Origin of the sequence: Mycobacterium gordonae (assembly GCF_002101675.1) — a bacterium.
Taxonomy (GTDB): domain Bacteria; phylum Actinomycetota; class Actinomycetes; order Mycobacteriales; family Mycobacteriaceae; genus Mycobacterium; species Mycobacterium gordonae.
Genome location: NZ_LQOY01000246.1, coordinates 1 through 47,587 on the forward strand (window position 1 = coordinate 1; position 47,587 = coordinate 47,587).

Below are 47,587 nucleotides of genomic sequence, written 5' to 3' on the forward strand. Positions count from 1 at the left end.
AACCGCGACACCGACCCGCGAAGCGCACCCAACGCCTCCGCCCAGTCCGCACGGGTGCCGCAACTCATACCCGAATTGTATTGTGGCGCAGCGACAAGAATGGCCGTCACGGCCTACCGGTCGCCTACTCCGACCCGTCCGATTGCGGCGCGGGTTCCGCGCGTGCTCGAGCCCCACCGAGAGCCTCCATCGGCTGTGGTGAACACCGGAGGTCTTGCCTGCAGGGCGCCGAGTCATGATCCTGGACAGATATCGAAAGGTGGTCGACCGATGACAGGATCCGATGGTGGCTGGGCGGGCGTCGAAATCTGCTTTTTGCGCACCGGGATCGGTGTTGTCGACAACATTCGCAGGGACGGTGATCGCGTGTGGTTCACCTTCGCTCGGCCCGGCGAACTTCCCGAAAATCTCTGGCTGGCAACCCCCTTCTTCGACCAGAGACTTGTCAACGGCGATTGGGCTGCTATCGAAACGGAAGGTGAGGGCCCCCCTGAGCCCGATTGGAGGCATTCGGAGATACGGCGGATCCGCCCGCCGCTCGATGAACCGCCAGAGTTTGCGCTGCAGATCGAGCCGGTTCGGAGCTATGGCGACGGGGAGGTCATGGTCAACGTCCATCTGGGCAGCGGGCGATGGTTTTCCCGGTTCAAGGCGACGGATCGGTTGTATCCCGCCTACGAGCGCGGCGGTTGGCATCTGCCCGGGGCGCGGCAGCTGGATGGACATGGGTCGGGCCGAACGTGGTCGGATGCGGATGCTCCTTCGCTCCCCTACGACGTGGAGACCCTGCTGGAACTGCTCTACGCGGCGTCGAGACTTGCCCGCAGCCTGATTCTTGATCGACCGCAACTCTTTGAGGCGTGAGCCCGCTTCCAGCTGATCCTAACCGGCACAACCGCTTTGGCTTGCTACTCGGATTCGTCATCCGGCGCGGGTGTGACCGCGCCGACCGCCCGGTTCAACCAGTGCGGCGCCAGCATCGAGATCGCGGTGGTCCCCGCAGTGGCGCCGATGACGCCCGACCAGGCCACCGGCCCCAGCGGTGTGCAGCCGAAGAACTGACTCAGCACCGGCGTCTGGATGATGCCGACCAGTACCCCCGCGCTGCCCAGCGCCGTGGCCACCACCAGCGGACTGTGACTGCGGCTCTGCAGGGTCTGTGCCAGCTGCATCGTGACCAATGCGGTCAAACCCATTGTAGCCGTGCGCCTTTCGGTGCCCGGCGTCCAGCGTCCGATGGCCCATGCGGTGGTTGCGGCGGCGGCGGTGATGACTCCGCGGTTGACGATCTGGCGCATCAGCGGCTCGTCGAGGGACGGCGCCGGCTGGGTCAGCAGGTCGCGCTGCAATGTCCGGCGCGCTTCCTCGATCTGCTCGGGCGTCAGCTCCCCGTCGTCTTCGGGGTCGTCGTACTGAGACGTGACGGCGACGGCCAGGGCGGGGAACATGTCGGTCAGCAGGTTCACCAGCAGCAGTTGCCGGGTTCCCACCGGCGCCCGCCCCTGGCCGAACGCGGTCCCCAGGATCGTGAACAGCACCTCGCCGACATTCCCGCCGACCAGGATCGTGACCGCGTCGCGCACACCGGCCCACATGTTGCGGCCTTCGACCAGAGCGTCGATCAGCACCCCCAGATCATCGTCGGTCAGCACGATGTCGGCCGCGCCGCGGGCGGCCGAGGATCCGCGACCGCTGACCCCGATCCCCACGTCGGCCATCCGGATTGCGGCAGCGTCGTTGGCGCCGTCGCCGACCATGGCGGTCACTCGGCCGCTGCGCTGCAGCGCCGCCACGATCTGCACTTTCTGCTCCGGGCTGACCCGCGCGAACACCTGGACGTCGGCGGCCAGCTTGGTGTGTCCTTCGGCGTCCATGCTGGCGAACTCGGCGCCGGTCACCACGCGCACGTCCGCGGGCAGGCCCAGTTGCCGGGCTATCGCACGTGCGGTGATTGGGTGGTCGCCGGTGATCAGCACCACGTGTCGCTCGGCCTCTATGAGCGCCTCGATCAGCGGCCGCGCCGACGCCCGGGCGGTATCGGCCAACCCGACATAGCCGATCAGGTCCAGGTCGTGCGCCGCGGCGTCGACCGCCTCGACATCGGTGTCGCCGTCGGTGGTGCCGAGCTCCCAGGGCCGCTGCGCGACGGCCAGCACCCGCAGACCTTGGGCGGCGAGGCTGTCGACCAGAGCCTCGGCCCCGGCGTCGACGGATCGGCAGCGCGGCAGGATGGTCTCCGGCGCGCCCTTCACCATCAGTACGGGCGTCGTGTCGGTAACCTCTGCGCCGATCGAGGCGGCGTAGCCGCGGCTGGATTCGAAGGGCACCTCCGCCAGCACCGTCCAAGGCGAATCCCCTTCGGCATCAAGCGAAATCGCCGCGGTGATGATGGCCTCGTCGGTTGCGTGCGCGTGTCCCTCGCCGTCGTGCGGCTGCGTCGATGCGCGCGCCGCGGCCCGCAATACCGCGATGGCCGCGGGATCGTCGGACTCGGGGAACGGCCCGTCGGCAGCAATACCGTTCGGCACCGCACGCACCACGCGCAGCCGGTTCTCGGTGAGTGTGCCGGTCTTGTCGAAGCACACGGTGTCCACCCGCCCCAGGGCCTCGATCGCGCGAGGTGATCGCACCAGGACGCCGCGCGTCGTCAGGCGCTGCGCGGCGGCCAGCTGCGACAGGGTTGCCACCAACGGCAGACCTTCCGGCACCGCGGCGACCGCGATGGCCACGCCGTCGGCGACCGCCTGCCGCAGCGATGTGCGGCGCAGCAACGACAGGCCGGTCACCGTCGCGCCGCCGGCCAGGGTGAGCGGCAGCACCTTGCTGGTCAGCTCACGCAGCCGCGCCTGCACGCCGGCCGATGTCTCGACGTTTGCCACCGCTGATATCGCGCGTTGCGCAGCAGTACCGACCCCGGTGGCGACGACGATGGCCCGCGCGCGTCCGGCGACGATGGTGCTGCCCTCGAACAGCATGCTGGCCCGGTCCGGGTCGTTGACGGCGACGGGATCGACCTGCTTGTCGACCGGCAACGACTCGCCGGTGAGGAAGGATTCGTCGACCTCGAGGTCGTCGGCCACCAAGATTCGGGCGTCGGCCGGTACCACTTCGGGGGCAGCCAGGTCGATCACGTCACCGGGGCGCAGCTTCTTGGCCGACACGGTGGCGGTCCGGGTGGCGTGCCGGGCGGCCTCCAGCCGGCGCCGGGTGGTCGCCACAGCGGGCACGACCACACGGCGTACGAGCTGATCCTGCTCGGCGAACAGCTCGGCCGCTGCGGCCTCGGCCCGCAGGCGCTGTACGCCACCGGTGAGCGCATTGACCGCCATGACGCCCGCGACCAGGACCGCGTCGACATTGCTGCCCACGATCGCCGACGCCGCCGCACCCACCGCCAGGATCGGAGTCAGCGGGTCGCGCAGCTCGACACGCGTCGCGGCCGCCAACCGTCCCAACGTCTGGGCCGGGCCGCGCAGGGGAGCCACCACCGGTTCGTAGGACAAGTCGTCGAGCCGGCGCCGCCAGGTCGGGGTATCCGATTCGACGGCCAGCGGGCGTGACCCGCCGGCCAGGCGCGAGTAGACGATTTCGGGGTCGAGCGCGTGCCAGGCGGTCAGCGGTTGCGGCGTGGGGTCGGGCAGCCGCAGCACCCGGGCGGCCGACAGTGACCCGCCCAGCAGAGCCGTCACGGCAGCGGCGTTGACCGGGTTGAGCCAGCGGCGGAACGACGCCGGATTACTGGTTCTGCCGTCTTCTCCGGTGACGAGCAACAGGCCGGCCAGCGTGGTGCCGCCCTGGGCCAGGTGCACGGCGGATTCGCTGGCCGCACGCGCCACCGGCAGCGCGGACAGGATCCGTACCGCGGCCGCCAGATCGGTACCGGTGATGATGTCGGCGGTCCACGGCGTGGCGGCCCGCGGGTCGTCCAGGGCGACGCCGACGTCGGCGATGGCCAGCGCGGCGAGCGTGTCGGTGGAGGCAAAGTCACGGTGCAGGGCGGTGATCAGCAGTACCGGTCCGCGGTCGGCCCGCAAATCCCGGACCAATTTCAGTAGCGGGGTACCGGGCGGATGGGTGGAACCGACGCTGGCGGACAGGTCCTCGGTACCGGCCACGTGGCGCAACACCACCCGGGCCCCGGTTCGGTGTGCGGTCTGCATCAGGGGGATCGCGTAGGGGTCGACCTCCCACCCCACGTCGACGCTGCCCACCCGGTCGCCGTCGTTGATCAGCTCGGCGTGCTCGAGACCCTGTGCCGGCGTCGCCGACGGCCCTTGCGACCGGATCCACTTCAAGCGCGCACCGATGGCGGGCAGTTCGTCCGGGTCGGGCTCGGGTGCCTCCTCGCCGTGCAACAGCGCATCGGCCACCTCGTAGACCCGGTCGTCGTCCCAGCCGGGCTCCTCGCCCTGCGCCCGCAGCACCGCACGGTGGTCGCCGCGCAGCGCGGCACCGTCGATGACGACCACCTGCACCCGGTCCAGCCGGCGCAGCGCACCGGGATCGAGCAACAGCAGCCCGGCGTTGGCCAGGCCGCGGCCGAGCGTCGTCGCGAACGCCTCCCGGCCCACGTGCGCGGCCTTGGGAACCCCGGCCAGGATCGCCTCGGCGGCCTCGGCGGCGCCGCCACCGGCGAACAATGCGCCCGCAGCCGCGATGACCGAACCGCTCGCGGCCTGGTCCACGTAATTCTCGATCGGGCCCTTGATGGAGCCCTTGCCGGTGTCGATCGCGCAGTCGATGGCACCGTCCACCACGACGTGCGAGGCCTCGCCCGCGGCGGCAGCGGCCCAGTGGTGTCGGGGCGTGTGCTCGTCTGCCGCCGACGAGAGGATGGGAACGACCGGTGCCTGCGGGCGGCTCGGTGAGGCGAGTTCGGGTTCCCGTTCCCGCCAGCGTTGCCGATGCGCCGTCGCCTCGGACAGCTGCAGGGTGCGCTGCGTGAGATTCAGCAGGGGCGTGCCGACCGACTGGCTCAATCCGTAGGCCAGCGCCGTCGAACCGCTGAGTGCGATGTCAGTGCCCACGCGGCCGAGCCGGGATTCCAGGACGGCCACCACCCGCGGCTGGTAGTTCATCAGGGCCGCCGCGGCCCGTGCGCTGCGCGGCGCCATCGGCAGCCGGGTGAACCAGCCGGTGACGGCGGCGCCGACCGCGACGGCGTCCATGGCCGCGGCGGTCAGCGGCACCAGGATCGCCAGCGGGTTGCCCGGATCGGCAAAGGGCGCCGAGTGGGGTGTGGGCCCGGTTTCGGTTGCGGCGAGGTCAGCGGCGACCGCGGCCGCTGTGTCCCGCACCTCGTCCAGCACGTCGTCGGCGTCGGCGTCCGCGGCAATCTCGACGACCAGCCGACCCAGTGCGCCCTCCACGTGGGCCTTGTCGACTCCGGCGATCCGGCGGACCGGCTCCTCGATCACCGGGGCGTATTCGTGCCATCGGGGGAACGGCAGCAGCGGGTCGAGGTCGAGGTGTACCCGCCGGCCGCTGTGCCAGCGCACCGGCGGCGTGACCGGTTCTGGTGCGCCGTCGACCGAGCCGCCCAGGCCGATCGCGCGGCCGGTGCTGTGCGCCATGGTCTGCACGACGGGCCCGACGAGTTCGGTCACCGGGCTGGTCAGCGTCTGCACCGCTCCGACAGCACCCGCCGCCGTATTGACCCCTGCCTGAATCGCCTGAACCGCTCCACCGGTGAGAGTGCCGACAAGGTCGGCCACACCCGGGATCTTCATCCATCACCCTTCGATCACGTCTACCGCGCCAATCCTCCCGGGGCCTCGAAGACCTGTCCACACGGCCCGCGGGGATTCGGCCGGATTACCGCGTGGGCGGCAACCCAAACGCGGCGAACAACGTCGGGTCGAGGAAGACGGTCATCACCGCTATCCCGGGTGTCCCGGCCCGGGAACGGCAGGTGAGAACCTGGATGGAATGGGCTTGCATGATGTTATCGGCGTTGCGCCGATATTCGGCGACCGCGGGCTGTGCGTTCGCTGAGGTTGGGACCATCCGCAGGTCGCCGGGCGCGGCGATGGCCCGGTCGGCGAGGAAGCGAAGCACATTGTCGCGCCCGAAGAACCATTCCCGCATCGGTGGCATCTCGAGCCTGACGTCCTCCTGCAGCAGCTCCGTGAGGGCGGCCATGTCGGCGTTCTCGAATGCTGCGCAGTAACGGTCGACCAGATCGCGGCGCGCAGCGTCTTCTGGCTCGCTCACGTCGTCCTCGTCCGGGGCGATCTCGGCGAGCCGGCCGCGGGCGCGCTGCAGGGAACTGTTGACGGCCGCGGGCGTGGTTTCCAGCAGTTCGGCCACTTCGGCTGCGCTGAACTGCACGACGTCGCGCAGGATCAGGACAGCTCGCTGCCGGGCGGGCAGCTCTTGCAGGGCGGTCATCACTGCCAGCCGAACACTCTGGCGTACGAACAGGGCGTCCTCAGGCGCCTGGTACAGGTACGTGTCGGGGATGGGTTCCAGCCACTCGCTGTCGTCGATCGGGTCGTCCAAAGGCAGCACGCGGCGGGCGCGGTTCTCCAGCGCCCGCAGGCACGCCGTCGTCGCGATCCGGTACAGCCAGGTGCGTAATGCCGCGCGTTCCTCGAACGCCGAATAGCCTCGCCAGCCGCGTAGGTAGGTCTCCTGCACCAGGTCCTCGGCGTCGTGCACCGATCCGAGCATGCGGTAGCAGTGCGCGATCAGCTCGGCGCGCAGCGGCGCCGCCCGCTCCATGAACTCCGATTGCTCCGACATGTCTGTATAGATACATCCGCGCCCGGGAAATCATCGCCGACCAGGCCAGCGATGAACCGCGGCGGTCCGGCGTATCTGCATTGGTGAGCGAGATACCTCTGACACCAGGATGGACTGCCGATGTCGACCGGTGGCCTGAAGACTCGCGTAAGGAGAAGGGAGATCACCATGAAGACACCTCCGATCGTGTCCGCCGACGAGTGGACCGACGCGCACCGGCGGTTGCTGGCGAAGGAGAAAGAACTGACCCGGGCGCGGGACGCGCTGGCCGCGGAGCGCCGCCGGATGCCCTGGCTTGCGGTGGACAAGGACTACGTGTTCGAAGGGCCGGACGGGCCGATGAGCCTGCTGGACCTGTTTGCGGGACGGCGTCAGCTGGTCCTCTACCGTGCTTTCTTCGAGCCCGGGGTGCACGGCTGGCCCGATCACGGATGCCCGGGCTGTTCGATGGTCGCCGATCACATCGGCCACCTTGCGCACGTGAACGCCCGCGACACCACCCTGGCGTTCGCCTCCCGGGCGCCCCAGGCCGACATCGCGCGTCTCAAGCGGAGCATGGGTTGGCAGATGCCGTGGTACACGCTGACCGACGGGTTTGACGCGGACTTCGGGGTCGACGAATGGCACGGCACCAACGCCTTCATCCACGACGGGTCGCGGATTTACCGCACCTACTTCGTCAACAACCGCGGCGACGAGGTGCTGGGCAACACCTGGAGCATCCTGGACATGACGGCGCTGGGGCGGCAGGAGGACTGGGAGGACTCCCCGGAGGGCTACCCGCAGACCAAGCCGTACGAGTGGTGGTCCTGGCACGACTCGTACGCCGAGCATGTGCCGTCCCGCTGGTTCGGCGATCCGGATCCCAATGACCCCAATGATCAACGGCCGCCGCGGAATTGATTTGCGCAATGTCTAAATGGCGCGGTGGCCGTCAGCGGCCACGCGTCGAAACAGGGCTGGAGAAAGTCCGCCGCCCTACAAATATCGGTGGTTTGCTCTGCCGACGTGGTATCCGGTCGGGAATGACTTCTCGATCACCTGGAGATGGTGGTCCACCCTGGACTCCAGCTCAAGGACTACGCAGCCGTCGCCGACGGCCTTGGATTCGAGAACGATGTACCGCTGACCACCGTCGGTGATCGGGTCACCAGAGTGCAAATGTTCGACCGGCACCAACTCGGGTGTTCCGTCTGACTCCACCTTTGACACAGTAGGTCAACTCGGCGGGCGAGGAAACAGTGTCGCCAGCGGGTCGCCATTTTCGGCGAGCACGGCGGCGACACCCTCCCAGGGCGCGCCCGCACCGCGGGCGACCGCAACAATGGGTGCGTGACCAGCCCCAGCCCAGCGCAGCTACCGGCCGACGCGCCGACGTGCTACCGGCATCCCGGCCGCCAGACTTACGTCCGCTGCACGCGCTGCGAACGGCCTATCTGTGGCGATTGCATGCGCAGCGCAGCCGTCGGTCACCAGTGTGTGGAGTGCGTGCAGGCCGGTGCCCGCACGATTCGGCCCCAGCGCACGCGCTTCGGTGGGCGGGAACGGTCTGGGCTGCCGGTCATCACCCTCGGGCTGATCGTCGTCAACGTCTTGGCGTTCGTCGCCGAGATGGCGGTCGCGAATGTGCAACGGGATTTCGCGCTGTGGCCGCCGGCGGTGGCGGACGGACAGTTCTACCGACTGGTGACCTCCGCTTTCCTGCACTACGGCCCCACGCATCTGCTGCTGAACATGTGGGCGCTCTACGTCGTGGGCCCGCCGCTCGAAATGTGGCTGGGGCGATTGCGATTCGGGGCGCTGTATGCGCTGAGTGGCCTAGGCGGCTCGGTGTTGGTGTATCTGTTGTCGCCGCTTAATACGGCGACGGCGGGCGCATCGGGGGCGGTGTTCGGGTTGTTCGCCGCGACGTTCGTGGTGGCCAAGCGGTTGACCCTCGACGTGCGGTGGGTGGTCGCGGTGATCGCGTTCAACCTGGTGTTCACGTTCGTGGTGCCGCTGGTCAGCTCGCAGCAGATCAGCTGGCAGGGACACGTGGGCGGGCTGGTCGCGGGTGCCCTGGTGTCGGCGGCGTACGTGTACGCGCCGCGGCAGCGACGGGATCTGGTGCAGGCGGCGGCGACGGTTGCGGTGCTGGTGGTGTTCGCGGTGCTGATCTGGTGGCGCACAGCGTCGCTGCTCGCCCAGTTCGGGTGACTCGGGTCCGCGAGCAGACACAAAAGCCCTCTGGAGCATTCGCTCCGAGGTGCTTTTGTGTCTGCTCGCGAGGGGAGGGTGAGTAGGTTGGCGGCTATGAGCTGGTGGATCGCCCACGCCGAGCGGACGCTGACCGAAGAGGTGCCCGCACCTCCGGAGAAGGTACGCGACTACTACGCCGACCTGGACAATATTAGGCTGGTCCACCCGCTGATCGTGTCGGTGGAGTTGTTGTCCCGCCACGAATCTCCCGACGGCTACCGGGTGAGCTATCAAGTGGTGGACCGGATTCCGCTGGGGCCGCTCACGTTGAAGGCCACCTACCGTGCGCGCCTGGAAGTTCCGGTGACCGGCGACGTGCACACCGAAGCCGACCAGGCGCCGGGTGTCCGGCTGCGCGCAACGGTGAGCTTCGAACCGATCGACGGCGGCACCCGGATCACCGAACGGATACGGTTCGCCGCACCGCGGCCGCTGGCATCCTTCACCGTTCGCCAGGCCGTCAAGGCGCACGCGAAGATGCTCTACGGCATCCGGCGCCAGTTCGAATTGCGCTGAGCTCGATCAGGTCTTCCACTCCGAGTTCAGCGCGCGCTCGGAGAGGTATTTGGTGGCGCTCCACCCGCCGTCGACGACGATGGTCTGCCCGTTGATGAAGGCGCCGCCAGGGGAGCAGAGGAACGCCACCGTGCTCGCCACGTCATCTACGGTGCCCAACCGCTGATGCGGGGTCATCTCGACGTTGATCCGCCGGAACCGCTCATCAGCCAGCCGATGCTCGGTCATGGCGGTCTGGATAACGCCGGGAGCCACTGCATTGCAACGTATTCCCTGCGCACCGTACTGGCAGGCGATATGGGTGGTCATCGCCGTGAGCCCACCCTTGGCGGCCGAGTAGGCGCCGCCGCGCATCCCGCCCACCACCGCGAAAGTCGAGGTGATGTTCACGATGCCCGAGCCGGGCCGCAGGTGGGGGAGCACCTCACGCACCAAGCGGAAGGGGGCGCGCAACATCAAACCCAGGAAATGGTCCAGGGATTCGTCGTCGGTCTCGTGCAGCGGCTTGGGACTGCCGATGCCGGCGGCGTTGACCAGAAAATCGACGCGGCCCCACTCCGAGACCGCGGCGTCGACGATCTGGCGCGGAGCGTCGTCTCCGGCTAAATCCACGGCCAGGGTGGCGACCCGCTCGGGATCACCGATGGCCCGCGCCAGCCGGGCCAGCTTGCCCTCGTCTCGTCCGGTCGCCAATACAGCCATCCCGGCGTCGGCGAGCCTTGTCGCGCAACCTGATCCGATGCCTCCGGTCGCACCCGTCACGATCGCCACCTGCATGTCAGTGCTCCGCTTTCATCAGCGCGGCCTTGATCTGGTGCTTGAGCACCTTGCCCGCGTCATTCTTCGGCAAGTCATCCCAGATGACCACCTGCTCAGGGGCTTTGAAGCGCGCGACGCCGGCGGACACCAGAAAGTTCAGCAGGCTCGGCACATCCGGGCCCGGTGCCGCGGCGGGAACCACGACCGCGCAGGCCCGCTCCCCGGTGCGTTCGTCCGGCAGTCCGACGATGGCGACCTCGGCAATGCCCGGATGGTTGGCCAGGACGTCTTCGACTTCCTTCGGGGAGATGTTTTCACCGTTTCGGATGATGATGTCCTTGGCGCGGCCGGTGACCACCAGGTATTCGTCGTCCACCCAGCGCGCCAGATCGCCGGTGCGAAAGTAGCCGTCGGCGTCGAAGGATGCGTCCTCGTCCTCCGGATGTAGGTAGCCGACCAGCATCTGCGGTCCCCGAACGCGGATTTCTCCAGCCACCAGCCTGACGTCTGCCACCCCTGGCCGTCCGTCGGTGTCGGCGGCGTGCTCGCGGTCTCCGGTCGAGCCGACCGTGGTCACCGGGACCTCTGTCGACCCGTACACCCGCGTGACGATGGTGGACTCGAAATATGCTGCAGCTCTTCTAATCAGCGTCGGCGACACCGACGCACCACCGCAGATGAAAACCTTCAGATCGGGCAGCCGAGTGTCCGCGTGCTGGGCCGCGCTCAGCAGCTGCTCCAGAAACGGTGTGGCGCCGGCCATATGCGTGCACCGCTCGGCCACCATGAGCCGCGCCGCCCGATCGGCGTCCCAGCGCTCGATCAGCACGGCTGTGGCGCTCAGCAGGAACGGTGCTTCGAAGGCGTAGATGGAGCCGCCGATGTGCGCGATCGGCGAGGCCACCAGGAACACGTCGCCGGGCTCGACCAGCCAGTGCTCGCCGATCTGGCGGAGCAGCGCGTGAATGGAATTATGGCTGTGCAGAACACCTTTCGGCCGGCCGGTGGTGCCTGAGGTGTAGAGGATCATGCGTACCGCATCAGGATCGAGTCTGGGCAACGGCGCAGCGGACCGGGGCAGGAGCGAGGCGAACGGGATGTGACCCGGCCGGCATTCGCCACGCACCACCACCACTTCCGGCGGTGACTGTAGCTGTACGGTCACCGCGCCCAGCATCGCCGCAAAGTCGTGCCCGGCGAACACCGACGGAATGAAGACCATCCGACTGTCGGCGTCTTCAAGGATGAACAGCAATTCCCGGTCTCGCAAGGACGGCAAGACCGGGTTGGCCACCATGCCGGCCAGCGTGGTGGCCAGGTAAATCACCGCGGCCTCATGCCAATTGGGCAGCATGAACGACACCACACTACCCGGCGGCATGTGGGCGGACAGTGCATGTGCGAGCGCCGTTGCGTCTCGGTAGAGGTCCACGCACGTCAACCGGTGATCACCGTCGATCAGGGCCACCCGATCGGGCGTGTGTGTGGCGGACTCGCGTAGCGCATCCGCCAATGTGCCGTCGGTCCATGAGCCCTGTGCATACGCCGCCGCGGCCCGCTCGTCATCCCAACGGAGCCAACGGCCGTCGATCAGCCTCCTAGCCACGTACTCGTCGCATCGTCATCGAATGCCGGAAGCGAGCTGCCGGGTGCGTGTTGATCGTCACCTGTGCCACCCGATCATCCGACGCGCGGTAGGTGCGTCGAACCTGCAAGGCCGGGGTCCCTGGCTCGACGTGGAGGAACGCTGCCAACTCGGCGGCCGGCATCACCGCGATGATGTCCTGTTGTACTTCAACAATACTGAGCCCGAACAGGTCTTCGATCAACGGAAAAATCGGGCCTTCGTGACGTTGCAGCAGGCGTCCGACCGCCGCGAACTCACGGTTGATGTAGTACTCGGTCCGGCACAGGGCCGTTGCGGAATCGACGTCCAGACGGGCACCGCGAACCGAGAGCCATTGTTCACCTGCAGGCAGACCCGTCCGGATGGACAGGTCGTCGTCGATGTCGACCATCGCGACGGACTCGATCGCGAAGCGGGTGCCGGAGGCGAAGTCCAGCAGGTCATTGATCGACATGACGTGCTGGACATAGGAATCCGCCGAAGGCCGCGGTACCACCAGGGTCCCGGTGCGCGGCCGCGACGACACCAGGTTGTCGTCGCGCAGCCTGCGCAGCGCCTCCCTGACGGTGTAGCGGCTGACGGCGAAGCGTTCACACAGTTCGTGCTCGGTCGGCAGCTGGGAACCGACCGGGTAGACACCGTCCACGATCTCCTTGCGCAGGGTGCGGGCCACCTGGAGATAGCGGTGGTCGGCCACTTTTGCTTCGGACACTGTTGCCGCCTTTCAGTTTTCCCGGCGCAGCGCCAACACACTGCCCTCGGCGTCGGCGGAGAGGTACAGCGTGCCATCGGCTCCGGCGGCGATGCCGGCGAACGGGCCCTGCGGACCGGAGAACGGCGGCATGCCGCGCAGCGGCTTGGGCACCACGCCGGGCGGTGCGCCGACCGGCAGATCCGCGGCGATGGTCGCCCGGGTTCCGCTGTCCAGGTCGACGGAGACGAGTTCCCTTGCGCCGGCGTCGATGACGTATACCTGCCGGCCGAGTACCAGCAGACCCTGCGGGCGCTGCAGGCCCTCGATCAACGGACCGCCGCCACCCACTCGGATGATCCGGCCGGCCCCGGCCTCGGAGACCAGACATGTCCCGTCGGGAGCCAGCGCCACACCAACGGGTTCAAGCAGCCCGGACGCCAGCACGTCCACCTCGCCGGCCCGGATGCTCAGCACCCGCCCCGCGCCCAACTCGGCCACCACCACGGCGTCGCCCGGCTCAACGGCGACACCGTAGAGCTGATCGAAACCCTCTGCCAGAATGGAGCTTTCATTGTCGCCGGGCCGATAACGGGCCACCTCGCCGTTGGAGGTGGTGACGACGAACTCACCCGGCCCGGCCGCGGCCAGGCCGCGCAGGAACCCGGGATAGCCCGGGCTGAACAGCATGCCCGCGGTCGCCAGCGCACCACCGGTCAGCGTGTACAAGTAAGTCCCATCGGCGATGTAGAGATTCCCGTCGGCGCCCACCGTGAGGTCCAGGGGCCAGTTCAGCCCGCCGCCCAGCACCGTGCGGATCTGGCCGTCGGGCAGTATCTCGGTGATCTCGCCGGTGAAGTTGGAGACGAACAACCGGTGGCCCACGAAGGTCAGGTTGTCCAGGCCGGGATTGAGTTGCGCAAGCACCCGTTGTTGTCCGGTGCGGGGGTCGATCCGCAACACCTGGCCGCTGTGCACCTGCGTCGACACGAGGTATCCCTCGGCGTCGAACTTGACCGCATCGGGTACTCCCAGATCCCCTGCCACCCGTTGCGGCCCGCCGCCCTCGAGATCGACACGCCAAATTTCGTTGGCGCCCATCACCGGGAAGTACAACAGTCCGTCCGGACCAACCTCCATCGCGTTCGGTGACGGCACGTCCTCCAGCAGCACCCGCGACGGACCGCCGGCGCGGTCGAGTTCCAGCAGGCGCCCGCCCGGCCGGCATTCCCCGACGAACAACCTGCCCTGGTGAACGGTGATGCCGTTGGCCGACGGGACGTCGTCGCGCAACACCCGGGTCCGGCCCGCGGTGTCGCGGATGCTCACCCGCCCGTCCATCACTTCGGTCGCATAGAGGTTGCCGTCCGGATCGAACGCCACGTCATCCGGGGCGATGATGTCACCGCCCCTGGCGCTGACGGTGTCGAGCCCGCCGGTCTTGAGGTCCAGGGCGCTGATCTGGCTGCCGGTCACCTGGGCGATGTAGATCCGGCCGTCGGGTCCGGTGCGCAGCCCGTTGGCGCCGAACAGGCGGCTGGGCTCCGTGAGCCGCGTGAGGGTCCACCCCGCTGCCAGGCGCGGCGGCCAGGCGGCGGTGTAGCGAGCAGCCTTCACCGCTCGGACGATAGCAACGTGGCCTTGGTCCAGACAATAGCGAACAGCCAGTCCACCGATGGCCTTGACGAGCGGGCTGCTGGCAGAGAATCATGCTCTCTAATGAGTGCACGCCATTATCATGTCCGGACAATTAAGTGAGCCAGACTGAGCTGAGCCTCGCTGGCCGGGTCGTGGTGGTGGCCGGTGCCGCGGGTGGCGGGATCGGCACCACGGTCACGCGCGTCGTCGCGGAAGCGGGCGCGACCGTAATCGCGGTCAGCCGGGGCCGCGCCAATCTCGACGAGCACATCGGGCCGCTGGTCGGCGAAGGGCTAGCGGTGGTTCCGGTGGCCGCGGACGTGTCCACCGATGTCGGGGTGACCTCCGCGATGGCAGCCGCCGTCGGCGCCCACGGCGAGCTCTACGGTCTGGTCAATGTGGCGGGCGGCGCGGACCCCTCGACATGGATGCCCTCGACGCGGGTGACCCGTAACGACTGGCGGGATCTGTTCACCCAGAACCTCGAGACGATGTTCTTCATGAGCCAGGCGGTGGCCGCCGAACTCAAACGCCGCAAACTCCCCGGTTCCATCGTGTCGATCTCGTCGATCAGCGGGATGAACACCGCGCCGTTCCACATCGCCTACGGCACCGCCAAGGCCGCCATTGTCGCGGTTACCCGAACCATGGCAGCCGAATTGGCGTACGAGGAAGGGGGCCAGCCGATCCGGGTCAACGCCGTGGCCCCCGGCGTCACCGCCACACCCGCATCGCAGACCTATACCGACGATGATCCGAAGCGCGACCGCCGTGCCATCGCCATGGGGCGGCGGGGGCGTCCGGACGAGGTGGCCGGCGCCGTGCTGTTCCTGTTGTCGGATCTGTCGACGTACATCACCGGGCAGACGTTGCTGGTCGACGGCGGGCTGAATCTCAGGTGGGGGCATCTGGGTGCCGACAACACCTCGCTGTTCTTGAAAGACGAGTCCTTTCGTGCCGCGATCAAGCGGTGGGACTGACAGGAGGTGCATGTGGACGACGATTTGACGGCGCCGGTCACCATCGGCGTCGAGGCCTACCTTTCCGCGGACTATGTGCGCGCCGAACGAGACCGGCTGTGGCGCAAGGTCTGGCAGCAGGTGGGCCGGGTCGAGGATCTGCCCAAGGTTGGCAGCTACCTGACCTACGACATCCTCGACGACTCGATTTTGGTGGTGCGCACCGGTGCTGACACCTTCAAAGCCCACCACAACGTCTGTGTCCACCGCGGTCGCCGCCTGGTGGACACCCCCGTCGGCGCCAAAAACGCTTCCGGGCACAAGAAGTCATTCGTCTGCGGCTTTCACGGCTGGACCTATGACCAGGACGGCACCTGCACGCACATCCCCGAGCGGGCCGACTGGCAGGGCGCGCTGACCCCCGAGAACACGCACCTGAGCATGGTCAACGTCGACACCTGGGGCGGTTGGATCTGGATCAACATGGACCCCGCCGCAGAGCCCCTGCGCGACTACCTCGAGCCCGCCGCGACCATGCTGGACCCGTTCAATCTGCAGGACATGCGGTGCAAGTGGCGAAAGTGGCTGCATTTCCAGTGCAATTGGAAGGTCGCGATGGAGGCCTTCAACGAGACCTATCACGTCGCGACCACACATCCGCAGTTCAACAAGTTCGGCAACTTCCGCGGCTGGGCGGCCGCCCACGGCAAGCACAGCAACATCGGCTACGACGCGCCGAAGGACCTGGCGGAGACCAAATCCAAGATCCGGCTCGGCACCGGCGCCGACCCGCGCCTGTCGACCGCCGAGATGCAGCTGTACACCCTCGAGGAGACCAACGCGACCACCACCAGGACGTTGGTGGACGCGGCGCTGCGACTCGTCGACGAGTTGCCGGAAGACGCACCGGCCGACCAGGTGCTCAATCACTGGCTCACCTCGGCGCGCCGCGACGACGAAGCCCGCGGCGTCACCTGGCCCACCATCGATCCCGAGCACCTCGCCAACAGCGGCACCGCCTGGCAGATTTTCCCGAACTTCCAGATCGGGCAGGGACTGACCACGGCGCTGTGCTACAGCGCCCGCCCGCACGGCTACGATCCCGACCGGTGCATCTTCGAGGCCTCGTGCTACGAGCTGTACCCGAAAGGCAAAGAGCCACAGACAGAGTGGGTGTACGCCCCACCTGACGACCCGAACTGGCGCAGCGTGCTGCCGCAGGACTTCTCCAACATGGCCGCGGTGCAGCAGGGCATGAAGTCCCTGGGTTTCCGAGGGCCAAAACCCAATCCCTACATGGAACGCAGCACGGCGAACCTGCACCGCAATCTCGCAAAGTATCTGGGGACCGGGGCCCCGCAACAACTGGAAACAGAGACGGAGACGCAACGATGAAGGTCAATCTCGGCTTCGGAGCCCACAATTCGCAGGACTGGGACCGCGTGCTCGCCGAAGACTTCAGCCGGCCGCCGACCACCCCGGACTGGGAGTGCGTGCAGGGCACCCTGGCGATCGCGGACCTGGCCGAACCCCTCGGATTCGACGGCATCTGGATGCCGGAACACTGCGGGACGCCGTACGGGATGACGCCCAACCCGATTCAGGCGTTGAGCTACTTCGCCGGACGAACCGAACGCATCAGCCTGGGCACCTTCGTCGTGGTGGCCCCATGGTGGCATCCGGTGCGCCTGGCACACCAGATCGCCTATCTCGACATCATCTCCAATGGTCGCTACGACACCATCGGAATCGGGCGCGGAGTGTCCAAGGGTGAATTCGACGCCGTGGGCGTACCTCGCGAGGAAAGTCGGCAGCGGTTCAATGAGACACTGGACATCCTGAAGCTGGCGTTCTCCGGGGAGCGGTTCTCCTACGACGGGGAGATCTTCCAGGTGCCGGAGATGTCGCTGCGGCCTGAACCGCGCAGCCGTGATCTGTTCTCCCGCATCTACAGTTCGTCCTCGACTGCGGAGTCGCTGGAGATACTGTCGCGCCGCGGCATGGTGCCACTGTTCGTGGGCAACAAGCCGATCGAGGACGCCGGACGGGAAGTCCAGCAAGTCAACATCTTCCGCAAGGAAGAAGGTTTACCACCGTGTCAGCCCAAGAACGTGATGTTCATGTACTGCACACCGGACGCCCTGGGTGCTGCGAGATCCGAGGAGTGGATCTGGACGGCCAACCGGGACGTCACCGTCCACTACGGGTTCGCCGACGCGTCGAACTTCAAGGGCGTCAAAGGATATGAAGCGTATGCGGCGCGCGAGGCCACGGCGACCGCGGTGTTGGCGTCCTCGGTCACCGCTGACGCGAAAGGCGCCCCGAAGACACCCGGCTACCACGCTTCCAATCTGCTGATCGGCACGCCCGACGAGATCTACCACCGCATTGTCGCGGCCCAGGAGGCGTGCTCGTTCTCGGAGCTGACGATCGTCCCGCAGTTCGGCACCATGCCTTACGACGAGGCGCTGGACAGCACGCGGCTGTTCGCCGAGGAGGTGCTGCCCGCCGTGCACGAGATGGCGGCACCGTTGCATCCCGCGGCGCTGCCGGAGAATGCTCTGGCATGACCGGCATTCCCGACTGTTCGCCGACCACGACGCCGGACGACATCGACCTGCCGGCGCTGCGCGAGAAGTACCGCCGGGAGCGTGAAAAGCGGCTGCGCCCAGAGGGTTCCCAGCAGTACATCGAACTGGTAGACGACTTCGCCGGGTTCTATGAGATCGACCCGTACTCGCCTGACCTGCTTCGTGAGCCGATCTCGGCCGACATCGACGTGGCGGTCCTGGGCGGCGGCTTCGGGGGTCTGCTGTGCGCCGCGCACCTGAAGAAGGCCGGTGTGCAGGACGTTCGAATCATCGAGCTGGGGGGCGACTTCGGCGGCGTGTGGTACTGGAACCGCTACCCCGGTCTGCAGTGCGACAACGAATCGTACTGCTACATTCCGCTGCTGGAGGAACTGAACTTCATTCCTAGCAAAAAGTTCGCCGATGGCACCGAAATCTACGAACATTGCCGGCGCATCGGTAAGCATTACGGGCTCTACGATTCCGCGCTGTTCTCCACGCAGGTGCGCGACCTGAACTGGGACGAGGGCATCACGCGCTGGCGGGTGAGCACCAATCGCTACGACGACATCCGGGCGCGGTTCGTGGTGATCGCCTCCGGTCCGTTCCACCGGCCCAAGCTGCCGGGCATTCCTGGCATCAAAGACTTTGCAGGTCACAGTTTCCACTCGTCGCGCTGGGACTACGGCTACACCGGCGGGGACGCCACGGGCGGGCTTGACAAGCTGAGTGACAAACGGGTCGCCGTCGTCGGCACCGGGGCGACCGCCGTGCAGATCGTGCCGTTCCTGGGCCGTTATGCCAAGCACCTGTACGTGTTTCAGCGCACTCCATCCTCGGTCGGTGTGCGCAACAACACGCCGACCGATCCGGAGTGGGCGAAGTCGCTGCAACCGGGCTGGCAGAAGGAACGCCAGCGCAACTTCCACGCCTGGACGTTCGAGGGCATGGCGCTGGGCCAGCCCGATCTCGTCTGCGACTTCTGGACGGAACTGGGTCGGAACACGGCCGCCCGGGTCCTGGCGCTGCCCGATCCCGCGGCGATGACCCCCGAGCAGTTCATGGCCATCCGCGAGGAGGAGGACTACAAACTCATGGAGCGGTTGCGGCGCCGCATCGAAAACATCGTCGAGGAACCCGAAACCGCCGAGGCGCTCAAGCCCTACTACCGATTCCTGTGTAAGCGGCCGTGCACCAACGACGACTACCTCCCGACATTCAACCGCCCGAATGTGACGCTCGTTGACGTGTCGGGCACTAAAGGCGTCGAGAGGGCGACGGCAAAAGGACTGGTGGCCAACGGGATCGAATACGAGGTTGACTGCATCATCTACGCCAGCGGGTTCGAGATCACCACCGAACTGCGCCGCCGGTACTCGATGGAGAGGATCGAAGGTCGCGACGGCCTGTCGCTGTTCGACCACTGGAGCGACGGATACCGGACGCTGCACGGGATGACCAGCCGCGGCTTCCCGAATCAGTTCTTCACCGGCTTCACCCAGGTCGGGATATCGGCGAACATCGCAGCGAACTACGAACTGCAAGGCGAGCACATTGCCTACATCATCGCCGAAGCCCTCAAGCGGGGCGCGACGACCGTCGAACCCAGCCAGGGGGCGCAAGACGCGTGGTGCCAGACCATTCGCGAGACCGCGATCGACAACAGCCAGTTCGACTTGGAATGCACGCCTGGCTATTACAACAACGAGGGCGGCGGAACAGAGGGAATCCGCTCGCACCTCGGCGAACCCTACGGACCAGGCTTCTACGCGTTCGGTGAACTACTCGCGCAGTGGCGCGCCCAGGGTGACCTGGACGGTCTCGAACTGCGATGAACGATCTCAGATACGACGATCGCGTCGCGGTGATCACCGGCGCGGGCCGCGGTCTGGGCCGGGCGTACGCCCTGATGCTGGCGGCCAGGGGCGCCAAGATCGTGGTGAACGACACCGGTGGCACATTGACCGGCGACGGCGCGGATCCCACACCGGCACAGCGGGTTGCCGGCGAGATCGCGGCGGCGGGCGGAGTCGCCGTCGCCTGCACCGAGTCGGTGACCACCGCCGCCGGCGGGCAGGCTATCGTCCAGGCCGCCCTTGACCATTTCGGGCGGATCGACATCCTGATCCACAACGCGGGCACCGTGCGGCGCGGGTCGCTGAAAGAGCTGAGTCACCAGGATTTCGACGCCGTGCTGGACGTGCATCTGCGTGGCGCTTTTCACGTGGTGCGTCCGGCCTTTCCGCTGATGTGCGACGCGGGCTTCGGCCGCGTTGTGCTGACCTCCTCGATCGGCGGTATGTACGGAAACAAAGGCGTCGCCGGTTACGCCGCCGCCAAGGCGGGACTGATCGGTCTGTCCAATGTCGTCGCCCTGGAAGGTGCGGCCGAAGGTGTTCAGTGCAACGTCATCGTCCCGTCAGCGGTGACGAGAATGGCTGAGGGCCTGGATGTTTCGGCGTATCCGCCGATGGGTCCCGAACTGGTGGCGCCCGTGGTCGGCTATCTCGCGCACGAGTCCTGCCGGGTCAACGGTGAGGTCCTGATAGCGATCGCGGGCCGCGTTGCCCGCGCGGTAGTCGCCGAGAGCCCAGGAGTGCAGCGGTTGGCATGGACCATCGAGGACGTCGCCGAACAGCTCTACGCCGTGCGCGATCTCAGCGCACCGCTGGTCTTCCCGGTGGTGCCCGACGGGCACGCCGATCATATCCGGTACAGCTTCGAGTCGGCGGCGTGGGCGATCAAGGAGAATGCCCACCATGTGTGATCGGAAGCCCGGACCTCTGGCGGGCGTGCGTGTCGTCGACCTCACCGCGATGGTGATGGGCCCGTACTGCACCCAGATCATGGCCGACATGGGCGCCGACGTCATCAAGGTCGAGCCGCCGCAGGGCGACGACACCCGATATGTCTCGGTGGGGCCGGCCCCCGGAATGAGCGGCGTCTTCGTCAACGTCAACCGCGGAAAGCGCGGGGTCACGCTGGATCTGAAATCCGATGCGGGCCGGACCGCCCTGCATGCCCTGATCGAACGCGCCGACGTCTTCATCCACTCGATGCGCGCAGCAGCGATCGCCCGGCTCGGACTCAGCTACCCCGAGGTGGCCGCCCTGAACAAGACGATCGTGTACACCAACTGCTACGGGTACAGCCGGCGCGGACCCAACCGGGACCTGCCCGCCTACGACGACACGATCCAGGCCGCCTGCGGGCTGCCGTCGGTACAGCAGCAGCTCACCGGCGAAGCCAACTATGTCGGGACGATCGTGGCCGACAAGGTCGCCGGGCTGACGGCCCTCTACGCAACGATGATGGCGCTCTTCCATCGGGAACGCACGGGTGAGGGTCAGGAGGTGGAGGTCGGCATGTTCGAGGCCATGGCCTCGTTCATGTTGGTCGAGCACGCCAACGGCGCGATGTTCGATCCGCCGCTGGGGCCCGCGATATACCCGCGCGCGGTGGCGCCGAATCGGCGGCCCTACCGCACCAGCGACGGCTTCATCTCGGCCCTGATCTACAACGACAAGCACTGGGCCGCCTTCACCGATGCCGTGCGACCGGCATGGAGCAGCGAGCGGTACGCGACGCTGGAAGGGCGGGCCCGTCAGATCGACACCGTGTATGCACTGCTGGCTGAGACGTTCGCCCAGCGCACCACCCAGGAGTGGCTGGATCTGCTCCGCCGGCTGGAGATACCGGCGTCGGCGTTGTCCTCGCCCGCCGCGTTGTTCGACGACCCGCAACTCGATGCCGTCGGGTTTTTCCAGACGGTGGACAGCCCGCAAGGGCCGGTGCGCTTCCCGGGCGTCCCGACCTGGTTTTCCCATACCCCTGGCAGGGTCACCGGCCCCGCTCCGGAGCTCGGCGCGCACACCTCTGAGGTGCTGGGCGAATTGGGTCTCAGCTGCATCGATGTCGGTGTCAACGCCGAAGCGACGGAACCGGCATGAGCCCGTGACATCAGCTACATTGATGAATCATATGCACTAATGTATCTTTCGCTTATCGGCCCTTTGGCCGGGCAAAGCGAAAGGATGACGGGCGTGGGCGACTACCAAGCGGAAAAGAACACAGCGGTTCAAGGGCTGTCGGTCAGCCACGTCGACGGCGTGTTGGCGGTGACGATCGACCGTCCGGAGAATTTGAACGCGCTCACGGTGCCGGTGCTGTCGGGCCTGGCCGACCTGTTGGAATCCGCGGCCGGCGACCCCGGCGTCAAGGTGGTTCGGCTGGGTGGCGCGGGTCGCGCCTTCTGCGCCGGAGCCAGCATGAACGTCGACGACTGGCACGGCGTCGGCTCGGCCATCGAGATCGCCAGACAGGGCAACCGGGTGGTGCGCGCAATTACCGCGATGCCGCAACCGGTCGTGGCCGTCGTGCACGGCCCGGCGGCCGGTAGCGGAGTTTCGCTTGCCCTGGCGTGTGACCTCGTGCTGGCCTCGGAGAAGGCGTATTTCACCCTCGCGGTGACGAAAGTGGGGTTGATGCCCGACGCGGGCGCGTCGTCCTCGCTGGCGGCCGCTGTCGGCCGTGGCCGCGCGATGCGGATGGCGCTGCTCAACGAGCGGTTGTCGGCGGCCCAGGCCCTGGCCTGGGGCCTGGTGTGCGCCGTGTACCCGCCCGAGCAACTCGAATGGGAGACCAACAAGGTCATCCACGCGTTGCTGGCCGGACCCACTGCGGCTTTCTCGGAGACCAAGGCAGCGATCAACGCGGCCACCCTGGACGGGCTCGAGCCCGCCCTCGAACGCGAACTGCACGGTCTGGCGGTTCTGGTGGAGTCCGACGACTTCATCGAAGGCGCATCCGCGTTCCACCAGCGCCGCCCCGCCGCGTTCCCTGGCGGCTGAGCGCGGCGCACGGCAAATCCGTTGCGGGTCTTCGGTAATTCCGCGTGTCGTAACCCTATCCCGAACCTCGCCGCGCCTAGACTCTCTCGGATCAAGAGGAGGGGCAGCGACGTATCGGCATCACATTCGGCGCCGGACGAGGACGTGGTCAGGGCGCGCTGACGGCGAACAACGAGCCGGGCGGAAGGAAACCCGCACCGGCACGTTCTGCACCCAAGTCCCGTTGGGTTTCCCCGGTGCGGCGGGCCGGGCGGCTGGCGGCGTGGGACCGGGAGGACCGCCCTAGCGGCATCCCCGCCCTGGATGGCCTCCGTGCCGTAGCCGTCGGCCTGGTCCTCGTCGGGCACGGCGGTGTTCCCGGCGTCAGCGGCGGCTTCGTCGGCGTCGACGTCTTCTTCGTCCTGAGCGGCTTCCTGATCACTTCGTTGCTGCTCGAGGAATTGGGGCGCTCCGGGCGTATCGACTTGACCGGCTTCTGGATTCGCCGTGCTCGGCGACTGCTGCCGGCGCTGGTGCTGATGGTGCTCACCGTGGGTGTGGCCCGCGAATTCCTGCCCTACCAGTCCCTCGACGGTTTGCGCGGTGACGCGATCGCCGCTTTCGCGTGGGTGGCCAACTGGCGGTTCGTGGCGCAGAAGACCGACTACTTCACCCAGGGGGCGCCGTCGCCGCTGCAGCACACCTGGTCCCTGGGGGTGGAGGAGCAGTACTACATCGTTTGGCCGGTGTTGCTGATCGCGGTGACGCTGCTGTTGGCTGCGCGGGCCCGGAGGTACTTCGGCAAGATCACCGTCGGCCATGTCCGGTTGGCGGCCTTCGTGATTGCCACCCTCGGTGCGATGGCTTCGGCCACAGCCGCCATCGTCTTGACCACCGATACCACTCGTGACCGGATCTATTTCGGCACCGACACCCGCGCGCAGGCCCTGCTGGTGGGGGCGGCGGCGTCGGCCCTGCTGGTCAGGGACTGGTCGGCCCTGAATCGGGGCTGGTGTCTGATCCGGACCCGCTGGGGACGGCGGGTCGCGCGGGTGCTGCCCATGGTCGGGTTGGCGGTACTGGCGGCACTGACGCACTACGCGACCGGCAGCGCGGGTGAGTTCCGGCACGGTCTGCTGATCGTGGTGGCCGTTGCCGCGGTGCTGGTGGTTGCCCCGGTGGCTCTCGAGCAGCGCGGAATGGTGGCGCGCGCCCTGGCCTGGCGGCCGCTGGTGTGGGTGGGTGCGATTTCCTATGGTGTCTACCTCTGGCACTGGCCGATCTTTTTGGTGCTCAACGGCGAACGCACCGGATGGTCGGGGCTCGGCCTGTTCGCCGCCCGCTGCGCCGTCACCCTGGCGGTGGCGGGAGTCTCGTACTGGGCGATCGAACAACCCATCCGGCGGTGGCGGCCACAACGAGTGCCCCTGTTGCCGCTGGCCGCGGCCACCGTCGCCAGCGCCGCCGCGGCGACAATTCTGGTAGTGCCGGTCGGGACCGGGCTGCACGAGGTGGGGTTACCGCCCGGGGTGAATGCGGTGGCGGCGGTTTCCCCGTCCCCGCCGGGCGGCAGCGCACCCGCCCCGGGGCCACGAGATCCCAACGCGCCGTTCACCGTTTCGGTTTTCGGCGATTCGATCGGCTGGACGATGATGCACTACCTGCCGGCCACGCCGGGCTTCCGGTTCATCGATCACACCGTGATCGGGTGCAGCCTGGTGCGCGGCACGCCGTACCGCTACATCGGTCAAACCTTGGAGCAGCGATCGGAATGCGACACCTGGCCCGGACGCTGGGCCACCCAGATCGCCGCGGACCGGCCCGATGTCGCGTTGCTGGTGATCGGTCGCTGGGAGACTGTCGACCGGGTTAATGAGGGGAAGTGGACCCATATCGGCGACCCGACGTTCGACGCGTACCTCAACTTCGAACTGAACCGCGCCCTGGACATCGTCGGATCGACCGGAGTACGGGTGATGGTCGCCACCGTGCCTTACAGCCGCGGCGGTGAGAAACCCGACGGACGGTTGTACCCCGAGGATCAACCCGATCGGGTCAATCAGTGGAACATGATGATGCGCAACGCCGTTGCGCAGCGTCCGAACGTCGGTATCGTCGACCTCAACAAAAAACTCTGTCCGGACGGTGTTTACACCGCCAAGGTCGACGGCATCAAGGTGCGCAGCGACGGCGTGCACCTCACCCCCGAGGGGGTCAAGTGGATGTTGCCGTGGCTGGAGGAGTCGGTCCGTTAGCCGGTCCAGCAGCTGAGCTCCATGCTGTCGCTGGTCCGGATGGGGAAATTGAAGCTCACGTACCCGTTCGCGCCGTCTCGCACATAGTCCAGATATGGCCTGAGATCCGGTGATTCGGTGTTGTCGGCGACCACCAGCGCACCGGGCGACAGCGACGGTTCGAGCAACTTGATCACTGGTAGATATAGATCTTTCCAGCCGTCGAGCAGCGCGAAGTTCACCGGACCGTCCAGTTCGGCCAGGGTGGACAGGGCATCACCGGCCCAGATCGTGATCTCCTCATCGAGGCCGACTTCGGCGAATGTCTGCCTCGCCGTTGCGATCTTGTGCTCGCTGAGCTCGGTGGTCACCACCCGCCCGCTGCCGTTGTCCCGCACCGCCGCCGCGAGATGGATCGCGGAAATGCCGAAGGACATCCCGAATTCGACGATTGTCTCCGGACGGGTCGCCCGCACCAGTGCATAGAGCAGTTGCCCGGCCTCCGGCGTCACCGGAATGTAGAACTCGCTCATCGCCTCGGTACGCTCGGCCGGCGTCATCGGCCGCTCGAAATCTTCGCGCCTCTCTTGTAATTGCGACATCTGCTCTCGCGACGCGGTGTACATCCGCTCGAGTGTGGCGGCGACCGTGGGGTCCTGCAGAGTATTTGCCATTCCGCCGATAGTAGGCCGATAGCACACGGCACCTGCGGCTGTGCGTTTGACGGGCTGCGATCACAGTGACACCATGGGAACCTGCAAGCACCTCGGTAGGTGAGGCGTCTGCTCGGATACAGGCCACTGACCCCGAACGTCGAAAGACGCCCCGGGTCAGGACAGCTCTTCCCGGCTTAAGGGTTGAGCCCAAGTGGCTTCCGGTATGCCAACCGGATACGCCGTGCAGTGCCAAAGCTCCGACGAGAGGGGTGCGCCCGACGATTTTGCCGGGCATTGGCTTCTCTCGCTGGTGGGATGTGGTGACACCCCCGTGTGTCCCGGCTGTGAGGAGGTGAGGGACCGATGAGTACCAGTCCAGGCGATAGTCCGTATGCGAAATCCATCCTGTCCCGATCCGGCTCCAGCGCATCCGCTTGCTGATGCCCTGCTGCGCTGACTGACGCGAGCTGGTCGGGCCTGCCGTCAGGAGCACTGCAATGACCACCATCACTCGTGCGATTCGGAGCTGGGCCAACGCTTTGCGGGCCCCGCTGCAGATGACCGCGCAAGAACGAGCTGACATCTACGTGGCGCGAAGCCCCGTCGCGGTGCTGGGTGTCAGCGAATGACCTCGATCTCCACCCCTCGTCCGGTGCTGCCGGCGGTCGCCGAGCCGGCGGTGCTCGACTGCGCGCACGCCGGTGACATCGTCGGCGCCTTCGGCCGCATCGGGCGCGATGGTGATCTCAGCGGCCGATGGCGCCGGCTGCGAACGCTGCTGGTGATCAGTGGTCCCGGCCTCATCGCGATGGTCGGCGACAACGACGCCGGTGGTGTCGCGACCTACGCCCAGGCCGGCCAGAACTATGGGATGGCCCTGCTGTGGACGCTGGCGCTGATGGTTCCGGTGCTGTACGTGAACCAGGAGATGGCGCTGCGGCTGGGGGTGGTCACCCGGGTTGGCCACGCGCGGCTGATCTTTCAGCGGTTCGGCAAGTTCTGGGGTGCCTTCAGCGTCGGTGATCTGTTGCTGCTCAATGCGTTGACGATCGTGACCGAGTTCATCGGGGTTTCCCTGGCGCTGGGTTTCCTGGGCTGCCCGAGGATCGTCGCGATCCCGGCGGCCGCCGTGCTGCTGTTCGCGGTGGTGGCCGGTGGCTCGTTCCGTCGCTGGGAGGCGCTGATGTTCCTGCTGATCGCGGTGAACGTGGTGATCATCCCGATGGCGCTAATGGTGCGCCCCACCTGGACCGCGACGGCCGGCGGGCTGGTGCCGCAATTTCCGGGTGGCGTCAACTCGACGGTGCTGTTGTTGGTCATGGCGATCGTGGGCACCACCGTGGCGCCGTGGCAGTTGTACTTCCAGCAGTCCAACGTCGTGGACAAGCGCATCACGACACGCTGGATCCCTTATGCGCGAGCCGATCTGGCGTTGGGCATCGTCGTGGTTGTGGTGGGTGCGACGGCTTTGATGGCGGTGACCGCGTTCGGTTTGGCAGGAACCGTCGACGCCGGCAACTTCACCGACGCCGGCGCGGTGGCCGCTGGTCTGGCCCAGCATGCTGGCCGCACCGTCGGGATCCTGTTCGCGATCATCTTGCTCGACGCGTCGCTCATCGGCGCGAACGCGATCGGGCTGGCCACCACGTACGCCGTCGGCGACGCTCTGGGCAAGCGGCACTCGTTGCACTGGAAGATCCGCGAGGCGCCCTGGTTCTACGGCGGGTATGCGCTGCTGCTTGCGGTGTCGGCGGCTGTCGCGTTCAGCCCGGACCACGTGCTGGGCTTGATCACTCAGGGCGTGCAGGCACTGGCGGGTGTGGTGCTACCGTCGGCCACGGTTTTCCTGGTGTTGCTCTGCAACGACCGTGTGCTCTTGGGGCCATGGTCAAACACTCTGCGGCAGAACATATTCGCCTGGGCGATCGTGTGGAGTCTGGTGCTGCTGTCGCTGGCGTTGACGGCGGCCACGCTGTTTCCGCAGCTGTCGACGAAGACGATCGGAATCGGTTTGGCGGCCGGGTTGCTGATAGGCATGGTGGGTGGTGCTGCCGCGGTCCGCACGGGTCGCCGGGAACCCGCCGCCGTCCTGACCCGCACCGAGCGTCGTGCGCTGCGCGAACGGGATCTCGCGGACTGGAGCACGCCGAATGTTGCTGCGCTGGAACGTCCCACGATGTCGCCGACTCGGCGCGCCGGCCTTCTCACGCTGCGAACCTATCTCGTCGTGGCAGTCGTGCTGGTCGTGGTGAAGATAGTCCAGACCGGTATGTCCTGATTTCCGATGACCTCAGGGCGGGTCAGCGGTCAGGCGACGACGTCGATCGGGTCACCGATGTTGACCTGGTTGAAGTACCAGGCGGCGTTGTCCGGGCTGAGGTTGATACAGCCATGGCTGACGTTGGCGTACCCCTGGGAATTCACCGACCAGGGCGCCGAATGCACGTAGACGCCACTCGAGGTGACGCGAACCGCGTACTGGGCGGTGATCAGGTAGCCGTCCGAGGAACTCAGTGGGATGCCGATGGTCCGGGAGTCCATCACGACGCTGCGTTCCTTGGACATCGCGCTGAAGTTACCGATCGGCGTCGGACGGCTCGGCTTGCCCATCGAGGCCGGCATGGTGCGCAGCACCTGGCCGTTGCGGCTGACGGTGAAGGTGTGGGCGGAGATGCTTGCCACACCCCTTGTCCCTGGGCCGGTTTCAAATTCGCGCGTCCCGCCCGGCTGGACGGGGGCCGGTGTGAGCTCGCCAGGTTCGGCAGGGGCAGGCGCGGGGGCGGGGTCGACAGGGCCTTCCGGGTCGTCCAGCGCCTGGACTCCCACCGAGACGTGCGTATTGGGTGGCCAGTACCCGTCTGGAACCCATTGGACGACGTTGCTGTTCGTCCACTCATAGTGTCCGGAGGTATTGCTCGGCGAGGTGACGTGGATGGCCCGCTCGGCGGCGCGGCGATTTCTGATCGGCGCGGTGAAGGTCACCACCACGGGGTGCGCGATGCCGACCACGGCGCCATTGGCCGGCAGAATCGAAGCCAGGCCGGGAACGGGCCCGGGGACCGAGACAGCGGCAGTGCACGTCGCGGCCGACGCCGTCACGGCCATCAGCGCGATTGCGGCCACGACGAATACAGAACGAACCGCTCGACGCATGGTCTTCACCCTTCGGGACGGTGCGATAAACACGATGCCACATTCTAGGGGTTATCCGGACGGCAGGGGCCATAGCAAACAATTCCGGCCTAAATCCGGAATAGCCACGCACCGGACTGGCCCGCCCGCGGCCGACGCGTTAGCCTCAGCGGGTCGTACCCCACGGCCCGGAGGAGGTGCGGGTGCTCTTTCGCCAGCTGGAGTACTTCGTCGCGGTCGCTCAGGAGCGCCATTTCGCCCGCGCCGCCGAGAAGTGTTACGTCTCGCAACCTGCGCTTTCGGCGGCCATCGCCAAGCTGGAACGGGAACTCAACGTCACCCTGATCAACCGCGGACACAGCTTCGAAGGCCTGACTCCCGAGGGGGAGCGGTTGGTGGTCTGGGCCAAGCGGATTCTGGCCGAGCATGACGCCTTCAAGGCCGAAGTGCATGCGGTGCAGTCCGGTATCACCGGGACACTGCGGCTCGGTACCGTGCCGACCGCCTCGACCACGGCGTCGCTGGTGCTGTCGGCGTTTTGCTCGGCCCACCCCTTGGCAAAGGTGCAAATTTGCTCCCGACTGGCCGCGACCGAGCTGTACCGGCGGTTACACGACTTCGAACTCGACGCCGTCATCGCGCACCCGACGGACGCCAAAGACAGCCAGGATGTGGCGCTGGTGCCGCTCTACGAGGAGCAGTATGTGCTGCTGGCGCGCTCGGAGATGCTGCCGCCCGGCGCGTCCACGCTGCGCTGGCCGGACGCGGCGCAACTGCCGCTGGCGTTGCTCACGGCCGACATGCGCGACCGGCAGGTCATCGACGCGGCCTTCGCTCAACATGACCTCACCGTCCACCCGCAAGTCGAAACAGATTCTGTCGCTTCGCTCGTCGCACAAGTGACGAACGGAAACTGGGCGACCATCGTGCCGCACACCTGGCTGTGGATGGCGACGGCCCGCGGCGACATCCGAGCCGTCGAACTGGTCGATCCCGCGCCGAAAGCGCTGATCGGGTTGGCTACCAACGCATCCGGGCCGGGATCCCCGGTGACCCGTGCGCTGGTGGCCTCGGCGCAGCAGCTCGGCCTCGACGAGTTCTTTGCCGCGCAGCTGCGCAACCTGACCCAGGCGCGTTAACTACTTGCGGCGCTTTTGGGATTGAGGCTCGCCAGATGCCCGCTCTCGACGCCGGCGGCTGGGTCGAGTTGGCAGTCGATCAGGGTGGGTTCGCCGGACGCGAGCGCCCCGGTCAGCGCCGCCTCCAGCTCGGCCGGCGTCGTGACGTGATATCCCTTGCCGCCGAACGCTTCTGCGAGCAGTTCGTGGCGGGCACCGGAATTGAGCACCGTCGGCGCCGGGTCGGACCCGGCGGCCGACTCGTCGCCCCGGTATACACCGCCGTTGTTGAGGATGACGACGGTGACCGGAAGCCGGTACCGGCAGATCGTTTCGATCTCCATGCCGGAAAAGCCGAACGCACTGTCCCCCTCGATGGCGATCACGGGCCGGCCGGTCTGGACCGCCGCGGCGATGGCGTAGCCCATGCCGATGCCCATCACGCCCCACGTTCCGGTGTCCAGGCGGTGGCGCGGCAACTCCATGCCGATGATGTTGCGAGCCAGGTCCAGCGCATTTGCGCCCTCGTTGACCACGTATACATCGGGGTTGCGTTGCAGCACAGCGGAAATGGCACCGAGCGCGTTGTAGAACCGCATCGGGTGCGGATTCTCGGCCAGCCGCTCGGCCATCTTGGCATCGTTGCGGGCCTTGCGCTCAGCGAGCTCGGCGGTCCACACCTGCGGCGCGCTGACCGGGCGGGCGGCCAGGCCGTCCCGCAGTGCCGACAGCACCGACCCGATGTCACCGGCCAGCGGCGCCTCGATCGGCTGGTTGCTGTCGAACTCCGATGCCGCGATGTCGATCTGGATGAACGTGCGGTCCGCCGACCACTGCGGCGACTCGCCGTGTCCCAGCAACCAATTGAGTCGCGCGCCGACCAGCAGCACCACGTCGGCGCGGGCGATCGCCAGGGAGCGGGCGGCCGCGGCCGATTGCGGGTGCGAGTCCGGCAGCAGGCCCTTGGCCATCGACATCGGCAGGTAGGGTATCCCGGTGCCCTCCACGAAATCCCGAATCACGTTGTCGGCCTGCGCATAAGCGGCGCCCTTACCCAATACGATCAGCGGTCGCTCAGCCCGGGCGAGCAGGTCGAGCGCGCGCTCGACCGCCTCGGGCGCCGGCAGTTGACGGGGCGCGGGATCGACGACGCGCCACACCGAAGCGGCGGCGGCGGACACTTGCATGGCCTGTCCCAGCACCTCGCCCGGGATGTCCAGGTAGACACCGCCCGGGCGGCCGGATATCGCGGTACGAATCGCCCGGGCGATGCCGCGCCCGATGTCCTGGGCCCGCGCGATCCGGTAGGCCGCTTTGACGAATGGGCGCGCGGCGTTCAGCTGGTCGATGTCCTGGTAATCACCGCGCTGCAAGTCCACCACCGCCCGCCCGCTGGATCCGGAGATCTGGATCATCGGAAAGCAGTTGGCGGTGGCGTTCGCGAGGGCGGGCAGGCCGTTGAGGAAGCCCGGACCCGAGGTCGTCAGGCACACTCCGGGGCGCCGGGTCAGAAATCCGGCGGCGGCCGCGGCGTTACCGGCGGAGCCTTCATGCCGGAAGCCGATGTAGCGGATGCCCGCGTGCTGCGCGGTGCGAGCCAGATCGGTGATGGGGATGCCCACCACGCCGTAGATGGTGTCCACGTCGTTGGCCTTGAGCGCGTCCACCACCAGGTGGAAGCCGTCGGTCAGTGGTTCGGTCATGGTGGCCGCCCTCTCCTGGCTCGTCTGTGGCCCTCACTGTTGTCCGATTTGGCGGCCGTGTCCAAGACCCGGTCGCTATCCGATGATTTACGCAATGTATCGACCGTTAGCGGATCGGTATTGGACAGGAGTAACCGCCACCGGCAGGGTTCTGGTTAAGCCCGGACAAAGGAGCGTCTGATGACTTCCGTGCAGGATTCGCGCGTCACCGATCTGATCGAGGCCGCAGCCACCCGAGCACCGGATTCGCCCGCGCTGATCGTCACCGCCGACCGCATCCCCGTCAGCTACCGCGACCTGCTTCGGCTGGCAGACGACCTGTCCGCCCAACTGACGGGCGCCGGCCTGGAGTCGGGGGATCGGGTAGCCCTGCGTGCGGGCAGCAACGCCGAGTTCGTCGTCGCGCTGCTGGCGGCCTTGCGGGCGGGACTGATCGTCGTCCCACTGGACCCGGCACTCCCGGTCGGTGACCAGCGCGCGCGCAGCGAAGCCGCGGGTGCCCGGGCAATACTGGTCGACAGCGAGCAATCCCAGTGCTGGCCGATCACCGTGACCACCGAGGACGGCGCGTGGACGGCGCATCTGCACGCGGCCACCGAACCCGGCCCGGCCACGTCCACGCCGGAGGGACTGCACAGCGACGACGCCATGATCATGTTCACCGGCGGCACCACCGGGCTGCCCAAGATGGTGCCCTGGACGCACCACAACATCGCCACCTCGGTGCGGGCCATCGTCGCCGGATACCGGTTGGGTCCGCAGGACGCCACGGTCGCGGTGATGCCGCTTTATCACGGCCACGGGCTGATCGCCGCGTTGTTGTCGACTCTGGTATCCGCGGGCACGGTGTTACTGCCCGCGCGGGGCCGCTTCTCGGCGCACACCTTCTGGGACGACGTCAAGACCGTGGGGGCGACCTGGTACACGGCGGTGCCGACGATTCACCAGATCCTGCTGGAGCGAGGCGCCGCCGAGCCGGCTGAAACATCAAGACCCACACTACGTTTCATCCGCAGCTGCAGTGCGCCGCTGACACCGGAGGTGGCGCAAGCCCTGCAGACCGAGTTTTCCGCGCCCGTCGTGTGCGCCTTCGGCATGACCGAAGCCACCCATCAGGTGGCCAGCACCGGCATCGACCCGGACGTCAACCCCGCGGCCTTCACCGGGCTGGTCGGCGCCTCCACCGGCCCGCAGATCCGCATCACCGGACATGACGGAGCCCCCGTCCAGCCGGGCGGTGTCGGCGAGGTGTGGCTGCGCGGCGAGACCGTGGTGCGCGGATACCTCGGGGACCCGAAGATCACCGAGGCCAACTTCACCGACGGCTGGTTGCGCACCGGAGACCTGGGAACGTTGTCGGAGGCCGGGGACCTCAGCATCCGCGGGCGGATCAAGGAACTCATCAACCGCGGCGGCGAGAAGATCTCGCCCGAACGCGTCGAAGGCGTGTTGGCCACCCACCCGAATGTGTTGGAGGTGGCCGTGTTCGGAGTGCCGCACCCCATGTACGGCGAAGCCGTCGCGGCCGTGATCGTGCCGCGCGGTTCGGCGCCCACCGCCGGCGAGCTCACCGAATTCTGCCGGGACCGGCTGGCGCCGTTCGAGATTCCCGCGACGTTTGAGGTGGCCGACGAATTGCCGCATACCGCCAAGGGCTCACTGGACCGCCGCGCGGTATCGGCGCGGTTCGGTCAGCCTGGGTGAGACGGGATCGGCGAACTACGCCGTCGTCTTCACCCGGGCGGCTGCGGATTCGGGCATCGGTTCGTAGCGGGCGAACGTGCGGGTGAACGACGCGGCGCCGTGTGCCAGCGAGCGCAGGTCGATGGCGTAGCGGGTCAATTCAACCTGCGGCACTTCGGCTTTGACTACGGTGCGCTCGTGGCCGGCGGTGTCGGTCCCCAGTACCCGGCCCCGGCGGCCGGACAGGTCGCCCATCACGGCGCCGACGTAATCGTCGGGCACCAGCACCGAGATCTCGTCGATAGGCTCGAGCAGGATCACTTTCGTCGCCGCCGCTGCCTCGCGCAGAGCCAGCGAGCCCGCCATCTGAAACGCGAAGTCCGAGGAGTCGACGCTGTGTGCCTTGCCGTCGAGCAGGGTGACGCGGATGTCGACCATGGGATAACCGGCATGAACCCCCTTTTCCATCTGCGCCCGCACGCCCTTCTCCACGCTCGGGATGAACTGGCGCGGCACCGCCCCGCCGACCACTTTGTCCACGAACTCGAAGCCCGCGCCCTCCGGCAGCGGCTCCACCTCGATGTCGCACACCGCGTACTGGCCGTGGCCGCCGGACTGCTTGACGTGGCGGCCGTGGCCTTTGGCCTTGCCGCCCAGCGTCTCTCGCAGTGGGACTCGAAGTTCGACGGTGTCCACGGTGACCCCGTACCGGTTCGACAACGCCTCGAGGACAACGCCGGCGTGGGCCTCACCCATGCACCACAGCACCATCTGGTGTGTTTCGGAGTTCTGTTCTATCCGCAGCGTGGGGTCTTCGGCGGCCAACCGGCCCAGCCCGACCGACAGTTTGTCCTCGTCGGTCTTGGCGTGCGCCTGGATGGCGACCGGCAGCAGCGGTTCGGGCATCGTCCACGGCTTGAGCACCAGCGGCTCGGACTTGTCCGACAGCGTGTCGCCCGTTTCCGCGCGGCTCAGCTTGCCGATCGCGCAGATGTCCCCGGCCACCACCGCGGGGGCGGGCCGCTGTTGCTTGCCGAGCGGGAACGACAGCACCCCGATCCGCTCGTCTTCGTCGTGATCCGGGTGCGTGCTGCCGTGCCCTTGAGGACCTGAGCTCCCGTTGCCGAAGAACGACGAAAAATGGCCCGACACATGGACGGTCGCGTCCGGCTTGATGGTTCCGGAGAACACCCGGACCAGGCTCACCCGTCCGACGTACGGGTCCGACGTCGTCTTGACCACCTCGGCGAGCAGCGGCGCGTCGACGTCACACGCCAGCTCCTCGTGCGTCGCGCCCTGCGGCGTGAAAACCTCCGGAAGGGGGTGTTCGGTGGGGGACGGGAAGCCCCGGGTCGCGACTTCGAGCAGTTCGTAGGTGCCCACACCGGTGCCGCTGCACACCGGGATCACCGGGAAGAACGACCCGCGGGCCACCGCTTTCTCCAAGTCCTGGATCAGGACCGACTCGTCGATCACCTCACCGCCGAGATAGCGCTCCATCAGCGACTCGTCCTCGGACTCCTCGATGATGCCCTCGATCAAGGTGCCCCGGGCCTCCTCGATCCGGTCGGCTTCGGACGCGTCGGGCGCCGATTCGGTGCGCTTGCCGTCGGAGTAGTTGTACTGGGTCTGTGACAGCAACCCGATCAACCCGTCACCGGTCGGGAGGTACAGCGGTAACACCTTGTCGCCGAACGCGTTCTGCGCAGCGTCCAATGCCTCGGCGTAGTTGGCGCGGGCATGGTCGAGCTTGGTGATGACCACCGCGCGCGGCATGCCGACCTGGCTGCACTCCTGCCAGAGGGACTTGGTGGGTTCGTCGACGCCCTCGTTGGCCGCGATGACGAACAGGGCGCAGTCGGCGGCGCGCAGCCCCGCGCGCAGCTCACCGACGAAGTCCGCATATCCCGGTGTGTCCACCAGATTGATCTTGATGCCGGCATGAGCCAGGGACGCCACCGCGACGCCGACCGAGCGTTGCTGGCGGATCTCGGCGTCGTCGAAGTCACAGACCGTGCTGCCGTCGGTGACCGACCCGGGCCGGGACAATACCCCGCCGGCGACCAGTAGCGCCTCGACCAGGGTGGTCTTACCCCCACCGGACGGACCGACCAGGACGACGTTGCGGATACCGTCCGGACCGGCGGCGGTGGGGGCCGTAGCCGCGCCCTGGGAAGCACTCACTCTGTCGGCCATGACATTCCTCCAGTTCTCCCGGGGTGCCGCCGACTCCCGTACGCGGCGTGATCCAGCCCACAGGACGCAAGAGCAACTTTTCTCCCAACGGCGGCCCAGCACAAGGGTCGGCCCGGCCTTAAGTCACCGCTATGTCAGGCGTGCCAGCCCGACCAGCGCGTCGCACTCACCACGATCACGGGGCCGTCCAGCGGGACCGATTGGTACTGCGGGTATTTCGCGCGCAGTAACCGGTAACCGGTGCGCACCGCGTCACCTTCGGTGGCGACGGTGGCGGTGCCGTCCACCCGCACCCACCACAATTGCGACCAGTCCGGCGCATAGTGATCGACCAGCAGGCTGACCGCCGGATTGTGTTCGATGTTGGCGAGCCGGCGCAGCCGCCGCGTCTTCTTCGGCTTGGCATCGACCCCGGTGTAGATGACGTCTCCGTCGACCGCGAAGACCACCGGCACCAGGTGCGGCGTGCCGTCGGGTGCGACGGTGGCCAGTCGCGCTACTGGCGATCCAGCGAACCAGGCGCGGGTGTCCACCCGACCAGCCTAGAACCGGCGCAATGGCCGGTGATGTAAGTCACCAGCGGGGCTTTTCGATTAGGTCGTTACCGGGTCCGTCGGCTTAGGCTGCATTTAACTGGGTGCTCATTTGAGTCAGGCGTGGTCCGGCATTTCGCCGAATTGGTGCCTGACCACCGTTTAAGTGGGTATCTGCATTACGGTAGTAAGGGCCGCCACCCGGACCTTACGGCTGGGACTTGATTTTTAACCCACGACTATTCACCCGACGCAGGAGGTTTCCCGGATGAACAAATCGCGCCACCGTTCATTCAGGTGGTCATGGTTGGTCGCCGTCATGGCCGTCGCGGGAGTGGTCTCCGGCCTGGGTCTGGCAACGCCACCGGCGCCGGCGCAGGCGGCGCCGTACAAGCAATTCCCGTCGGTCCCGCTCGACCCGTCGGCGCTTGTCGGCCAGGTCGGTCCGCAGGTGGTCAACATCAACACCAAGCTGGGCTACAACAACGCGGTGGGAGCCGGAACCGGCATCGTCATCGACCCCAACGGCGTCGTGCTGACCAACAACCATGTCATCTCGGGAGCCACCTACATCAGCGCCTTCAGCGTCGGCGACGGACGCACCTACGGCGTCGACGTGGTCGGTTATGACCGCACCCAGGACGTTGCGGTGTTGCAGCTTCGCGGTGCCGGCGGCCTGCCCACCGCCTCCATCGGCGGCGGCGTCAGCGTCGGTGAGCCGGTCGTGGCCATGGGCAACACCGGCGGCCAGGGCGGTACGCCGCGCGCGGTGGCAGGGCGGGTGCTCGCGGTCAACCAGACCGTGCAGGCGTCCGATTCCCTGACCGGCGCGGCCGAGACGCTCAACGGACTGATTCAGTTCGACGGCGCCATCCAGCCCGGTGATTCCGGTGGTCCGGTGGTCAACGGCGCGGGTCAGGTGGTCGGCATGAACACCGCGGCTACCGAGAACTTCCAGATGTCGCAGGGCGGTCAGGGCTTCGCCATTCCGATCGGCACGGCGATGAGCATCGCCAACAACATCCGGTCCGGCGGCGGGTCGCCCACGGTGCATGTCGGGCCCACGGCCTTCCTCGGGCTCGGCGTCGTCGACAACAACGGCAGCGGCGCGCGCGTCCAGCGTGTCGTCGCCAGCGCTCCCGCTGCGGCCGCCGGGATCTCCAACGGCGACATCATCACCGCACTCGACGGGACCCCGATCAACTCGGCCACCGCGATGTCAGATGCCCTCAACGGACACCACCCCGGCGACATGGTGTCGATCAGCTTCACCACGAAAACCGGCGTTGCGCGTACCGAGAACGTCACCCTGGCCGAGGGCCCTCCGGCCTGATCGAGTCAATTCGTTTGGTGCTGGCCGTGATTCACGGTGAGCTTCGGAGACGGGTCGCCTCGGGTGATTCTTAACCAGGTGCGTCGGGTACCCGTGGCATCGTGGATTTGATGAATGACGCGATAAGCGCCTCAAGGCACGATCCCGCACACCATCCAGTGGAGGGCAGCCACGTCGAAGGTGGTGTGGTCGAGCACCCGACCGCCGAGGACTTCGACAACGCGGCTGCCCTGCCCGCGGATCCGACCTGGTTCAAGCACGCCGTGTTCTACGAGGTGCTGGTGCGGGCGTTCTTCGACTCGAACGCCGACGGCTCCGGTGACCTGCGCGGACTCATCGACCGGCTGGATTATCTGCAGTGGCTGGGGGTGGACTGCCTCTGGCTGCCGCCGTTCTACGATTCACCGTTGCGCGACGGCGGTTACGACATTCGCGACTTCTACAAGGTGCTGCCCGACTTCGGCACCGTCGAGGACTTCGTCGCGCTGATCGACGAAGCGCACGCCCGGGGCATCCGGGTGATCACCGACCTTGTGATGAATCACACGTCGGACTCACATCCGTGGTTCCAGGAGTCCCGGCACGACCCCGACGGCCCGTACGGTGACTACTACGTATGGAGTGACACCAGCGAGAAGTACACCGACGCCCGGATCATCTTCATCGACACCGAGGAGTCGAACTGGACCTTCGATCCGGTGCGCAAGCAGTTCTATTGGCACCGGTTCTTCTCGCACCAGCCGGACCTGAACTACGACAACCCGGCCGTGCAGGAAGCGATGATCGACGTGCTGCGGTTCTGGCTCGGCCTGGGTATCGACGGCTTCCGTCTGGACGCGGTGCCCTACCTGTTCGAGCGGGAGGGCACCAACTGCGAGAACCTGCCCGAGACGCACGCCTTCCTCAAGCGGGTGCGCAAGGTGGTGGACGACGAGTATCCCGGTCGGGTACTGCTGGCCGAGGCCAACCAGTGGCCGGCCGACGTAGTGGAGTATTTCGGCGATCCCACCACCGGCGGCGACGAATGCCACATGGCGTTCCACTTCCCGCTGATGCCACGCATCTTCATGGCGGTGCGCCGGGAGTCCCGATTCCCGATCTCGGAAATCCTCGCCCAGACACCGGACATCCCGGACCTGGCTCAGTGGGGCATCTTCCTGCGCAACCATGACGAGCTGACGCTGGAGATGGTCAGCGACGAGGAACGCGACTACATGTACGCGGAGTACGCCAAGGATCCGCGGATGAAGGCCAACGTCGGCATCCGGCGCCGGCTGGCGCCGTTGCTGGACAACGACCGCAACCAGATGCAACTGTTCACCGCCCTGCTGTTGTCCCTGCCCGGGTCACCGGTGCTCTATTACGGCGACGAGATCGGCATGGGCGACGTGATCTGGCTGGGTGACCGCGACGGCGTGCGGACCCCGATGCAGTGGACGCCGGACCGCAACGCCGGATTCTCCACCGCCAATCCGGGCCGGCTCTACCTGCCGACCAACCAGGATTCGGTGTACGGCTACCAGGCCGTCAACGTCGAGGCGCAACGGGACACCTCCACGTCGCTACTGAACTGGACCCGCACCATGCTGGCCGTGCGCCGCCGGCACGACGCGTTCGCCGTCGGGTCGTTTCACGAACTCGGCGGGTCCAATCCCTCGGTCCTGGCTTATGTCCGGGAAGTGCCTCGCGAGGACGCCGAGAACGACGTTGTGTTGTGCGTTAACAATCTGTCTCGGTTCCCTCAGCCGATCGAATTGAACCTGCAGCAGTGGAACAACTACACCCCTATCGAACTCACCGGACAGGTGGAATTCCCGCGGATCGGGCACCTGCCTTATCTACTGACGCTTCCGGGACACGGTTTCTACTGGTTCCAGCTGTCCCTTTCCGAGGAGGACCGATGACCCGCCCGACGACGCCTGCGAATTTGCCCTGGGCGGACTGGCTGCCCCAGCAACGCTGGTATGCCGGCCGTAACCGGCAACTGTCCACCGCCGACGTGTCGACCGTGGTGCCGCTACGGGAGAATCTGGACCTGGTGCTGGTCGACGTCAATTACGCCGACGGCTTCACGGAGCACTACCAGGTGATCGTCGGCTGGGACACCGAGCCCATCACCGAATACAGCACCCTGGCCACCATCGGTTCGGCGGAGGACCACACGGCCTTCGACGCGTTGTACGACCCGTCGGCCGCCCAGTTCCTGCTGTCGCTGATCGACTCGGCGGCGGTGCGCGGCGAATCCGAGTCCCAGGTCAGGTTCTCCAAGGAGCCCGACGTCGAATTGCCGCTGGACGCCTATCCCCGGGTCTCCGATGCCGAACAGAGCAACACCAGCGTGATCTTCGACCGGGCTCCCAGCGCCATCTTCAAGGTGTTCCGTCGGGTCAGCCCCGGTATCAATCCGGATATCGAGCTGAATCGGGTGCTGGGACGGGCCGGCAATACCCACGTGGCCAAACTGCTCGGCGCATACGAGGTGGGTTCGCCCGACGAGCCGGATGCGTCATCGCCGCTGGGCATGGTGACCGCGTTCGCCGCCAACGCGGCCGAGGGCTGGGCGATGGCCACCGCCAGCGTGCGCGACCTGTTCGCCGAGGGCGACCTGTATGCCCATGAGGTCGGCGGCGACTTCGCCGGTGAGTCCTATCGACTCGGCGAGGCGGTGGCGTCGGTGCACGCCACGCTGGCCGAGACCCTCGGAACGTCGCAGAGTGTCTTCCCGCTGGACCACGTGCTGTCCAGGCTCAGCGCGGCCGTGGCGACGGTGCCCGAACTCGAGCAGTACGCGGCCTCGATCGAGGAGCGGTTCGCCAAGCTGGCCGAAGAGTCGATCACGGTGCAGCGGGTGCACGGCGACCTGCACCTCGGGCAGGTGCTCCGGACCCCGGAGAGTTGGGTGCTGATCGACTTCGAAGGCGAGCCGGGTCAGCCCCTGGAGGAACGCCGCGCGCCGGATTCACCGCTGCGTGACGTGGCCGGGGTGTTGCGGTCGTTCGAGTACGCGGCCTATGGGCCGTTGGTGGAGAACACGGCGGACAAGCAGAAGGCGGCGCGGGCTCGGGAATGGGTGGAGCGCAATCGCACCGCGTTCTGCGACGGGTATGCCGCGGCGTCCGGCATCGACCCCCGTGACTCGGCGCTGCTGCTGGCCGCCTACGAACTCGACAAGGCGGTCTATGAGACCGGCTACGAGGCACGTCACCGGCCCACCTGGCTGCCCATCCCGCTGCGGTCGATTGCCCGTCTGACGACGGCCTGACTCTCGCGGGCGTGCCTAGGCCGCGCGTCTCTGGAAGCATGCTCGTGTGCAAAGAGAGATGTACGACAGCGAAGCCCGACTGGCCTGGGTGCTGGCCGCGCTGGCCGGGGTTCTCGGGGCCACCGCGTTCACCCACTCCGAGGGGTATTTCGTTACGTTCATGACAGGGAACGCCCAGCGTGCGGTGCTGGGCTTCTTTCGTGACGACGTGACCCTGTCTCTGAGCGCGGGCACGCTGCTGCTGTGTTTCGTGGCCGGCGTGATCGTCTCCTCGGTGTGCCGGCGCCGGTTCTGGGCGGCGCACCCGCACGGCCCCACTGTGTTGACCACAGGCTGTCTGGTGTTCGCCACGGCGCTGGACATCGTGCTGGGCGGATGGGAGGAGACGCTGCTCGATTTCGTACCGATCATGTTCGTGGTGTTCGGGATCGGTGCGCTGAACACCTCCTTCGTCAAAGACGGCGAAGTGTCGGTGCCGTTGAGTTACGTCACGGGAACGCTGGTCAAGATGGGCCAGGGCATCGAACGTCACGTGGCCGGCGGCAAGATCGAGGACTGGTTCGGCTATTTCATGATGCTCGCGACGTTCATGTTGGGCGCCGCGATCGGCGGTGCGATCAGCCTGGTGGTCAGCGGCACGCAGATGCTGGGTGTCGCCGCGATGGTGTGCGCGGTGACGACGTGCTACACGTACCTGCACGCCGACCGGCAAGGGTTGCTGGACTAAAGGAACATCGGCAGCAGCGCTGGCCGAGTGCGCTGCTACCTGGCGGAAAGGAACATCGGCAGCAGCGCTGGCCGAGTGCGCTGCTACCTGGCGGAAAGGAACATCGGCAGCAGCGCTGGCCGTTGCGCTGCTGCCGATGTGGTCTCTGGTGAGCGGCTGATCAGGTCCCGGCGACCGGAGGGCTGGCCGGCGCGGGCGCCGGTGCGGCGTTGACCGCGTTGATCACCTGCAGCATGTCGGGCTTCATCGCCATCAACTGCTGGTTCCAGTAGTTCCAGGAGTGGGTGCCGTTGCCTGGGAACTGGAATACCCCGTTGCGTCCGCCGTTGGCCGCGTAGGTCTGCTGGAACTGCTGGTTGGTGCGCAGCGTCAGGCCCTCGAGGAACTTCGCCGGCATATTGTCGCCACCGAGGTCGCTGGGTGTGCCGTTGCCGCAGTAGACCCAGATCCGGGTGTTGTTGGCGACCAATCGCGGGATCTGCATCATCGGGTCGTTGCGCTTCCAGGCCGGGTCGGTGGACGGCCCCCACATGCTGTTGGCGTTGTAGCCGCCGGAGTCGTTCATCGCCAGGCCGATCAGGGTCGGCCACCATCCCTCCGACGGGTTCAGGAAGCCCGACAGCGAGGCCGCGTAGGGGAACATCTGCGGGTAATAGGCGGCCATCACCAGCGCTGAGCCGCCCGACATGGAAAGGCCCACAACCGAATTGCCGACCGGCGAAGTGCCTTTGTTGGCCTGCAGCCATGCGGGCATCTCCCGGGTCAGGAACGTTTCCCACTTGTAGGTGTAATTCTGGCCGTTGCCCTGTGAGGGCTGGTACCAGTCGCTGTAGAAGCTGGACTGTCCGCCGACCGGCATGATCACCGAGAGGCCGGAGTTGTAGAACTCCTCGAAGGCAGGCGTGTTGATGTCCCAGCCGCTGAAGTCGTCCTGGGCGCGCAGGCCGTCCAACAGGTAGACCGAATGCGCTCCGCCACCCTGGAATTGGACCCGGATATTGCGGCCCATCGCCTGCGAAGGGATTTGCAGATACTCGACCGGCAGTCCCGGCCGGGAGAAGGCACCCGCGGTAGCCGACCCGCCGACCGCACTGACGAGGCCGGTCAGCAGCGCAGCACCCAGAGCCGCGAACGCCAACCTGCGAGGCATGGTTGTCGCTGCGCCACGCAGCTTTTCAACGAATTTCATCGTTTTACCCATCCCACTTTCATCTGCCGCTGGTGCGGTGGAATCTGTTCTTGGGCGAGTGAAACACAGGCGGCAGAGGCGGCGAGCCCGTCGCGGCCGTAGAACTTTGTCGCGGTTGGCTAACGATTAGGAGTCGGCCCCGATACCCGCTGGGCCGGTCACTTTCGGGTAACGAACAGCCACCGGATGAGTATCGCCGTCTTTACTGGCGGCGCTCAATCCGTTATGCGACCAGCCGGCGCAAAAATGTTGACGCCGTGATGATTCCGACGACCGGAGCCACGACGAGCACGACGACGTCCGCGATGTGGAACGGAGTCCCGATCAACAGGGCGCGCAGCACGTCGACCTCGTAACTGAGCGGGTTGACCTTGCTCAGCGCGCGCAACCAGCCCGGCATGACGTCGACCGGGTACAGCGCGTTGGACGCGAAGAACAGCGGCATGGTGATGGCCTGGCCGATGCCCATCAGCCGGTCGCGGTTACGCACCAGTCCGGCCAAAGTCATTGACAGGCAAGCAAAGAACGCCGCGCCGAGCATGACGGCCACCATCGCCGCCAGGATCCGCAGCGGGTTGACGGTCAGCCCGATGCCCATCACGTAGGCCAGCGCCAGCACCCCGACGACCTGTGCCACCGACCGCACGCCGGCGGCGAACGACTTGCCGGTGATGAGGGCCGACGCGGGCGCCGGCGTCACCATCAGCTTGGCCAGGACACCGGCGTCACGGTCCCAAATGATCTGGATGCCATAGAAAATCGAGATGAACAGCGCTGACTGCGCGATGATCCCCGGTGCCAGGAACGCCTGGTACGTGACGTTGCCAGTGTCGATGACATGGAGATGGCTGAAGGTGGTGCCGAAGATCAGCAGCCACAGCGCGGGCTGCACCATCCGCATCACCAGTTCGGTCCGGTCGTGCCGCAACTTCTGCAGCTCGACGATCGCGAACGCCCCGACACGGCTCAAAGTCGCTCTGGCCCTCTCTAATCCGTGTGGAGCTCGGATCAGGCCGGCGGTGGGTGAGTAGCTGTGGTCAACCGACACGGCGGGCAACCCTTCTGGTGGAACGGATTTGATGGATGTCGGCCGAGTCCTCGTTGAGCCCGGACGCCGAATAGTGCCGGAACACGTCTTCGAGCGTGGCCTCCGGTGACAGCGCCCCCTTCAATTCCCCGGGGGTTCCCACCGCCTGCAATGCGCCGTGATGCATCAGTGCGACCCGGTCGCACAGGGCGTCCGCCTCTTCCATGTAGTGGGTGGTCAGCAACACGGTCATGCCGAACTGCTGCTGCATCTGACGGACCTGAGTCCACACGCCGTCGCGCGCGATCGGGTCCAGGCCGACGGTCGGTTCGTCCAGCACGAGCAGCGAGGGCCGGTTCACCAGGGCTTGGGCCACTTCCAGTCGGCGCACCATGCCCCCGGAGTAGCTCGATGCCAGCTGGTCGGCGACATCGAGCAAGTCCATGGCGGCCAGCGCCTGCTCGACACGCTCGGTGCGCTCGGCGCGCGGCACACCGTACAGCCGGGCGAACCAGGTCACGTTCTGCCGTCCGGTCAACGCCGTCTCAATCGACAGTTGTTGCGGGACATAGCCGATATTGCTACGGATGTCGACCGTCTGACTCTGTGCGTCCAGCCCGAAGATACGCAATTGGCCCTGCTGGACCGGTGCCAGCGTCGTCAGCACCCGCACCACCGTCGTCTTACCGGCGCCGTTGGGCCCCAGTAGGCCCATCGTCTCGCCGGGGTGCACCGTGAACGTCACATCGTCGACCGCGGTGTGCTGGCCATAGCGATAGGTCAGGTGCCGGCAGTCAATGGCCTCGGTCATATGCATCGCTCCTGCAGCTTCTTGGTCATCCCCTCGAGCACCTCCAGCCCCTTGGCCAATACCCCGATCTGGTCGTCGTCAAGCTCGTCGAGCAGCTCACCCGCCGGTCGCGGGGATCGCGCTCCGCTGCAGCGAACCCGTCGGCAATCTTGGACAGGCGGCCGCGACGCCGACCGAATCCGCACCAAGTCGGCGACCAGACCGGTCTTTCGCTACCGACAGCTCTATAGGCAAGCTATTTATTCCCGGCGCATGGCCTGGCGCAGCGCCGAGGCCGAGTTGTAGCCGACCATTCCGGCAATCTGCCCCATGGTCAACGAGGTCGTTCCGCGCAGGTGCCGAGCCTGCTCGAGCCGAACGCGTTGCAGCAGACCGTAGGGCGTGACGCCCAAGCTCTGCCGAACTCGGCGCTCCAGGGTGCGTCGGGTGGTGCCCAGCTCAAGGGCTGCGGAAGCGACACTGACGTTGCCGTCGAGATGGCTGCGGATCCAGGCTTCGAAGTCGACGACGAGGCGGTCGGTGGTCGCTAAGTAGGTCTGGGCGGCTCCGACGCTGGACGCCGGGCGCCGGTCGAAAAGCAGAATGGCGGCTGTCGCGTCCGCCAGCTGCGGGCTGATTCCCGCCACGATGTGCATCGCGAGGTCGATATGGGCAAACGCAGCCCCGGCCGTGGTCACCGGACCGTCGGCGACCACCATGCGCGACATGTCGAGCGTGACCCGTGGGAAACGCCGCGTGAACTCGTCGGCGAGCCACCAAGTCGTCGTCGCCTGACGCGCGTCGAGAACCCCGGCGTCGGCGAGGACGAAAGTCCCGGTGCACGCCGCAGCCACCGGCCGACCGGCACGCACCCAGTCCCGGACCGTCCCACGCGCCGCGCGGACTTCATCGCGCATCAGCGCGTCGATGACTCCCGCCGGCGTATTCATGGTGAGGGCGGGCACCACCAGCAGGTCCAGCCTGTTCATCGTTTCGTCATCGAGAGTGTGGTCGACGGGCACCAGCACTCCGGCCGCGGTCCGCACCGGTTTGCGGTCGATTCCGACTGTGGCAACTTCTATTTCGGGGATATCGGTGTGCACCTGTTGCCGGGCGGTGTTCGCGCCGCGGATTACGTCGATGATCGTCACCAGCCCGGAGGCCCAGCAGGCGGGTAGGGCCATCACCCCGATGAACATGTCGCAAATGCTATCCGCCGTGTCGCAATCGCGGTCGTGTTGCGGCCTAGCCTCGTCCGCATGTATTCGGAGAATCACGCACTGATCGGCTGCGAGTCACGGCACTACGAGCGACTTGGGTTGATGTCCAACGAGATTCAACCATGGGAAGACGGCTGGCGGACCAGTGCCGCGCCTGGGTCCCGGGGCACCTTTGAATGGTGGTACTTCGATGCCCACCTCGACGACGGGTGGACGGTGACGGTGGAAATGCACACCAAACCGCCCTTTGTGTCCCTCGAAGCGCCGCTGACGCCCTTCGTCCTGATGACGGTCACGACGGCCGAGGGCGAACGTACCGACCACACGCTGATTGCCGAGCCCGAGGCGTTTGCGGCTTCCGTCGACGACTGCGACGTCAAGATCGGCGCCAACACTTTCCGCCGTACCGACGACGGATATCTGATCCACGTCGAAATCGACGACACGGTAGCCAATTTCACGCTTCGGCCGCAGTTTCCGCCGTGGCGGCCGGCCACTGGTCACGTGTTCTTCGGCGCCGAGGAGCAGCACTACATCGCGTGGCTGCCCGTGGTAGCGCGGGGCGAGGTGCGGGCGGTGATCAGCGTGGGTGGGCAGACGCGCGAATTCGCCGGCACCGGCTATCACGACCACAACTGGGGCAACGTCGCTCCGCGCAAGGTGCTCGACCATTGGTACTGGGGCAGGGCCCGGGTCGGCGAATACACCGTCGTGTCACTGATGTTCGTCAGCCACGCTGACTACAACTACGCGCAGCTACCGGCGGTCATGGTGGCACGGGGTGACGAGATCGTCGCCTCGGCGGTCGGCGCCGAAGCAATCGGCTTCACCACCGCCGAGGTCACGACTCACGGCGCCACCGGTATCCCGGTGGCCCATCGTCTCGAGTACTCCGTGTCAGCCGGTGCCGACGCCTTCACGGTGACGTTCTGCCGGCAGCAGGAGGTGTCCACCCTCGATTTCGGTTCCGCGGGTGCCTACTTGCGATTCCGGGGCAACGTCACGGTCGAGCACAGTCACGATGGCGTCGTCGAGACTGCGACCGATCGAGCGCTGTGGGAACTGTTGTACTTCGGGCAGCGGGCGGCGGCGCCCGACGTCAAACCGACGGACTCGTCGGTGATGCTGATCGGTCATCAGGCCTGACGCAGGAGCCGGCAACTTCTCCGCCATGCCCGTCCGTCTCCCTATAAAAAATTGAGTAGTTGGAATGACGAAATCGAATGGAGTTGCGTCAATAGCTGATTTTGGCGTTGTCAAAGGGTTTTACACGGCGATTGTGGGTGGTTCGAGTGGGTTTGTGAATTAGGGTTGACTTGCGGTGTTGCGGTGTTGCGGTGTTGCGGTGTTGGGTATGTCGGTTCTGGAGGCAGGTCGGCTCAGTTGTGCGGGGATTGAGTCACTGCGGAAAAACGGAAGCACGGGATCGGGGATCGGTCCGTCGGATTATTGCGGGCGGGTCGGCAGAATGCTTGTTGAGCACTTGTTTTACGAGGGAACGGAGCCAGTCTCGATCGAAGTATCGGCGTGTGGGTCCCGTCGAGAATGGCGCTGTCGGCGGCGTCGTGGGCAACGCTGCGCGGTTCGCTGCGGCGCCTTGGAGGGGCCTGTCAAATTAGTTTTCCTCACAAAGTAGGTGGCCGTTTTAAGCGGCTGTGCCTGCTGTGCAAAGAAGCTTTACATGCTGACCGCTGGTCACTTTATTTGTTTTATCTGTGTTTGTCCGAAACCCCCGCTTGTGGGGGTGATTGCGCGTATTTTTCTGCGTGTTATTCGGTGGATTTCGGGTCGGCTCAACGTGTGCGGGTCGCGGTTGGTGAGGGCGGTTGAGTAAGTCGTTTGTGGTGGCGGTACCGGAGATGGTTTCGGCGGCGGCGGGGCAGGTGGCCGGGATCGGGGTGTCGGTGAGTGCGGCTAATGCGGCGGCGGCGGGGGCGACCAGCGAGGTGGTGGCCGCGGGGGCTGATGAGGTGTCGGCGGCGATTGCGGTGTTTTTCGGCGCCCATGGGCGTCGGTATCAGGCGTTGAGTGTGCAGGCGGCGGTGTTTCAGGAGCGGTTCGGGCAGGCGTTGAGCGCGGCGGGGCAGGCTTATGCGGTGGCTGAGGCGGCCAATTCTGGGTCGTTGCAGCAGTTTGAGCAGGCGGTGTTGGGGTTGGTCAATACGCCGACGCAGGTGTTGTGGGGGCGGGGGTTGATTGGTGATGGGGTCGAC

Annotated in this window: 37 protein-coding genes, 1 pseudogene and 1 riboswitch; of the genes and pseudogenes, 22 read left to right on the top strand and 16 right to left on the bottom strand. The window is 66.7% G+C overall.

The window, feature by feature from the left end; genetic code table 11:
• The first annotated feature begins 270 nt into the window (after positions 1 to 270).
• Positions 271 to 864: a hypothetical protein gene (locus tag AWC08_RS32010; protein WP_069435464.1), complete on the top strand. Its 594-nt coding sequence runs from the start codon at positions 271 to 273 to the stop codon at positions 862 to 864.
• 44 nt (positions 865 to 908) lie between these two features.
• Here AWC08_RS32010 and AWC08_RS32015 read toward each other — a convergent pair whose 3' ends face one another.
• A complete protein-coding gene (locus AWC08_RS32015; RefSeq protein WP_069435463.1) occupies positions 909 to 5,729 on the bottom strand; it encodes a cation-translocating P-type ATPase in 4,821 nt (1,606 codons plus the stop codon).
• Positions 5,730 to 5,814: 85 nt separating this feature from the next.
• Positions 5,815 to 6,744 carry a sigma-70 family RNA polymerase sigma factor gene (locus tag AWC08_RS32020; RefSeq protein ID WP_065135216.1) on the bottom strand — a complete coding sequence of 310 codons (930 nt, stop codon included), beginning with the start codon at positions 6,742 to 6,744 and terminating at the stop codon, positions 5,815 to 5,817.
• Between the two features lie 168 nt (positions 6,745 to 6,912).
• On the opposite strand from AWC08_RS32020, the gene AWC08_RS32025 reads away from it, so the two are divergent.
• Positions 6,913 to 7,647: a DUF899 domain-containing protein gene (locus tag AWC08_RS32025; RefSeq protein ID WP_065135215.1), complete on the top strand. Its 735-nt coding sequence runs from the start codon at positions 6,913 to 6,915 to the stop codon at positions 7,645 to 7,647.
• Between the two features lie 75 nt (positions 7,648 to 7,722).
• Here AWC08_RS32025 and AWC08_RS32030 read toward each other — a convergent pair whose 3' ends face one another.
• Positions 7,723 to 7,947 carry a hypothetical protein gene (locus tag AWC08_RS32030; protein ID WP_065135214.1) on the bottom strand — a complete coding sequence of 75 codons (225 nt, stop codon included), beginning with the start codon at positions 7,945 to 7,947 and terminating at the stop codon, positions 7,723 to 7,725.
• Between the two features lie 129 nt (positions 7,948 to 8,076).
• Here AWC08_RS32030 and AWC08_RS32035 point away from each other — a divergent pair, with 129 nt between their 5' ends.
• Together AWC08_RS32035 and AWC08_RS32040 are read left to right on the top strand one after the other, a co-directional pair.
• Complete coding sequence (locus tag AWC08_RS32035) at positions 8,077 to 8,940, top strand: rhomboid family intramembrane serine protease (protein ID WP_083271459.1); 864 nt, start codon at positions 8,077 to 8,079, stop codon at positions 8,938 to 8,940.
• Positions 8,941 to 9,036: 96 nt separating this feature from the next.
• The gene (locus AWC08_RS32040) at positions 9,037 to 9,498 is read left to right on the top strand and encodes an SRPBCC family protein (protein WP_085088715.1); all 462 of its coding nucleotides are present in this window, start codon (positions 9,037 to 9,039) and stop codon (positions 9,496 to 9,498) included.
• A 6-nt stretch (positions 9,499 to 9,504) separates the two neighbouring features.
• Here AWC08_RS32040 and AWC08_RS32045 read toward each other — a convergent pair whose 3' ends face one another.
• Genes AWC08_RS32045 through AWC08_RS32060 form a run of 4 tightly spaced genes read right to left on the bottom strand, consistent with a single transcriptional unit; the run spans position 9,505 to position 14,192 of the window.
• Positions 9,505 to 10,275: an SDR family NAD(P)-dependent oxidoreductase gene (locus AWC08_RS32045; RefSeq protein ID WP_085088718.1), complete on the bottom strand. Its 771-nt coding sequence runs from the start codon at positions 10,273 to 10,275 to the stop codon at positions 9,505 to 9,507.
• A gap of 1 nt (position 10,276) precedes the next feature.
• A complete protein-coding gene (locus AWC08_RS32050) occupies positions 10,277 to 11,863 on the bottom strand; it encodes an AMP-binding protein (RefSeq protein ID WP_069433787.1) in 1,587 nt (528 codons plus the stop codon).
• Positions 11,856 to 12,596 carry a GntR family transcriptional regulator gene (locus AWC08_RS32055; RefSeq protein WP_069433788.1) on the bottom strand — a complete coding sequence of 247 codons (741 nt, stop codon included), beginning with the start codon at positions 12,594 to 12,596 and terminating at the stop codon, positions 11,856 to 11,858. The genes AWC08_RS32050 and AWC08_RS32055 overlap by 8 nt, the downstream gene beginning before the upstream one ends.
• Before the next feature lie 12 nt (positions 12,597 to 12,608).
• Positions 12,609 to 14,192 (bottom strand): SMP-30/gluconolactonase/LRE family protein, encoded by a 1,584-nt coding sequence (locus AWC08_RS32060; RefSeq protein WP_232007876.1) that lies wholly within the window; start codon positions 14,190 to 14,192, stop codon positions 12,609 to 12,611.
• Between the two features lie 137 nt (positions 14,193 to 14,329).
• On the opposite strand from AWC08_RS32060, the gene AWC08_RS32065 reads away from it, so the two are divergent.
• The 8 genes from AWC08_RS32065 to AWC08_RS32100 all read left to right on the top strand — a co-directional run bounded on the left by AWC08_RS32065 (position 14,330) and on the right by AWC08_RS32100 (position 24,826).
• Entirely contained in the window at positions 14,330 to 15,193 is an 864-nt protein-coding gene (locus AWC08_RS32065; RefSeq protein ID WP_069433790.1) for an SDR family NAD(P)-dependent oxidoreductase, read from the top strand.
• 12 nt (positions 15,194 to 15,205) lie between these two features.
• Positions 15,206 to 16,567, top strand: a complete 1,362-nt coding sequence (locus tag AWC08_RS32070) for an aromatic ring-hydroxylating oxygenase subunit alpha (protein WP_232007877.1) — start codon at positions 15,206 to 15,208, stop codon at positions 16,565 to 16,567.
• Entirely contained in the window at positions 16,564 to 17,742 is a 1,179-nt protein-coding gene (locus AWC08_RS32075; protein WP_069433792.1) for an LLM class flavin-dependent oxidoreductase, read from the top strand. The genes AWC08_RS32070 and AWC08_RS32075 overlap by 4 nt, the downstream gene beginning before the upstream one ends.
• Complete coding sequence (locus AWC08_RS32080) at positions 17,739 to 19,577, top strand: flavin-containing monooxygenase (protein ID WP_069433793.1); 1,839 nt, start codon at positions 17,739 to 17,741, stop codon at positions 19,575 to 19,577. Before AWC08_RS32075 ends, AWC08_RS32080 begins: the two co-directional genes overlap by 4 nt.
• Positions 19,574 to 20,509: an SDR family NAD(P)-dependent oxidoreductase gene (locus tag AWC08_RS32085; RefSeq protein ID WP_069433794.1), complete on the top strand. Its 936-nt coding sequence runs from the start codon at positions 19,574 to 19,576 to the stop codon at positions 20,507 to 20,509. The genes AWC08_RS32080 and AWC08_RS32085 overlap by 4 nt, the downstream gene beginning before the upstream one ends.
• Entirely contained in the window at positions 20,502 to 21,692 is a 1,191-nt protein-coding gene (locus AWC08_RS32090; RefSeq protein ID WP_069433797.1) for a CaiB/BaiF CoA transferase family protein, read from the top strand. The genes AWC08_RS32085 and AWC08_RS32090 overlap by 8 nt, the downstream gene beginning before the upstream one ends.
• A gap of 93 nt (positions 21,693 to 21,785) precedes the next feature.
• On the top strand, positions 21,786 to 22,592 hold the full coding sequence (locus AWC08_RS32095; protein ID WP_232007878.1) for an enoyl-CoA hydratase: 807 nt from the start codon (positions 21,786 to 21,788) through the stop codon (positions 22,590 to 22,592).
• Positions 22,593 to 22,828: 236 nt separating this feature from the next.
• Positions 22,829 to 24,826, top strand: a complete 1,998-nt coding sequence (locus AWC08_RS32100) for an SGNH/GDSL hydrolase family protein (protein WP_085088721.1) — start codon at positions 22,829 to 22,831, stop codon at positions 24,824 to 24,826.
• On the opposite strand, the gene AWC08_RS32105 is transcribed toward AWC08_RS32100, so the two are convergent.
• A complete protein-coding gene (locus tag AWC08_RS32105; protein WP_065135200.1) occupies positions 24,823 to 25,479 on the bottom strand; it encodes a class I SAM-dependent methyltransferase in 657 nt (218 codons plus the stop codon). The two genes, AWC08_RS32100 and AWC08_RS32105, sit on opposite strands and share 4 nt — an antisense overlap.
• Positions 25,480 to 25,563: 84 nt before the next feature.
• Positions 25,564 to 25,737: riboswitch (M-box (ykoK) riboswitch) on the top strand.
• Positions 25,738 to 25,958: 221 nt separating this feature from the next.
• Between AWC08_RS32105 and AWC08_RS39290 the strand changes: the two genes are divergently transcribed.
• The gene (locus tag AWC08_RS39290) at positions 25,959 to 26,090 is read left to right on the top strand and encodes a hypothetical protein (RefSeq protein WP_264075817.1); all 132 of its coding nucleotides are present in this window, start codon (positions 25,959 to 25,961) and stop codon (positions 26,088 to 26,090) included.
• A complete protein-coding gene (locus tag AWC08_RS32110) occupies positions 26,087 to 27,739 on the top strand; it encodes an NRAMP family divalent metal transporter (protein WP_065135199.1) in 1,653 nt (550 codons plus the stop codon). The genes AWC08_RS39290 and AWC08_RS32110 overlap by 4 nt, the downstream gene beginning before the upstream one ends.
• Before the next feature lie 29 nt (positions 27,740 to 27,768).
• Here the strand turns inward: AWC08_RS32110 and AWC08_RS32115 are convergent, their stop codons facing one another.
• Entirely contained in the window at positions 27,769 to 28,614 is an 846-nt protein-coding gene (locus AWC08_RS32115) for a L,D-transpeptidase (RefSeq protein WP_065135232.1), read from the bottom strand.
• Between the two features lie 182 nt (positions 28,615 to 28,796).
• On the opposite strand from AWC08_RS32115, the gene AWC08_RS32120 reads away from it, so the two are divergent.
• Complete coding sequence (locus AWC08_RS32120; protein WP_069433796.1) at positions 28,797 to 29,732, top strand: LysR family transcriptional regulator; 936 nt, start codon at positions 28,797 to 28,799, stop codon at positions 29,730 to 29,732.
• On the opposite strand, the pseudogene oxc reads toward AWC08_RS32120, so the two are convergent.
• Positions 29,729 to 31,420: pseudogene (oxc, locus tag AWC08_RS32125) on the bottom strand (oxalyl-CoA decarboxylase); the annotation flags it as partial. The gene AWC08_RS32120 and the pseudogene oxc sit on opposite strands and share 4 nt — an antisense overlap.
• Positions 31,421 to 31,594: 174 nt before the next feature.
• On the opposite strand from oxc, the gene AWC08_RS32130 reads away from it, so the two are divergent.
• Entirely contained in the window at positions 31,595 to 33,118 is a 1,524-nt protein-coding gene (locus AWC08_RS32130; RefSeq protein WP_065135197.1) for a FadD7 family fatty acid--CoA ligase, read from the top strand.
• A gap of 15 nt (positions 33,119 to 33,133) precedes the next feature.
• Here the strand turns inward: AWC08_RS32130 and AWC08_RS32135 are convergent, their stop codons facing one another.
• A complete protein-coding gene (locus AWC08_RS32135; RefSeq protein ID WP_065135196.1) occupies positions 33,134 to 35,293 on the bottom strand; it encodes an elongation factor G-like protein EF-G2 in 2,160 nt (719 codons plus the stop codon).
• Between the two features lie 134 nt (positions 35,294 to 35,427).
• Positions 35,428 to 35,826 carry a TIGR03668 family PPOX class F420-dependent oxidoreductase gene (locus tag AWC08_RS32140; protein WP_069433785.1) on the bottom strand — a complete coding sequence of 133 codons (399 nt, stop codon included), beginning with the start codon at positions 35,824 to 35,826 and terminating at the stop codon, positions 35,428 to 35,430.
• 268 nt (positions 35,827 to 36,094) lie between these two features.
• Here AWC08_RS32140 and AWC08_RS32145 point away from each other — a divergent pair, with 268 nt between their 5' ends.
• The 4 genes from AWC08_RS32145 (at position 36,095) to AWC08_RS32160 (ending at position 41,148) form a co-directional block, all read left to right on the top strand.
• The gene (locus AWC08_RS32145) at positions 36,095 to 37,159 is read left to right on the top strand and encodes a S1C family serine protease (RefSeq protein ID WP_069433784.1); all 1,065 of its coding nucleotides are present in this window, start codon (positions 36,095 to 36,097) and stop codon (positions 37,157 to 37,159) included.
• A gap of 110 nt (positions 37,160 to 37,269) precedes the next feature.
• Positions 37,270 to 39,063: a maltose alpha-D-glucosyltransferase gene (gene treS / locus AWC08_RS32150; RefSeq protein WP_065135230.1), complete on the top strand. Its 1,794-nt coding sequence runs from the start codon at positions 37,270 to 37,272 to the stop codon at positions 39,061 to 39,063.
• Positions 39,060 to 40,421 carry a maltokinase N-terminal cap-like domain-containing protein gene (locus tag AWC08_RS32155; protein ID WP_069433783.1) on the top strand — a complete coding sequence of 454 codons (1,362 nt, stop codon included), beginning with the start codon at positions 39,060 to 39,062 and terminating at the stop codon, positions 40,419 to 40,421. Before treS ends, AWC08_RS32155 begins: the two co-directional genes overlap by 4 nt.
• Before the next feature lie 46 nt (positions 40,422 to 40,467).
• Complete coding sequence (locus AWC08_RS32160; protein WP_082986488.1) at positions 40,468 to 41,148, top strand: YoaK family protein; 681 nt, start codon at positions 40,468 to 40,470, stop codon at positions 41,146 to 41,148.
• A gap of 160 nt (positions 41,149 to 41,308) precedes the next feature.
• On the opposite strand, the gene ag85C is transcribed toward AWC08_RS32160, so the two are convergent.
• The 4 genes from ag85C to AWC08_RS32180 all read right to left on the bottom strand — a co-directional run bounded on the left by ag85C (position 41,309) and on the right by AWC08_RS32180 (position 45,353).
• On the bottom strand, positions 41,309 to 42,337 hold the full coding sequence (ag85C, locus tag AWC08_RS32165) for a diacylglycerol acyltransferase/mycolyltransferase Ag85C (protein ID WP_069433795.1): 1,029 nt from the start codon (positions 42,335 to 42,337) through the stop codon (positions 41,309 to 41,311).
• A gap of 223 nt (positions 42,338 to 42,560) precedes the next feature.
• The gene (locus tag AWC08_RS32170; RefSeq protein WP_276077633.1) at positions 42,561 to 43,394 is read right to left on the bottom strand and encodes an ABC transporter permease; all 834 of its coding nucleotides are present in this window, start codon (positions 43,392 to 43,394) and stop codon (positions 42,561 to 42,563) included.
• On the bottom strand, positions 43,375 to 44,175 hold the full coding sequence (locus AWC08_RS32175; protein WP_065135190.1) for an ATP-binding cassette domain-containing protein: 801 nt from the start codon (positions 44,173 to 44,175) through the stop codon (positions 43,375 to 43,377). The genes AWC08_RS32170 and AWC08_RS32175 overlap by 20 nt, the downstream gene beginning before the upstream one ends.
• A gap of 239 nt (positions 44,176 to 44,414) precedes the next feature.
• The gene (locus AWC08_RS32180) at positions 44,415 to 45,353 is read right to left on the bottom strand and encodes a GlxA family transcriptional regulator (protein ID WP_069433781.1); all 939 of its coding nucleotides are present in this window, start codon (positions 45,351 to 45,353) and stop codon (positions 44,415 to 44,417) included.
• A gap of 60 nt (positions 45,354 to 45,413) precedes the next feature.
• Here AWC08_RS32180 and AWC08_RS32185 point away from each other — a divergent pair, with 60 nt between their 5' ends.
• The gene (locus tag AWC08_RS32185; protein ID WP_085088724.1) at positions 45,414 to 46,520 is read left to right on the top strand and encodes a hypothetical protein; all 1,107 of its coding nucleotides are present in this window, start codon (positions 45,414 to 45,416) and stop codon (positions 46,518 to 46,520) included.
• Between the two features lie 680 nt (positions 46,521 to 47,200).
• Positions 47,201 to 47,587, top strand: a 387-nt coding sequence (locus AWC08_RS32190) for a PE family protein (RefSeq protein WP_142283938.1), incomplete at its 3' end; no start/stop codon positions are given.

Excerpts from the sequence above, each read along its gene's own strand:
- AWC08_RS32010 (WP_069435464.1), top strand. The coding sequence starts at position 271 with ATGACAGGATCCGATGGTGGCTGGGCGGGCGTCGAAATCTGCTTTTTG.
- AWC08_RS32015 (WP_069435463.1), bottom strand. The coding sequence starts at position 5,729 with ATGAAGATCCCGGGTGTGGCCGACCTTGTCGGCACTCTCACCGGTGGA.
- AWC08_RS32020 (WP_065135216.1), bottom strand. The coding sequence starts at position 6,744 with ATGTCGGAGCAATCGGAGTTCATGGAGCGGGCGGCGCCGCTGCGCGCC.
- AWC08_RS32025 (WP_065135215.1), top strand. The coding sequence starts at position 6,913 with ATGAAGACACCTCCGATCGTGTCCGCCGACGAGTGGACCGACGCGCAC.
- AWC08_RS32040 (WP_085088715.1), top strand. The coding sequence starts at position 9,037 with ATGAGCTGGTGGATCGCCCACGCCGAGCGGACGCTGACCGAAGAGGTG.
- AWC08_RS32045 (WP_085088718.1), bottom strand. The coding sequence starts at position 10,275 with ATGCAGGTGGCGATCGTGACGGGTGCGACCGGAGGCATCGGATCAGGT.
- AWC08_RS32075 (WP_069433792.1), top strand. The coding sequence starts at position 16,564 with ATGAAGGTCAATCTCGGCTTCGGAGCCCACAATTCGCAGGACTGGGAC.
- AWC08_RS32080 (WP_069433793.1), top strand. The coding sequence starts at position 17,739 with ATGACCGGCATTCCCGACTGTTCGCCGACCACGACGCCGGACGACATC.
- AWC08_RS32085 (WP_069433794.1), top strand. The coding sequence starts at position 19,574 with ATGAACGATCTCAGATACGACGATCGCGTCGCGGTGATCACCGGCGCG.
- AWC08_RS32090 (WP_069433797.1), top strand. The coding sequence starts at position 20,502 with ATGTGTGATCGGAAGCCCGGACCTCTGGCGGGCGTGCGTGTCGTCGAC.
- AWC08_RS32105 (WP_065135200.1), bottom strand. The coding sequence starts at position 25,479 with ATGGCAAATACTCTGCAGGACCCCACGGTCGCCGCCACACTCGAGCGG.
- AWC08_RS39290 (WP_264075817.1), top strand. The coding sequence starts at position 25,959 with ATGACCACCATCACTCGTGCGATTCGGAGCTGGGCCAACGCTTTGCGG.
- AWC08_RS32110 (WP_065135199.1), top strand. The coding sequence starts at position 26,087 with ATGACCTCGATCTCCACCCCTCGTCCGGTGCTGCCGGCGGTCGCCGAG.
- AWC08_RS32115 (WP_065135232.1), bottom strand. The coding sequence starts at position 28,614 with ATGCGTCGAGCGGTTCGTTCTGTATTCGTCGTGGCCGCAATCGCGCTG.
- AWC08_RS32130 (WP_065135197.1), top strand. The coding sequence starts at position 31,595 with ATGACTTCCGTGCAGGATTCGCGCGTCACCGATCTGATCGAGGCCGCA.
- AWC08_RS32135 (WP_065135196.1), bottom strand. The coding sequence starts at position 35,293 with ATGGCCGACAGAGTGAGTGCTTCCCAGGGCGCGGCTACGGCCCCCACC.
- AWC08_RS32145 (WP_069433784.1), top strand. The coding sequence starts at position 36,095 with ATGAACAAATCGCGCCACCGTTCATTCAGGTGGTCATGGTTGGTCGCC.
- treS (WP_065135230.1), top strand. The coding sequence starts at position 37,270 with ATGAATGACGCGATAAGCGCCTCAAGGCACGATCCCGCACACCATCCA.
- AWC08_RS32155 (WP_069433783.1), top strand. The coding sequence starts at position 39,060 with ATGACCCGCCCGACGACGCCTGCGAATTTGCCCTGGGCGGACTGGCTG.
- ag85C (WP_069433795.1), bottom strand. The coding sequence starts at position 42,337 with ATGAAATTCGTTGAAAAGCTGCGTGGCGCAGCGACAACCATGCCTCGC.
- AWC08_RS32175 (WP_065135190.1), bottom strand. The coding sequence starts at position 44,175 with ATGACCGAGGCCATTGACTGCCGGCACCTGACCTATCGCTATGGCCAG.
- AWC08_RS32180 (WP_069433781.1), bottom strand. The coding sequence starts at position 45,353 with ATGTTCATCGGGGTGATGGCCCTACCCGCCTGCTGGGCCTCCGGGCTG.
- AWC08_RS32185 (WP_085088724.1), top strand. The coding sequence starts at position 45,414 with ATGTATTCGGAGAATCACGCACTGATCGGCTGCGAGTCACGGCACTAC.